Source organism: Actinoplanes palleronii, from assembly GCF_016862315.1.
Lineage (GTDB): Bacteria > Actinomycetota > Actinomycetes > Mycobacteriales > Micromonosporaceae > Actinoplanes > Actinoplanes palleronii.
In genome coordinates this window covers 1-55,327 of record NZ_BOMS01000162.1, presented here as the reverse complement: position 1 = coordinate 55,327, position 55,327 = coordinate 1, and the positions used below count along the sequence as shown (strand labels likewise).

The following is a 55,327-nucleotide window of genomic DNA, read 5'->3' as shown; positions in this document are numbered from 1 at the left end:
GGGGCCGGGGCGCGCCGCGGTCGGGAGTGGGGCGGGTGTCGCGCGAGACCACCGCGGGACTCGGCTCGTAGCCTGCGGACGGGCGCTCCGTATTCGTATCGGACAGGAGTAATCGTGAGGTGCGGCGGCCTGGAGCGAACCGGGCCCGAAGCAGCCAGAGGCCCGCACCGTCGAGACACCCGGACCGCCGGGACACCCGGACCGCCGGGACACCCGGACCGCCGGGACACCCGGACCGCCGGGACACCTGGACCTGTCGGGATGCCCGAGGCCGCTGGGACGGTCGGGGGTGGGGAGGGGTCAGCGATAGAGGCGTAGGTCTGCGATGGACCACCAGTTGGGGCTGCTGGTGGTGGACGTCAGGCGTAGGTAGCGGGCTCGAGTCGGGTGCAGGTTCACGGTGGTGAGCTGACCGATTCCGATGCCGGTCGCCGCGGTGGTCCAGTGCTGGCCGTCGGGGCTGACCGAGAGTTGCCAGGCTCGGGCGTAGTCGCCGAGGTAGCCGCCGCTGTCGATGGCCAGGCTGCGGAACGTTCGAGGGGTGCCGAGGTCGACCTGGAGGTACTGGCCGGGGGTCTGGGCTGCGCCGCTGGACCAGCGGGTCGATGCGTCGCCGTCGATGGCCAGTGTGGCGCCCTCGCCGGGCGGGTAGGCGACGGCCGTGGCGCCGGTCAGGGGCAGCTCGCCGGGGTGCGCGGTGACCGAACGCGGCCAGACGAAGGTCGCCAGGGCACCGCCGGGCAAGGTGTATTCAAAGGTGTGCGTGCCGACGGCGACCGCGAACGTGCGCGGGTCGTCGTTCTGGTTGTGGACGACCAGGGCGGTGGAGCCGTCCGGATTGCGGAACGCGACGTCCATGATCTGGCCGTTCCAGCCGGTGGTGCCGAACGACGTGCTGGCGATGCGGACCGCGCCGGGCCGGACGAACTTCGACAGGTGACCGATCGTGTAGTACTCCGCGTCGGTGCGGACCGTGCCGTCGGGCTGCAACGTGAGCAGGCCGGTGCAGGTGCCGCAGCCGCCCAGGTGCGGGCCGCCGGTGCTGTCCAGCGCGATGTTCCAGTTGACCACCGACTTGCCCCAGTTGCGGGTGACACCGATGGTCAGGTTGCGGGCGTGCCAGGTCAGCGTGCCGCGGAAGATCTGCTCGGCGGTGTCGTCGGGGCCGTGCGAACCGGAGCACTCGGTGAACCAGATGCCCTTGTCCGGGTGCGCCTGGTGCAGCGCGGTCTGCGCGCTCGGGTCGCCGGAATAGCAGTGGTAGGCCGTCCCGGCCAGCCACTTCGCCGCCGGGGTGTCCAGCAACTGGTCCGGGTAGTCGGTCTCCGGATCCTCCCCCGGCGGCGTCGACCCGACGTCGCCCGGGTGGGTCTGCCAGTTGTGGTCGTACCCAAGGATTTTGGTGTTCGGGCTGGCTTTTTTCAGCAGCGGGCCGAGCCGTTCGATGACCGCGGCCTGCTGGCGCACCGGCATGTCGGTGCCGGGGTAGCCGCCGGGTTTGCGGTTCTGCGGTTCGTTCTGCACGGTCAGGTAGTCGATCGGGACGCCGGCCGCGGCATAGGCCTGGACGAATTTCACCAGGTAGCGCGCGTACGCGTCGTAGATCTTCGGGTCGTCCTTGAGGCGGCCGCCGACCAGCGAATCGCCGGTCTTCATCCACGCCGGCGGGCTCCACGGCGTCCCGAGAATCGTCAGCTGCGGATTCAGCCGGCGTGCCTGGCGCAGCAGCGGCAGGATCTGCGCGCGATCGTGGTCGACGCTGAAATGCCGCAGCGCGACATCGGTCTGGCCGGCCGGAACGTCGTCATAGGTGTAATGCCCGGCGGCCGCGGTGAAATCGGAGGAGCCGATCGGCTGACGCAGAAAACTCACGCCGATGCCGTTTTTGACATCAAAAAGCGAGCGTACGGCCTGGTCCCGCTCCCGGGGCGCCAGCCGGTAGAGCACGCTCGCCGAGGAGTCCGTGATCGACGCGCCGAAACCGTCCATCCGCTGGTACGTCTGGTCGGGGTTGACCGTGATCGTGGGTTGCGTGCTCGCGCCCCGGCCGAAGGCGACCGGCGCCCGCTCGTGCAGCAGCTCGGCCCGATCGGTGGTGGTGACCCAGACCCGCGCTCGCGCCTCGTGATGATGCCGAGGCCCGGCGGCCGCGGCCGAACCGGGAACGACGAGAACCAAGCCGAGAACTGCCGCCACACCGCGCCGCATCATTTCTCCCCCACTCCGTCGAGTGAGACCAGAATTGTTACACCGCGAGACCTGCGTCAATACGTAACGGTTCCGGAACCGTGATGAAACAAATGTAACGACGGGAAGCATGTCACATCGGGGTGACGGAGTTCATCGCGATGTCGAGCAGCCCGGCGAGCGGCCGCCGGCCGTCGTGGTCGCTCCACTCGGACTGGGCGATCTCGAGGCAGGCGAGCGCGGACGCGGCGAGCGCGGCGGCACCCAGACGGCGCTGATCCTCGGCGAGGTCATCGGGCAGGCGGGCGGCCAGCACGTCGGCAAGGCTCTTCCGCAAGGACGTCTGCCGGTGCAGATGACTCGCGTGCAGGGAGGGGCTGTCGCGCATCATCCGGGTGATGGCGAGCGACCGGGGGTCGGCCATCCTCTCCACGATGCCGTCGAAGCTGCGGCGCAGCGCCGTCCAGGGCGGCTCACCGGCGGGGCGCTCGGCGAGGGCCGCGGTGAGCCGCTCGCCGGAGGCGGCGAGCACCGCCACCATCACCTCGTCCTTGCTGCCGAAATAGCGATGGAAGCTGCGCCGGGACATCCCCGCGGCCTCGGCGATCTGCTCGACCGGGGTGGCGTCATAACCCTGCTCGACGAACAGGTCGATCGCCACCAGCGTCAGCTCGGCCTGCACGGCACGCCGGGTGCGCTCCCGCAGACTTTCGCTCTTCGCGTCCATGAGACCAATCGTACACCCGGCCAGACTTGGCACAGTGAGACACCTTCGGCGTACTGTGTAAAAGCCGAAAGCCTCCCAGCTCCGAGGATCACGATGAGCCACACAGTCGAAGACCCCACTCGCCAACCCGCCAGCAGTCTGCTGGTGCTCTACCTCGCGCTCGGCGGTCTGGCGTTCGCGGTGCTCCAGTCGCTGGTGTCACCCGCGCTGGCCACCATCGGGCGTGACCTGAACGCCACGACCAGCGACGTCAGCTGGGTCGTCACCGCCTACCTGCTGTCCGCGTCGGTGCTCACGCCGATCCTCGGGCGCCTCGGCGACATCGCCGGCAAACGCAAGGTCCTGATCGGCGTCCTGGCCATCCTGGCCGTCGGCACCGTGATCGCCGCTCTCGCGCCGAACCTGGCAGTGCTGATCGTCGGCCGCATCTTCCAGGGCGCGGCCGGCGCGATCCTGCCGCTGTCGATCGGCATGGTCCGCGACGAGCTGCCCCGCGAGAGGGTCGCCACCACGGTCGGCCTGATCTCGGCGATCTTCGGTGTCGGTGCCGGCATCGGCATCGTCGCCGCCGGCCCGATCGTCGAGCACCTCTCGTGGCACTGGCTGTTCTGGCTGCCGCTGGGCCTGATCGCCATCGCCCTGGCCGGCGCGATCTTCGGCATGAAGGAATCCCCGGTCCGCTCGCCCGGCAAGCTCGACGTCCTCGGCGCGAGCATCCTGTCGGTGTCGCTGGTCTCCCTGCTGCTCGCGATCAGCAAGGGCCAGGCCTGGGGCTGGGGTGAGGCCAAGACCATCGGCCTGCTCGCCCTCGGCGTGGTGGGCCTGATCGGTTTCGTCCTGGTCGAGCTGCGGGTCAAGGAGCCGCTGATCGACATGAAGCTCATGAAGATCCGCGGCGTGTGGGCCACCGACCTGGTCGCCCTGATCCTCGGCTTCGCGATGTTCGGCACGTTCCTGCTGGTCCCGACGCTGCTGCAGCTCCCGGCCGCGACCGGCTACGGCTTCGGCAAGTCGGTCTCCACCGCCGGGCTGTTCCTGCTGCCGACCGTCGTGATGATGGTCGTTTTCGGACCGCTCGCCGGCATCCTGAACCGGAAGTACGGTCCGAAGCTCCCGATGTTCCTCGGTGCCGTGTTCGTCGTCGGCGCGTTCACCCTGCCCGCGCTCGCGCACGGCCAGATCTGGCAGGTCCTCGCGTCCGGCATCCTGACCGGCGCCGGCATCGGCTTCGCGTTCGCGGCCATGTCCAACGCCATCATCGAGGCCGTCCCGGCCGCACAGACCGGCGAGGCCACCAGCGTCAACACCATCGCCCGGACCATCGGCAGCAGCATCGGCACCGCGGTCGTCGCCGCGGTCATCACCTCCAACACCACCGCGCAGGGCCTGCCCACCGACGCCGCCTTCACCAACGGCTTCTGGGTCTGCGCCGGTGTGGCCGTCCTCGCGATCGTCGCCGCCCTCGCCCTGCCCTCCGCGCACAAGCGCCACGAGCAGGCCGTCGACACCGGCGTCAGCGACCTGCCGCCGGAACCCGACGAGATCCACGTCCTGCACCACAGCAAGGCCTGACCACACAGCAAGCACGAACCGGGCCGTGACCACCGATGCGGTGGCCACGGCCCGGCCGCGTCTGCCACTGCCCGGCCGGCGGCATCCCGGCCACATCACCGACGGCATCCCGGCCACATCAAGAGCCAGACCGGCGGCATCCCGGCCGGACGGCTGAGGCCGGTGGGAGCATTTTGTCTCTACCGTGCCCTCATGCGGCATGTGCAGATCTTCACGGCAGTGCTCGTCCTGTTGTCCGTTTCCGCCTGCGGCCCGGCCGATCCGGCACCCGCCGCCGCACCGCAGGCGCCGTCATCCGCGGCGGCCGCGGAGAAAGCCACGCCGGTGTCCTCCCCCAGCGCCAGGACAGACGCCACGGCGGAAGGCACCGCGGAGAAAGCCACCGCAGAAGCGGGCACGGCCTGCAAGCTCGCGGCCAAGGCGCCCCGGACCGGCGAGGCGATGGAAATCGACGAGTCGATGATCAAGGCCATCGTCACGAACGCCGCCAAGTCGGGCATCGCGCGCATCGAACAAGCCGGCGCGCAGGTGCAGAGCCGCTACAAAGCCTGGCTGAGCACGGCGATCGGCGACGACGCGGCAAACGCCCAGGACGATCTCCTGGACGCGGTGGGCCGGCTCCACAGCGCCTGCGTCGCCGCCGCGGTCCCGGCTTCCTGACCAGGACCGGACTTCAGCGCTCCCGGCCCGAAGCCTGCCCGTCTCTGTCCGCGACGCCGATGTCGGCCGAGACCGCAGCGCGACGCGCCTCGGGTGTGTCCGGGCTCGTACTGTTCGAGCAGCACCACCCGCAGCCCGCGGCGAGCCAGCTGCCAGGCGGCCGCGGAGCCGACCGCCCCTCCGCCGGCCACCACGACGTCGACGTCCTCGAGGCCCGTCACATCTCCCAGCGGCGATCGATAATGCATACTTTACCTATAGATTTACTGACAAAAAGGTACGTTGAGAGATCTACCTCAGGTTCGCGGTGATCGGACCGACAGTGCGAACATGACGCAGACCATCGGGCGACGGGCGGTGCCGCCCGCGGTGCTCGCCCTGCTCGGCGCGGTCGTCGCCGCGCAGGCGGTGGGCTGGGCCCACCCCGCGTGGTACCCGCTGGTGCTCGGCGCGTCGCTCGTGGTCCTGGACGCCGTCGGCGCGTTCTACCTGGTCAAGGTCGCCCGGTTGGGGTTCAACACGCTCTCCTGCCGGCTGGGCGCGATCGCCCGCGGGCTCGGCGTCGGCAACGCGGCAGCGTTCCTGGCCTGGGTCCTCGGCGGGCCGGGCTGGCTGTGGTGGGTCGCCACGGCGGCACACGTGAGCGGCATGGCGCTGCTCGGGCTGGCCACCGTACTGGGGCCGGTGTTGCGTCTCAGCGGTCCGCACCGGCAGGCGTTCGTCGCCGAGATGGTGGCCATCGCCGCACCGGCCGTCATGGCGATCTGGTCCTTCGGCCTGCAGCCGGCGTTCCGCGCCAGCGGTCCGGGGAAGCCCTGGATCATCCTGGTCGGCCTGCCGATCGCCGACCTGATGCTGGCCATGGCGGCCGCCGCGATGCTGCTGCGCGGCGTCGTCAGCCACTGGCGCGACCCGATCAGCGTCCTGCTCGGCGGCATGGTCCTGGCCGTGCTGGCCGACACCGACTGGGTGACCGGGCTGCCGGCCGGTGTCGCGCACAGCGTCGGGCTGTTCGGCGGCACGCTCGGCGTCGCCGCCCATCTGCTGCTGACCGTGTCGCCGCTGATGGTCGCGTCCGGCATCGGCAGCGTCACCAACCGGGCCCGGCGCGCCGGGCCGCCGCCGTGGGTGGGCTACCTGCCGCTGGCCTCGCTGCTGGCCGGAGTCACCCTGCTGCTCGTCGTGATCGTGACCACCGCGGGCTTCCTGCGCTGGAGCGGGCTGGTGGTGGCGACCGCTGTCATGCTCGTCGCGGTGACGTTCCGGCAGTGGCTCACCCTGCGGGCGAGTCAGGCGCAGGCCAGCCGGGACACGGAGACCGGCCTGGCCAACCGGGCGGCGCTGAAGGACGCCCTGGCCGGGCTGGTCCGCGGCCGGGAGACGTTCGCCGTGCTCGCCGTCGCGATCGACCGGATCCCGCCCGGCACCGCGGTGGCCGCCGTACTCCGGTCCTGCGTCCGCGCGGACGACCTGCTGGCCCGGCTGAGCGACAACACGTACGGCGTGCTGATCACCGACGCCGCGGTGGCCGGCGAGGCGACCGTCGCCGCGCAGCGGATCCTTGCCGCGATCGAGGACGACTCGGGCTCCTGCCACATCGGCGTGGCGGTGGCCCGCACCGACGAGCCGGCCAAGACGGTGCTGCGCAACGCCGAGATCGCCATGAACCACGCGCGCCGGTCCGGCACGCCCACGTTCGTCGTCCACGAGCCCTCGATGAACGACCGGCGGGCGGCCGACGCGGCGCTCAGCGAGGCCCTCGAGGGCGCCCTGCAGCGCCGCGAGTTCACCGTGCTCTACCAGCCGATCGTCGACCTGACCACCCGCCGGGTGGTGGCCGTGGAGGCGCTGCTGCGCTGGCATCACGCGTCGCTCGGCGACGTGCCGCCGGTCGCCTTCATCCCGGTCGCCGAGCGCTCCGGCGAGATCATCGCCATCGGCCAGTGGGTGCTGGAGCAGGCCTGCACCCAGGCGGCGCGCTGGCGCGCGGACGGCATCGACCTGACCGTCACGGTGAACGTCTCGCCCCGCCAGCTCCAGGAGCCGCACCTGGCCCGGGACGTGCTGGGCGTCCTGGCGCACACCGGCCTGCCGGCGCAGAACCTGATCGTCGAGGTGACCGAGTCGGCGATGGTGAACGAGGCCATCGAGATCGCCGCGCTGCGCCGGATCCGCGCCGAGGGCGTGCGCATCGCCATCGACGACTTCGGCACCGGCTACTCGTCGCTGCAGTACCTGACGCAGCTGCCGGTGGACGTACTGAAGATCGATCGCAGTTTTGTCGCGCAGCTCAACGGGACCGCGGAGGGTTCGGCGATCGCCGAGGCCGTGATCCGGCTGGCGCAGGTCCTGCGGCTGACCACCGTCGCCGAGGGCATCGAGGAGGAGGAGCAGGCCGCCGAGTTGCTCCAGCTGGGCTCGCACCGCGGCCAGGGGTTCCTGTTCGCCCGGCCGGTCCCGGCCGACCAGATCCCGGCGCTCGCCGAGGCGAGCGCTCCGCTACCGCTGATGGTCCGCTGACCGCGATCTGATTCCGTTCAAAGCCCATCGGTACGACCACGGCAGCGAGGACCATCGAACCATGGCCTCCACCGCCCGCCCGGAGCTCGACGACTCCCGCGACAGCACCGGGGCGCACCAACTCACCCAGCCGACGCTCGACGACGCGCTCGCCGCCCTGCGGCGCCTCTACGGCCCGCACTGCGACGACCTGTGGCGGACCCTGCTGGCCCGTACCGGGCTGACCGGGCAGGAGACCGATCTGCTCTCGTTCGAACGCCTGGTCAACACCATGCACGGGGCCCAGCCGATCGCACAGATGTGCGGTCGTGGACTGGCCGTCCGCGCGGCCGCCTACCGCCACCTCGCCGCCGCCAACCGGGGGAAATGATGAGCGATACGGACCTGCTCGCCCGCATGCACGTGCTGGCCGGCCTCGACCTGGACAACCCGGCGCTGCGGCAGCGGCTCGACGAGATCACCGCGCGTACCGCCGGGCGGCTCGGGCTGCCGATCAGCCTGGTCAGCTTCGTGCTCGACACCGCACAGCTGCTCGGCGGCACCTACGGCGTCGAGGGGTGGATCGCCGCTGCCGGTGGCACCCCGGTGGAGTGGTCGTTCTGCGCCAACGCGGTGGAGTCGGGGCGGCCCTACGTAGTACCGGACACCAGCGTGGACCCGCTCCAGTCGGTGAACCCGCTCGCGTTCGTCGACGGCTTCGGCAGCTACGCGGGGGTGCCGCTGATCGTCGACGGCACGATCCTCGGCGCGCACTGCGTGATCGGCACGGCCGCGCACGAGTTCACCGACGCCGACCTGGCCGAGTTGCGGACCAGCGCCGACGAGATCGCCACGGTGCTGCAGGGCTACCGGCGGGACGGGCACTGATCTCGTACAGTCGGGCAACCGCCGACCCTTGGGAGTGCAGATGTTCGGACGATTCCGGGACGAGCGGCCGCCGCTGCAGCGCGCGCTGGAGGCGGCCTCGGCCCTCAAGCCCGGCACCTGGGAGAGCGTCGAGTCGCTGGCCCAGCTCGCCATCGCCTGCAAGGGCACTCCGGACGCCGGGCGGATCTACCAGACCGCGTACGAGACGGCGGCCGAGCTGAAGCCCGGCACCTACGACAGTGTGCGGGCCCTGGCCTGGCTGCACCGGGCCGGCGAGGAACTGCGGAGCGCCTAGGATCGTCGATATGGCGCTGCGACCCGTCCAGGTGAACGTCAAAGCCCTCGATCACGCGGCGCTCGGCCGGTTCTGGGCAGCGGCACTCGGCTGGCGCGCGCACCACGGCGCGACGACCTATGCCGGGCCGCCCGGTGACTTCGTCTGGCCGGATCCGGTCGCCGTCGGCATCGACGTCGTGGCCGTTCCGGAGCCGAAGGGCGCGGCCAAGAACCGGGTGCACCTCGACCTGGCCAACGCGTCGGCGGCTCACCAGGCCGAGCTGGTGACCCGGCTGATCGGGCTCGGCGCGACGCCGGCCGACGTGGGCCAGCACGACGTACCGTGGACCGTCCTGGCCGATCCGGAGGGCAACGAGTTCTGCGTGCTGGAGCCCCGGGAGATGTATCGGGACACCGGGCCGATCGCCGCGATCGTGGTCGACTGCGCGGACCCACCGGCCATGGCCCGGTTCTGGGGCGAGGCGCTGGACTGGACCGTGCGCCGGGTGACCGACGAGTTCGCGTCGTTGCGCGCCGAGGCGCCCGGTGGGCCGTACCTCGAATTCCTCCGCACGCCGGGCGCGGCCGGACCGGACCGCCTCCATCTCGACCTGCTGCCTGCCCCGGGTGACGACCAGATGGCCGAGGTCGCCCGGGTGCGGGCGCTCGGTGCCACCGACCTCGACGTCGGGCAGGGCGACGTGCCGTGGATCTGCCTGTCCGACCCGGAGGGCCACGCGTTCTGCGTCTGCGCCCCGCACTGACCGGTCAGGTGCGCTGCCAGCCCGCCGGGGTCTCCTCGACGGCGCCGGCCGCGGCGAACGCGTCGAGCCAGCCCCGCATCGGCCAGAACCCCCACCGGTCGGCGAAGAGCCGGCCGTTGCGCAGGATGTCGTCGAGGTGCTGCCACGGCGGCGAGGACGTCGGGTGGTGCTGGTGGTAGGCGTGCGCGCCACCGACCCAGACCAGCGGGACGGCGGCCTGCTTCGCGGTGTAGGCGAGGTCGGTGTCCTCACCGCCGTACCCCTCGAAGGCCTCGTCGAAGCCGCCGAGCGTGCGCCAGGTCGGCGCGGTCACCGCGAACGACAGTGACCAGAACAGCCGGTGGTCGGCCGGGCCGGCGACGACGTTCTCGCCGTCCGGCGGGGCCGGGCGGGCCGCGTGCGGGGCGGTCAGGGCGGCCAGCGCGGTCGCGTCCTCCGGTTTGACCCCTTCCGGCAGGTAGGTGACCGGGCCGCACAGCAGCGCACCCGGGTGGGCGTCCGCCGCGGCGCGGTAGCGCGCGAACAACGCGGTGCCGGGCAGGCAGTCGGCGTCCAGGAAGACGATCAGGCCGGCGTCCGCGGCGGCTGCGGCGCCCCGGTTGCGTCCGGCGGCGAGCCGCAGGCCGTTCTCGCCGGGCGGGACGTGCAGCAGGTCGGCGCCGGCGAACTCCGGTGGTCCGGGCGGCGGATCGGCGTCGAGCCAGACCACAATCCGGCGTACGGGCGTGGAGCGCAGCAGGCGTTGCTGCCGGCGCACGTGGTCGAGCCGGGCCGCGGAGCACAGGGTGATCACGGCGGTCGTCGGTGTCACGCGCCCACCTGCGCGATCGTGTCGGCGGCCCGCCGCGCGGCGCCGGTGACACCCCACTGTGACCAGTCGGTCCGCAGGCCACGGGCCCGGTCGAGCACCGACGGCCACGCGGCGGCGCCGGGCCAGGCCGGTTCCACGACGGCGAGCCGGCGGTCGGTGAGGATGCGCCCGGTGGCCACCTGCTCGCCGAACGGGCGCGGTTGCGGCACGATGACCGCCCGCGCGCCGGCCGCGGCGAGGTCGGCGACGCTGTTCTGCCCGGCCGCGGCGACGATCACCTCGGCGCGTTGCAACGCCTCCCACGGGTCCGCGATCCACGTCGACGCCGTGCCGCCCGCGCGCTGCCAGCGGGTCCCCGGGGTCGCCGCGGCGGCAGAGGCGAGATCGTTCTCGGTCACACCGCCACCCAGGACGAGCACGGTGCCGGGGTCGGGCTCGATGTCACGCGTACGGCCGTCGAAGCGGGAGATGCCGCCCACCTCGACGAGGTCGGGGGTGGCCGGGCCGTGGTGCGCGCCGGCGGGCCAGGGCGCCAGCACCCGGGACGCCGACGCGTAGGCGAGCCGGTGCGGGGTGTCGCTGCGATCACCGGGCTGGGTGACGACGACCGTCGGGACGCCGAGCAGTCGTACGAAAAATGCCACCTCCACCGAAACATCCACCACGAACCGGTCGAAGTGCCGGTCGGCGATCGCGGAGGCGATGGCCGCGAGCCGGCGGGCGTGCCCGGCGTGGCCGAGCGGCGCCCAGTGCAGCAGCCCGCCGACGGTCGGGTCCGCGCCGGCCGGATCCCGGTCCCCCGGCGGCCGATCGTTGTCGGGGGTGAGGCGCACCCACGTCGTCGCGGGCGGGAGGGTGTCCGGCCGCGGCAGCGAACTGAAGACCACCACCTCCCCCGGCAGGTGCGGGCGCACCGCGTGGAAACGGGTCACGTGGCCCGCGCCGTGGTGATGGAGATACCAGCCGGTCAGGCCCACGCGTCGGCTCCCGCCATGTCGAAAACGGTCTCGAGCTCGGTGGCCCGATGGTCGAGGGAGAACCGGGCCAGCGCCTCGGTCCGGGTCCGCAGCCGATACCGCAGGTCGCGGCCACGGTCGCCGGCGAGCTGCTCGGCCGCCGCCGCGAGGGCGTCGGCGTCACCCATCGGCACGAGTCGCACGGCACGCGCGGCCCCAGCGACCTCGCCGATGCCGCCGGTGTCGAACGCGGCCACCGGGGTCCCGGTCGCCAGCGCTTCCGCGACGACGAGCCCGAACGGCTCCTGCCAGAGCGGGGTGACCAGGGCGCAGGCGCTGCCACCGACCAGGTCGGCGAGCGCCGGCTGCGCGAGCGGCCCCAGATAGTCGACGCCGGCGCCCAGGTAGGGGCGCACGTGCTCCTGGAAGTAGGCGACGTCGCCGATCCGGCCCGCGATGCGCAGCGTCCGGCCGGTGAGCCGCGCGGCCCGCACCGCCAGGTGCACACCCTTCTCCGGCACGATCCGCCCGAACCAGACCAGGTCGTGGCCGCCGGGACCGAGCCGCCAGCGGCCGGCGTCGATGGCGTTCGGCATCACCTGCGCCTCGACGCCGTGCGCCTGCCACTCGGCGGCGGTGAACGCGCTGACCGCGAACAGGCGACCGTGGTGCTCCGTCGCGCGGGCCGCCGCGACGAGCCGGGGCAGCGGCGGGGTGTGCAGCGTGGTCACCATCGGCACGCCGAGCCGACCGGCCCGGGTGAGCGGCTGCGGGTGCAGGCTGTGGTTGTCGACCAGGTCGATGGTGTCCGCGTGGCGCCGGATGAAGTCGAGCGCCGCCTCCAGTGCCGGGATGGCCCGCTCCAGGTGACCCGGCGGATAGGTGGAGTCGGTCGCGTCGCGCTCGTCCGGCCAGACCACGGCCGGCAACCGGAACTCGGGCGGGCCGTCCTGCTGGAACTCCGAGCCCTCCACGGCGCAGAGCAACACCCGGTGCCCACGGGCGCGCAGCATCCGTACGCGGTCCCACACCATGGCCTCGAGCCCGCCGGCGTGCGGTTCCCGGATCGGGTGGCGCAGCGGGGCGATGACGGCGATCGTGCGCGGCCGGGCGCTCACGCGGCCCGCTCCGCACGGTTCAGCACCCGCTGGTACAGAGCGTGGTGGGCGGCGGTGATCGCCTCGGCACCGGCGACACGCTGCCGGCGACGATCGGCCACGCGCGCCACCCGAGCGGCTGACCCCGGGCGCGGCGTCCCGGCGAGCAGCCGCCGTACGGCCAGGGCCAGCCCGGTGCCGTCGCCGGCGGTGAACACCGCGAAGTCCTCCGGATGCTGCTCACCCGCGTACCCGACGGGTGGACCGGCGACCGGGACGCCGAGGTCCCAGCACAGCTCGGCCCAGCCGGAGTGCGTGCCGGTCCGGTACGGCAGCACGGCCACGTCGAGGTCGGCGATCGACCGGGCCAGGGCGGCGTCGTCGAGCCGCTCGGTCCGGTGCAGCTCGGCGCCGGGGTGCGCGGCGATCAGGGCGGTGACCTGTTCGCGGGCGGTCTCGTCGCGGACCCGCTCGTTGACCTGCACCCGCGCGGTCGCCGCGACGCCCTGCGCGCGCAGGTGGCCGACCGCGGCGAGCAGGGTCGCGACGGCCCGCACGGCGTCGGTGCCGGGGCGGATGTCACGCAGGTGCACGCCGATCACGTACGGCTCCGACCCGGTTCCGGCCGGGGCCGGCGCGTCGAGGGACAGCACCCGCGGGTGCGGGACGACCTCGGCGGTACGGCCCCAGCGGCGCTCGATCGCGGCGGCGGCGCCCCGCGTCAGCGTCACCAGCTCGTCGGCGTCACGGACCAGCACGTCGAGGTGCTCGCGGTGTGCCGCCTGGTCGGCCAGCTGCGGGTTCTCCAGGTCGTGGAGCGTGTAGACGAGCGGGCGGCCGGCGGCGCGCAGCGCGCGGACGAGCGCGCGCAGGTGCGCGGTGGGGTAGGACTCGGTCCCGAAGTGGACGTGCATCACGTCGAAGCGGTGCACGTTCGCGGTGACCCAGCCGGCGTCGCACATCACCGGCGGCCACCAGCGCCCGTCCACGGCGCCCGGCGGCGGCGGATCGGGCAGCACCCGGAAGCCGGTGCCGTCCAGCACCTGCCGTACGTAGGTGTGGCCGGCCGGGATCGAAGCCACCCGGACAGCGGAAACGACGGATGCGGCGAGCGTCATGGACACGTCCTCGAGGTCGGTCGGGCGGAAACGACCGACGCGAACCAGCAGGCGTGTCGAGAGGGCCAGGAACGCTATTCCCTTGCCGCGGGGAAAATATCGCTCCGGATCACAAGATCACTGAGACGTGTACGACCCCATCGAGCGGCGGCCACCGGGGTATAGGGAGGTCATGGCAGCAGCGCACCCTGATCCGCGTACTCGGCACTTCGGGAATTTCTACGGTCTCGAGGGCCTGGACGGCGATGAGCGGAACGACCCGGTCGTCCTCGTCGTCGGCAACTGCCAGGCGGAGTCGCTGCGCCTGATGCTCGACGGCGGAGGACTGCGCACCGTACGGATGCCGCCGGTCCACGAGCTCGTCGCCGCCGACCTCCCGCACCTCGCCCGCTGGCTGGCCCGGGCCGCCCTGCTGATCACCCAGCCGATCCGCGACGACTACCACGGGCTGCCGATCGGCTCGGCCCAGCTGACCGAGCGCCTCGGTCGCGGCACCCCGGTCCTGCGGGTGCCGGTGATCCGCTTCGCCGGCCTGTACCCGGCGCACGCCATCGTCCGCTCCCCCGCCGACCCGAGCCTGGTCCCGCCCGTGGTCGCCTACCACGACCTGCGGGTCCTCGCCGAGGCTGCCGGGCTCCGCTCACGCGCGCGGCTGGATCCGCCGGTCGTCCGGGCGATCGCCGAGCACTCCCTCGAGCAGCTCCGCTCGCGGGAGGACCGGCACGGCACGGTGGTCGTCTCCGACCTGTTCGCGATGCCGTCGTTCGCGCAGATGCGCACCCTCAACCACCCCGGCAACCCGATCTGGACGGCGCTGGCCGCGCGGGTCCGGGCGGCGTCCGGCCTGCCCGCGTACACCGTCGACCCGGGCCGGCCGTTGCTCGACGCCGTCCACGCGCCGCGCGAGGCGGCGGTCATCGACGCGTGGGGCATCGACGAACCGGAACGCCCGCACTGGATCGTGGACGGTCACGTCGTCGAGACCGGAGCCGTCCGCGAGGCGCATCTGGCCTGGTACGCCCGGTACCCCGACGCGGTGCGGGCCGGCCTGACCCGGCACGCGCACGCCCTGACCGTGCTGGGCCTCGTATGAGCGGGCTGCCGGCCCTGGTCGTCACCGCCGACCGGCGCCACGGTGTCACCGTCGCCGCACGGGACCTGGCCACCGCGGTGGAGGCGGCCACCGGCACCCGGCTCGGAGTGGCCGCCGGGACGCTGCTCGGCGATCACCCGCCGGGGCGCGCCCACCTGCACTTCACCGACCGGCTCTGGGCCGGGTCGCCGGAGGACGCGGCCGCGCTCGTGGAGCGGATCGCGGGCCGGACGGCGCTCACCGTCACCCTGCACGACGTCCCGCAGGACTCCGACGGCCCGCGCAACCTGCCGCGTCGCACCGACTGCTACGCCCGGGTCGCGGCGGCCGCCCGCGGCGTGGTCGTCAACAGCCGGCACGAGGCGGCACACCTCGCCGACGCCGGCATCGTGCCCCGGGCGCTCGGCGTCGTGCCCCTGCCGGTCACCCCGGTGCCCACCGGGCCGCGACCGCAGCCGGGTGACCCCGACGTGGCCGTGCTCGGCTTCTTCTATCCGGGCAAGGGCCACGCCGAGGTGGTCGGCGCGCTCGCCACGCTCGGCGACCGGCCGCGGATGACCGTGCTGGGTGGTGCGTCCGCCGGGCACGAGACCGACCTGCTGACCTTCGCCGAGCAGGCCGGGGCTCGGGGAGTCGCTGTCGACGTGACCGGATTCGTACCCGAAAAAGATCTTGTGGAACGGTGCCGGGCAGCCACCGTGCCGGTCGTGGCGCACCGCCACTTCTCCGCGTCCGGATCCCTGGCCACCTGGATCGCCGCCGGACGCCGGCCTCTGGTCGCCGACGGGCGCTACGGCCGGGAGATGGCGGCACTGCGACCCGGAACCGTCCACCTGGTCGCCCCGGACGACCTCCCGGCGGCGATCGCCGGCGCGCTCGCCGACCCCGCTTCGACCTGGCTCACGGCCGACGCGGTCACCCGCCCGCACCTCGACGACACCGCCGCGGCCTACCTGCGCTGGTGGACAGGAGACATCACATGGTGACCACGCCACCGCCCGGCCGTTCCGTGCCCGGCAACCGGTGGGACCTGCTCGACGGGATCGTGCCCGCGCGGCCGCCCGCCGTGTCGGTCGTCGTCGTGCACTACCGGCAGCAGGCCGAGCTCGATCGCACGCTGGCGGCGCTGCACCGCCAGACGCACCCGGCCGACCGTACCGAAATCATCGTGGTCGACGACGGGTCACCGGAGCCGCCACGGGTTCCGGACGGGGTCCGGCTGCTGTGCCAGGCCGACGAGGGGTTCCGCGTGGCGGCGGCCCGCAACCTCGGCGCGTCGGCCGCGACCGGGGACGTGCTCTGCTTCCTCGACGCCGACACCGTGCCCGAACCCGGCTACCTGACCGCCATCACCCGGCTTCCCGCGCTCGCCCCGGAAGCCGTCGTCGCCGGCCGGCGCCGGCACGCCGACCTCGCCGGGCTCCCGGTCGACGCACCGGTCGACGTGGCCGGCCCGGCCGGCGCGCTACCCGAACCGCAGTGGCTCCGCGACGCCTACCGGCTCAACCACGACCTGCTCGACGCCGACGACCGGTCCTACCGGTACGTGATCGGGGCCGCGCTCGCCTGTTCCCGCTGGTTCTTCCACCGGGTCGGCGGGTTCGACGAGCAGTTCCGCACGTACGGCGGCGAGGACTGGGAGTGGGTGTACCGCGCCTGGCTCGCCGGCGCCGTCCTCGCGCACGCCGCCGACGCGGTGGCCTGGCACGATGGGCCGGACTGGGCCGGTCGCGACGTCGACGACCCGGCCCGCCGGGCCCGCAAGGACGCCGAGACGCTGCTGCTCGCCGACCGCATCCCGGTCGCCGGATCCCGGGGGTACGGCCTGCGCAGCACCGGCCCGGACGTCGTCATCCGGCTCGGCGCGGCACCCTCGCCGGTGGCGGCGTACGTCTGCGTCGACTCCCTGCTCGCCGCCCTGCCCGCGGCGACCGTGCACGTGCCCGCGGAGTTCGCCGGCCTGTTCACCGCGGACCAGCGGGTGACCAGCGGCCCGGCCGGACCGGACCCCCGCACCCGCGTCGTGATCGACGTACCGGCGGCGGTGCGTGCCGACCGGGTGGCGGACCTCCTGCGCGACGCGGTGTCGGCGGTCGGCGTCGGCACCCTCGGCACCGTCCTTCTCGGACCGTCCCCGGCGCCCGCGATCCGCGTCGACTCCGCACGGGCCCGGGCCCGCCGCGACACGTGGGGCGAGGAGATGTTCGAGACCCACGTGCACGCGGACGCCGGCCCTGCGGTGCTCGACGCCGACCCCGGGCTCGCCGGCTACCTCGGAGGCTGGGCCTGAACCGCCGTACCGGCTGGCACGAACGGGTGAGACGCGTCCTCGGCGGGTCCTGCAATGATCGCTGTGTGAGATCACCTCGTCACGGCATTCTGGTCGGCATCGCCGTCCTTGCACTGCTCGGCTCGGCCGCGGCCTGCTCGAGCGACAACACCGACACCGCATCGGGCGGCACCGCCGCCGGTGGGACCACGGCCGGCTCCACGAAGACCAAGACCAAGGACAAGCCCGCCGTCGACGCCTGCACGCTGCTCGAGAAGGACGAGGTCGAGGGGATCATCGGCGCCAACGACGGCGGCAAGCCCGGTGGCGGCGTCGGCGAGAGCACCTGCACGTGGGAGAACGAGGACAACTACCACTCGATCACGGTGGCCATCGGCAACAAGGACACCGCCGCCGGCGGCACGCTGCCGCCGTCCGAGGACCTGGCCGGTCCCGTCGAGGAGGGACCGGACGGCATCCAGTTCACCAGCGACAACACCGGCTCCTTCGTGATCGCCGAGCGGGCCTGCTACGTCCAGGTCGTCACCGACCCGAGCAGCAAGAAGGACCGCACCAAGGCGGCCCGGCTGGTCAAGCTGATCCGCGCCCGAACGGACGGAAAGCTCTGACCTGGTGATCGACTTTGACCGCGGGTGGTGCTTGGGTGTAGCGCGTGAGCACCACCGAACGGCACCGCCGACCCGCCAGCCCGCTGCGATCGTTCCTGGCCACTGAGGCGGGCAGTGCCGGTGTGCTGCTCGCCGCGATCGTCGCCGCGCTGATCTGGGCGAACGTCGCCGACGGCTCCTACGAGCAGTTCTGGGCCACCGAGCTGTCGATCCGGCTCGGTGACATGAGCGTCGACCTGACCCTGCGCGAGTGGGTCAACAGCGGCCTGATGACGTTCTTCTTCCTGGTCGTCGGGTTGGAGGCGCGCCGCGAGTTCGACCTGGGCGACCTGCGTGACCGCCGCCGGTTCGTGCTGCCCGCCGCGGCCGGCATCGCCGGGATGATCGTGCCGGTCGGCATCTTCCTGGCGGTCAACCACGGCGGGCCGGGCACGGCCGGCTGGGGTGTGGCGATGTCCACCGACACCGCGCTGGCGCTCGGGCTGCTCGCGCTGGTCGGCCGGCGGGTGCCGGACCAGGCACGGCTGTTCCTGGTCACCGTGTCGGTGGTGGACGACCTGTTCGCGCTGCTGGTGATCGCGGTGGCCTACACCGAACACGTCCGGGCGATGCCGCTGATCCTGGCCGGTGTGCTGTTCGCCGGCGCGTTCCTGCTGGTCCGGCTGAAGGTGCGGTCCGGGTACGCGTACCTGCCGGTCGGGATCGCGATCTGGTTCGCCATGCTGGCCAGTGGCGTGGATCCGGTGGTGGCCGGGCTGGCGCTCGGGCTGATCGCGCCCGCGTACACCCCGGTCCGCAACGCGCTCGAGCAGGCGAGTGATCTGTTCCGGTCGTTCCGGGAGCAGCCGACAGTGGAGTTCGCCCGCTCGGCCCGGGTCAGCCTGGTGCAGACGCTGTCACCCAACGACCGGCTGCAGCGCACCTATCAGGGGTGGACCAGCTATCTCATCGTGCCGTTGTTCGGGCTGGCCAACGCGGGCATCGCGATCGACGGCCACTTCCTCACCCGAGCGCTGGTCTCGCCGGTCACGATCGGCGTCTTCCTCGCGTACACCTTGGGAAAACCGATCGCGGTGACCGGAGTATCGGTCCTGGTCACCTGGTTGAGCCGAGGCCGCGTGCGGCCGATGGCGGGGTGGTCGTCGGTGCTCGGGACCGGGACCATCGCCGGGATCGGGTTCACCGTGTCGTTCCTGATCGCGAACCTGGCCTTCGAGGGCGACGCGCTCGCCGAGGCGAAACTGGGCGTGCTGCTCGCCGCGGCCGCCGCCTCCGTGCTGACCTGGGCGGTGTTCCGGGTGACGTTCCTGCTGCCGCCGGGCCGGCGCGCCGTGCTGCTCCTCGGTGACGCGGAGCAGCTGACGGATCTGCTGCCGGACGTCGACGACGAGCGCGACCACGTCCGCGGGCCGGCCGAGGCGACGGTCACCGTGGTGGAGTACGGCGACTATCAATGTCCGTACTGTGGCCTCGCCGAGCCCGCGGTCCGCGAGCTGCTCGCCGACGCTGACCTGCGCTACGTCTGGCGCAACCTGCCGCTGACCGACGTGCATCCGCAGGCCCAGCTGGCCGCGCAGGCCGCCGAGGCGGCCGCGGCGCAGGGGTCCTTCTGGGCGATGCACGACCTGTTGCTGGCCCATCAGGACCGATTGAAAATCATGGACCTGCTTTCGTACGCCGAGCAGCTCGGCCTGGACCGTGACCGCTTCCACCAGGACATGACCGCCACCGGCACCCTCACCCGGATCAGCGCGGACGTGGAGTCGGCGGATCTGAGCGGGGTGTCGGGCACACCGACGTTCTTCATCAACGGCCGCCGCCACTACGGCGCCTACGACGCACAGACGTTGCGCCAGGCGGTCAAGGAGGCCCGGGTGCGCGCAAAGATCGCCGCCCGTCACCAGGCTTGAGCGTTCACGCGCTGGCCACCCATAATCGAACGATGGCGAGCAGGTGGTGGCGGCGGTGGGCCTGGCTGGCGGTGCTGGTGGTCGGGGTCGTGCTCTACGTGCTGGTGCTCGCCACCCTGATCGCCACCCAGAACATCAACTTCGTGCCGTCGATGATCCTGCTCGGGGCGGTCATCATCCCCGCCACGTTCCTGACGTTCGCGCAGGGCCGGTCCGGGCGGTGGCAGGTGCCCGGCACCACGATCGGGCTGACCGCGTTCCTCGGCGGGGTGATCGGCGTGGTCGCGGCCGGCTGGCTGGAGTACGACACGCTGCGGCGCCTCGGCACCGTCCCGATGGTGCTGGTCGGGCTGATCGAGGAGAGCGCCAAACTGCTCGTCCCGATCGTGGTCCTGGTCGTCTTCCGGCGCCGGCTCAGCCCCAGCGACGGCCTGGTCATCGGGGTGGCCAGCGGCATGGGTTTCGCCGCGCTGGAGACGATGGGCTACGCGTTCACCGCCCTGATCTCGTCGAACGGCAACATCGGCGACGTCGAGCAGACCCTTTTCGTACGAGCACTGACCTCCCCGGCCGCGCACCCGGCGTGGACCGGGCTGACCGCCGGCGCTCTGTTCGCGCTCGCCGCCGCACCCGGCGCCCGGGCACTGCTCGTCTTCGCCGGCACCTTCGTCGGCGCGGTCACCCTGCACGCGCTCTGGGACTCGATCGGCAGCGGGGTCGCCTACGTCGTGCTGAGCGTCGTCAGCCTCACCTGGCTGATGATCGTCCTGCGCCGCTATCGCACGTTCAACGCCGCGCACCCCGTCACCTGACTAGAGAGACACCGCCTGCACGGCGGCGTGCTCGGTCACCTCGACGGGACCGGACGTGCCGGGTGCTCCCGTCGCGGTGCAGCATCCGGGCGTACTGGTTCTGCCAGCCACCGGTGGCCAGCGCGGCCTCGGCGGCGGCGACTCGCAGCGGGAACAGGGGCAGACCGCCATCATCGGCCGCCGGCGGAAAGCCTGAGGACACCGCAGGACAACCCCCAGATCAACAACTTTTCGGTACGCGGGGAAAGCCGCCCGCGGAAGCCCCGGCACCGAACCAGTTCCGGAACCGGAAGCTATTGACCGTTCTCTATCGTGCCGGTGAGGATCACTCGGAGCCGCCAGCCCCATGGCGTGACGACACGAAGGGTCGACGATTCATGCGTCGCAACCGCTCCCTCGCCCGGATCGGGGCCGCGTCCGGCCTCGCCGTGCTCCTGCTCGCCGTATCGGCCGCACCGGCCTTCGCCGACCCGCCCCACAACCTCCCGCAGAACGCGGGCGGCTGGGAGCAGTCGTTCTCCCCCGCGTACGACTACGACACCGACGGCTGTTACGCCACCGCCGCGATCAGCCCGGACGGCACGCTCGCGCCCGGGCTGAAGACCACCGGCGCGGTCAACGGCAGCTGCCGTGACCAGTCCGATCTGGACAACTCACAGACCTACGCCCGCTCGAAGTGCAACAACGGCTGGTGCGCGATCGTCTACGCCAGCTACTTCGAGAAGGACCAGGCGGTCGCCGGCAGCGGTCTCGGCGGCCACCGGCACGACTGGGAACACGTCATCTCCTGGGTCAGCCAGTCGTCCAACCAGGTCGAGTACGTCACCACCACGCAGCACAGCTCCCAGGTGACCTACACCCGGGCGCAGGTGCGTTTCGACGGCAGCCACCCGAAGACCGTCTACCACAAGGACGGCCTGTCCACGCACTTCTTCCGGCTGGCCAACAGCAACGACGAGCCGCCGGAGAACCACTACCACAACTGGCGCTACCCCCCGCTGGTCGACTGGAACGGCTACCCCAGCCTGGAACTGCGCGACAAGCTGATGGCCGCCGATTTCGGCTCGGCCACCATCAAGATCAAGGACGGCTCGTTCGAGTACCTGCTCAACGTCTCGAAGCCGGCCGGCATCACCTTCGACCCCTACGCCTGACCCACCAGCACCCTCCGCACGACCGACGCGCGGCGCGCCTGCCCCCAGGCCGCCGCGCGTCTCACGTCCCCGGCTGGTTCGCAGGGGTGTCTCGCGTACCGCGAGGCACCCCTGCGAACCAGCCACTGCCTGGAGGCGCGCTTGTGGTCCGGGCCGGCGCCGGTCAGGCGGGCCAGAGCGGCAGGGCGAGGGCGGAGGGGCGGAACTCGGCGTGCGAGATCTGCTGCTCGGCGCGGTGCAGGGTCGCCGCCTCCGCGGCCGGCTCGCCCGAGCCGGGGTTGCGGGCATACCGCGGGTGGGCGCCCGAGCTGACCTGCACGCTGATCCGGTGCCCGGCGGCGAACCGGTGGAACGCCGGCCACAGCGGCACGGTCACCTCCCGGAAGCCGTCCTCGTCGGGTTCCGGGTCGGTGGCGCTCGCCGCGACACCCCCGATCCGGCGGATGCCGTCGCAGACGGTCATCGAGCGGCCGTCCGGGTGCACGTCGCAGATCCGGACGAAGACGTCCGCGCTCGGCTGCGACGACCGGAACCGGATCCGGGCCACCGGCTCGCCGGCGATCGTGACCGGCGCGGGCAGCGGGTCGCCGCGGAACACCGCCACGTCGGCCCGGGTCTCGTGCGCGACATTGTCGACCGGCCCGGAGTTCGGCAGCAGGCTGGGGCCGCCGACGGCCGGTGTCGGGTCGGCCGGGTCGTACACATAGGTGGTCACGCCCCCGGCCGGTGGCTCCGGGGCGAGCCGGCCGCTCTCGTGCAGGTTCCACTGCTGGGCCGTGACACCCGGTGGCGGCCAGGACGGCAGGTCGTGCCACCGGTCGGCGCCGGTCAGGTATGCCCGGACCAGCGCGGACCGCTCGCCCGGCGCCCCGGCGAACTGCTCCTTGAGGAACGCCACCGCCTCGCCGACGGCCGGCCCGCCCATGCCCCGGGACGTGTGCCCCCACGGCCCGACGGTGAGCCGCGGCGGCCGCCCGGCCGCGGTGAGCTGGGCGTGGTTGCGCAGCTGCCAGGGCAGGAAGATGTCGTACCAGCCGGTGATCATGTAGATCGGGGCGGTGACGGCGGGGACCACGGCGGTGTGTGACTGCTGGGTCCAGTACTCGTCGGTGAGCCGCTCGTGGCCGACCCAGTCCTGGTACCAGTGCACGGCCCGGCCGGTCGCCGCGGTGTCGCCGGCGCTGAGCGGGAGCGCGCCGAAGGCCCGGCCCAGCTTGGGGTCGGGGCGCACCATGGCCAGGCCGAGCGGGATCATGTCCCGGCGGATCATCCGGTCCATCATCTGCGTCCAGCCGAGCGCGTTGCGCAGCGCGAACGCGCCGTTGTCCCAGGTGATCGCGCCGAAGTCGGGCATCGTCACCAGCAGGCAGAGCGCGTCCGGCGCCAGCTCAGGGTCCGCGGACACCGCCCACTGGGTGTAACCCATGTAGCTGGGCCCGAACGTGGCGACCGCGCCGGTGAACCACGGCTGCCGGCGCACCCAGCGGTGGGTGGCCAGGCCGTCGCGCTGCTCGTCGACCTGCGGGGTGAAGACCCCTCCGGAGCCCCAGGTGCCCCGGCAGCTCTGGAACAGCACCGGAAAACCCTCCCGGGCCAGGGCACGCGCTTCACCCGCGACCGGACCACTGCGACCGTACGGCCCACGGATCACGATCGTCGGCAACCGTGGATCGGTATCGCCGATCGGAGTGATCAGGTCGGCGAGCAGCTCGACGCCGTCGTCCATCGGGACGCGCAGGTCCTTCCGGACGGTGATGTCGCAGGGGCCGGGGGTCAGGCCGGGCAGCATCCGTGCCTGCACCCAGCGGCCGAACCGCTGTCGCACCGTGCTCATGGGACCTCCTCGGGACGGGTGAGCGCCTCGCGCAGGCGTTCCAGCGCGGGCAGCGCGGCGGCGAGCGCGGACCGGTCCGCCGCGGACAGGGTGGCCGCGGCGCCGCCGAGCAGCGTCCCGCTCGCCAGGTCGAAACGGTCGAACAGGTCGAGGGCCTTCGCGGTGGCGAGCACCTCGACGTGACGGCGGTTGCCGGGGCGCGGACGGCGCTCGACGAGCCCGTTCGCCTCCATCGTGGTAAGCAGGTTGCTGACCGTGGGGCGGCTCATCCCGAGGCGTCCGGCCAGCTCACCGGGCCCGGCAACGGTCCCCCGGGGCAACGCCCGGATGATCTCGATCTGCGGGTCCGGTATCTCCGGCAGGCGCTCGGCGGCCCGCGCGGCGGCGAGCAGTGTCCGGCGCAGCGGCGAGATCACCGCCGCCAGCCGGGCCGCATCGAGATCGGTCCCTGCCATCCACACAGTTTTGTGACAAACATGTTGCCCGTCAAGGGTGCTCCGCGGCCCATGGTCATAATCTTCGAGGTTTCTGATATCCGGCCGCCGGTCGGCGCCCTCCCCCTGGTGTGACCGAGAATTTCGAGGAGAGGCCCGGCATGGCGGACGTGGCAGCGGCCCGCGCGGGCGACCAGCGGGCCCTGGACGACCTGGTGGCCGAGTACCTGCCGCTGATCTACAACATCGTCGGGCGGGCGCTGGCCTCACCGGCCGACGTCGACGACGTGGTCCAGGACGTCATGCTGGAGATGGTCCGCGACCTGCGCACCCTGCGCGACCCGGCGGCGCTGCGCTCCTGGCTGGTGGCGATCGCCATGCGCCACGTGCGGCGCCACTGGCGGCAGCGCCGAGCCGCGCCACCGCGGGCGGCCGTCGCGGACGCCGAGCTGACCGCCGATCCGGGGGCGGACTTCGCCGACCTGACCGTCTCCGCGTTGCACCTGACCGGCCAGCGCCGGGAGGTGGCGCAGGCCACCCGCTGGCTGGACGCCGACGACCGGGAGCTGCTGTCGCTGTGGTGGCTGGAAGCGGCCGGGCAGCTCAGCCGGGCCGAGCTGGCCGCCGCGCTACAGCTCAGCGGCGCGCAGGCGGCGGTGCGGGTGCAGCGGATGAAGGCACAGCTCGACACGGCTCGGATCGTGGTCCGGGCGATGCGGGCCACGCCGCCGTGCCCGATCCTGGGCGCGGTGACGCGCGAGTGGGACGGCCGCCCGGACGGCCTGTGGCGCAAACGGATCGCCCGGCACGTCCGCGAGTGCCAGGTCTGCGACCGGGTCCTGGCCGACGTGATCCCGGCCGAACGGCTGCTGGCCGGCCTGCCGCTGGTCCTCCCGGCGCCCGGGCACGCCGCTGTCGCGGTCCCCCGGGCCACCCGCCACCGGTGGTTATCCGGCAAGGCGGTGACCGTGCCCGCCGCGGCGCTGGTGCTGGTCGCGGCGCTGGCCGCGGTCGTGCTGAACCGCTCGCCGGAGCCGGCACCGGTCACCGAGTCGCAGGCCCAGCCGGTCAGCCCGGCCGCGGCCTCCACCGCACCGGCCTCGGTCGCACCGTCCGCCCCGGCATCGCCGTCCCGCCCGGCGCCGAGCACCACGCCGTCGAAGAAGCCCGCGCCACCGGCCGCGGCCGACGCGACGTTCCCGGTCCGGGCCGCGTTCTACTACCCGTGGTACGGCGAGAACTTCACCGAGGTGGGCAGCCACTTCCACCCCTCGGCGGGCCGGTACTCGGTCGACGACCCGGCCACCGTCGACCGCCAGATCAAGGACATGCGGTACGCGGGCCTGCAAGCCGGCATCTCCTCGTGGTGGGGCCGCGGCAAACGGGAGGACAAGCGGCTCCCGCTGCTGCTGGAACGCGGCGCGAAGCTGGACTTCAGCTGGTCGGTCTACTACGAGCCGGAGGGCTACGGCGACCCGACCCCCGCACAGATCCGTTCCGACCTGGCGTATCTCGGCAGGTACACGTCGAGCCCGGCGTTCCTGCACGTCGACGGCAAGCCGGTGATCTTCGTCTGGGCCGGTGACGGCGACTCCCGCTGTGCCGTGGCCGACCGCTGGCGCCAGGCGAGCCAGACGTTCTACGTGGTGCTCAAGGTGTTCGGCGGCTACACCGACTGCCGGCACCAGCCGGACAGCTGGCACCAGTACGGCGTGGGCGTCGACGTGCAGAAGGGCTATTCCGCCATCGCCGGCCCCGGCTTCTGGCTCTACAGCGCCGCCACTCCCACGCTGGACCGCGATCCGGCGCGCTTCCGCAAGCAGGTCACCGAGGTGGCCGCGTCGGGCGAGCCGTGGCAGCTGATCATCAGTTACAACGAGTGGGGCGAGGGCACCGCGATCGAGTCGGCCACCGAGTGGAAGAGCGCGAGCGGTCACGGCGTGTACGCCGACATCCTGCACGACGTATTCAACGGCGGGTGACCGAAAAAGATCAAAGAACGGTTGATCCGCTGATGGGAGCGCTCCCGTATTGCTGTCCGTAACGAAGCTCGAACGGCAGAAGGTGCGGGATACCAATGTACAGATCACGGTTGCAGAAAGCCCGCACCCGGGTCCGCCGGTGGCAGGTCGTGGCGGTGGCCGGTGTCGCCGTGGTCGCGGCGGGAGTCGGGATCGGCGTCGCCTCGGCCGGCCAGGCGGTGCCGACGGTGAACTGCCCGCAGGTGAAGGTCACCGTCGCGGTACCCGCCCAGCAGCGTGCCGACGTGCAGCGCAACCTGCAGCTGCTCAACACACAGATCACCGAGGCGAACAACCGGCTGCGCAGCACCGTCGGGCAGGGCGGCAAGAACTTCATCCAGAACGCGATCCTCGGGCCGCTGCGGGACAAGCGGGTCGCCACCATCGACCGGATCGAGATCGCGATCGGGCGGAACGCGGCGCGGCCCAACCTGAACGCCGCCAAGGTGGCCACCTGCACGCTGAACACCAGCGGCGGCGCCTCGGCACAGCAGCCCACCGCGATGCCGACCGCCACCAGGACGGTGGCGCCGACCGTCAAACCGACCACCCCGGCGACGAAGGCGCCGACCACCGCGCCGGCCACCAAGGCGCCGACCGTCGCTCCCCCGGCCGCCACCGCCACGGCCGTGCCGACCGGGACACCGGTCGCGGTCAACGGCCAGCTCAGCGTGTGCGGGACGAAGCTGTGCAACAAGAACGGCACCGCGATCCAGCTGCGCGGCATGAGCAGCCACGGCCTGCAGTTCTTCCCGAACTGCGTTAACGCCGGCTCCCTCGACGCGATCCGCAACGACTGGAACGCCGACTTCATCCGGCTTTCGATGTACGTCCAGGAGGGCGGCCTGGCCAGCGACCCGGCCGGGTTCACCGCCAAGGTCAACGGGCTGGTGGACACCGCCACCAAGCTCGGCCTCTACGTGATCGTCGACTTCCACATCCTCACGCCCGGTGACCCCAACTTCAACCTGGCCCTGGCCAAGACGTTCTTCGCCGACGTGACCGCCAAGCACGCGGGCAACAACAACGTCATCTACGAGGTCGCCAACGAGCCGAACGGGGTCAGCTGGGACGCCATCAAGTCCTACGCCGACCAGGTCATCCCGGTGATCCGCAAGAACGCGCCGAACAGCGTGGTGCTCGTCGGCACCCGCGGCTTCTCGTCGCTGGGCCTGACCGACGGCGCGACCGAGCAGGAGATCATCGACGACCCGGTGACCTTCAAGAACGTGATGTACACGTTCCACTTCTACGCCGCGTCGCACGGCGCGGACCGGCGGGCCGCGGTGGCCCGGGCGGCGAAGAGCCTGCCGCTGTTCGTCAGCGAGTTCGGCACCCAGACGTTCACCGGTGACGGCGGCAACGACTTCACCAGCACCACCGCCTGGCTCGACCTGCTGAAGAGCCTGAAGATCAGCTACGCGATGTGGAGCCTGTCGGACGGGCGGGAGACCAACTCCGCGTTCAAGCAGGGCACCTGCGCCGGCACCACGTTCAAGGGCACCGGCGTGCTGACCGAATCCGGCCGCTACATCCGCAGCCGGATCCTGACCGGCGTCGGTTCCCCCAACTGACGCCGACCGCCCGGCTGCTTCTCCCCCCAAGGAGCAGCCGGGCACCGGCTCTTTTTCGTACGAAAAATCGCCCTTGAAAACCGCGGTCAGTTCCCGATCGGAACCGGTCTGTCGACCTGGACCGCGGTGCCGTAGTCGGCGAACGTGATCACGGTCCGCCAGCTCAGCGGCTGACGGTCGGCCACGGACGGATTCGCACCCGTCGTCGTGGTCTCCTGGACGATCCTGGCCAGCAGCTGCGAGTCCACCCCCACCTCGACAACGCCGGTGACCTGGTGCGCGGCGGTCGAGGCGTCAGCGGCCACCGGATAGCTGAACGTGTACGTGTCGACCGCCGCACTCCCGCTGCCCGACCGCCCCGCCGGAGTGGTGCTGCCGAGAGTCCGCAACGTCTCCAGCAGCACTCGCGGATCCACCGTCAGGTCATTGACCAGCGACGACGTCGCCGGCGTCGCGGTGCCGAGCACGGCGGCCAGATCCGATCGCTTGACCTGTCGTTTCCAGACATTGGTGTCCGGGCGCCCCAGGAACACGTCGTCGCCGATGATCCGCACCTCGATCGGGACCGGGGTGCCCACCGCCTTGCCGCGGACCATGGTCGGCCCGATCCGCAGGTATCCCCGGTCGGCGCCCGCGTCGAACGCCCCCTGATACTCCGAGCTCTCGGTGTACCCCTTGAGCCGGCCGGTCTCGTAGGAGCGCGTGACGGTGATCCCCAGCCCGAAGCTGGACCGCGTCGTGGCCTGCACGGCCGCGGCCAGTTGCAGCGCCGGGGCCGACGCTCCGGACGCGACCGGCCGGTCACCGGCCCGCGGCGGCTGCCCGGTACCGCCGAGCACCAGAACCCCGCTCACCACCGCCGCCACGCTGAGCACCCCGCCCGCGGTCACCGCCCGGCGCACGTTCGTCCGCCGATGATGACGGGACGCGGCGGCCCCCAGGACGTCCGTGTCGAGGCGGACGCCGGCCGCGTACTCGTGGAACTCGTCGGTGAGCCGCTGCTGCAGTCGTTCCGTCATCTGCTCTGCTCCGTTTCGGTCAGAAGTTCGTCGAGCGCCCACACGCCGGCGGTCAGCTCACGCAGGCGGGCCAGCCCTCGTGAGGCCGAGGACTTGACCGTCCCCGCCGAGCACCCCAGCGCCGCCGCGATCTCGGCCTCGCTGAGCTCCTCCCAGTACCGCAGCACCAGCACCACCCGTTGCCGCGGTGGCAACGCCGCCAGGGCCTGGAGGAGCACCTCCCGCAGATGCAAGTCCTCGGTACCGTCCGGGTGACTGCCCGGATCGACGTCCATCAGCACTTCCGGCTGACGGCGGCGGACCCGCCACCGGTCCACCGCCAGGTGGTACAACATCCGGCGCAGGTAGCCCTCCGGATCACCGCGCACCCGGTGCCACTTGCGCATGAGCCGCTCCAGCGCAGCCTGCAGCAGGTCCTCGCCCGCGACCCGGCTGCCGGTCAGAAACACCGCGGTGGCCAGCAACGCGCTGCCGCGTTCCGCGACGAACACGTCGAGACCGTCGAAGTTCTTCGCCCGCACTCGCTCTCCTTCCGTCAATCCAAGTACGCCCGGGGACGTGCGTGGGTTGTCAGCGAGTGCCCGCGAATTTCGGCGAGTCCGAGCGGGCTCGCACAGCAGGGTTATCGTCGGATGATCCGGACCGCATCCCGAATGATCGGAGCACGCAGCTAATGGAACCTCATGAGCATCCCGCGCAGCCGGCCGACGCCAAGCCGGCCGAAGGCCTGGAGAACTGGCTGCAGGACCTCCGCACCGACGTGGCGGCGGACCCGTTCGCCTGGGCCGACACCGCCGAGGAGACACCTCCCTCCCCGACCGTTCCCGATCAGATCCACAGCGGTGGCGGCGGGCGGCACCGCGCCGCCGACTGAGGAGCAGGCCCAGGCCGACGTGGCCTATACCTTGGTCGGTCCGGCCTGAACCATCGGCCGTCGCCGGGGTGCCGGGCCGCGCACCAGGCTGGGCGCATGACCTTCACCCGAGCACAGTTTCTCGGCCTGGCCGCGGCGGCGAGCGGCGCGGTGCTGCTGCCGGCGTCGGCGGCGGCCACGTCACGGCGCGGCCTGGCCCTGCGAGGCGTCGTCTACGAGGTCGGTGAGACCTGGAGCGTCCACCGCATGCGCCGCGACATCCGGGCCATCCGGCACGACCTGCACGCCGATTCCGTCAAGGTCACCGGCTCCGGTGTCGGGAAACTCACCGCCACCGCGGCCGAGGCCGTGGAGCGCGGCCTGCACGTCTGGCTGGAGCCGACGCTCGGCGACCGGCCCGAGGCGGAGATCCTCGACCACCTCGCGGAGACCGGCCGGTTCGCCGAACGCCTGCGCCGCCAGGGCGCCGGCGTGCACCTGAGCGTCGGATGCGAGTTCCTGCTGTTCGTTCCGGGCATCGTCCCCGGTGACACGATCCTGGAGCGGATCGAGAACCTGCAGAACGGCAACGTCGACCCGGTAGAGATGATCGCGCGGCTGCGCCGCTTCACCGCGCGGGCCGCCGGCGTGGGCCGGTCGGTCTTCCGGGGAAGGCTGACCTACGCGGCCGCCGAGGACGAGGACGTCGACTGGGAGCTCTTCGACATCGTCGGGCTCGACTACTACGGATACTTCCCGAGCCAGGCCGGCTATCTGCGCGACCTCAGGCGCCACATCCGTCCCGGCAAGCCCTTGGCCATCATGGAGTTCGGGACCTGCACGTTCGAGGGTGCGCCGGAGCGGGGCGGGATGGGGTGGGACGTCGTCGACTACACCAAGGAACCGCCCGAGATCATCGGCGATCTGCAGCGCAGCGAGCGGACGCAGGCCCGCTATCTGGCGAGCGCGCTCGCGGCCTTCGAGGCGCTGAACCTGTACTCGGCGCTGGCGTTCACCTTCGTCACCCCGGAGTCCGAGCACCGCCCCGAGCCCCGCTACGACCTCGACATGGCCAGCTACGCCCTGGTCAAGCCGATCCGGGACCGTCCCGGCGACCCGGCGTCGGACTGGCACTGGGAACCGAAGGAATCGTTCCACACGCTGGCCCGGGCGTACCGCAGGATGAACCCATGACGAGCATGGGTGTGGTGCGCAGCTTCGACCCGGACGAGGGCTGGGGCGTGATCGACGGCCCTGACGTGCCGGGCGGCTGCTGGGTGCACTTCTCCGCCATCGCGGTGGAGGGATTCCGCGAGTTGACGCCCGGCCAGCAGGTCTCCTTCCACGCGGAGCAGGGCGATCAGGACGGGTTCGGCTACCGGGCGCTGAAGGCCTGGCCGGGCGTCGGCGCCGAACCACCGGACCAGGTCGCCACCCCGCACAGCCCGGCCGCCTACCAGAGCACGCTCACGCTGACCTTCGACCCACCCGGCGACGACCACCCGGTTCAGACGCGCCACTGAGCGGCGCGCGGCAGCTCGGCTGGTGCTCAGGGGTGCCTCAAGGGCGTTGAGGCACCACTGAGCACCAGCCGGACACCCGCGCCGCGCCCGAGGCCCGCGGTACGGCGCGGCCGGGGACGGTGGACAGGATGGCGGCGGGTCAGCGCGGTTGCGCAGCTTCCGGGAGGCGGGGCACACCGGCGAGCAAGGCTTTCGTGTACGGATGAGCCGGCGCCCGCAGCACCTCCCGCGTCGCCCCCTGCTCCACGATCCGCCCCCGCTGCAGCACCGCCGTGTGCTCGCACAGCTCCGCCACCACCCCGAGATCGTGGGAGATCAGCAGGATGGTCAGGTCCCGTTCGGCGCACAGCGACGCCAGCAGGTCCACGATCCGCACCCGGGTGGTCAGGTCCAGCGCGCTGACCGGCTCGTCGGCCAGCAGCAGCCGCGGGTGACACACGATCGCCCGCGCGATGGCGATCCGCTGCCGCTGCCCGCCGGAGAACTCGTGCGGATACCGCCGCCCGGCGTCCTCGGGCAGCCCCACCGCCGTCAGCGCCTCGGCCACCCGCACCGGGTCCGCGCCCAGGCCCAGCCCCCGCAGCGGTTCCGCGACGATCCGCGCGATCCGCTGCCGGGGGTCCAGCGACGAGTACGGGTCCTGGAACACCGCCTGCACCGCCCGCCGATACCCGGGCAGCCGGTCGCGGGTCAGCGGCTCCCCCGCGTGCCGGATCACGCCGCTGGTCGGCCGGGTCAGGCCGAGCAGCAGCCGCAACAGGGTGGTCTTGCCCGCCCCCGACTCCCCGACCAGTGCGACGTTCCGGCCCGCGTGCACCGCGAGGGAGACGTCGGTCAGGGCCGCGGGACCTTTTCCGTACGCGTAGCCGACCTGGTCGGCCTCGATGATCGGTTCAGTCACGGGTGAGTCCCTCCAGGGCGGCGTCGAAGCGGCGGGCCGCGGCGACGAGCGTGCGGGTGTACTCGTGAACCGGCGCGGTGATCAGCTCGGCGATCGGCCCCGACTCGACGATCCGGCCGGAGCGCAGCACGTGGGTGTGCCGGGCGACCCGGGCGGCCACCGGCAGGTCGTGCGTGATGAACAGCAGCGCGCTGCCGTGCGCGGCGACCAGGCTGTCCAGCAGGTCGAGGATCTCGGCCTGGACGGTGACGTCGAGCGCGGTGGTCGGCTCGTCGGCGATCAGCAGCCGGGGCCGGCAGGCCAGCGCCATCGCGATCGCCACCCGCTGGCGCTGCCCGCCGGAGAGCTGGTGCGGATAGGAGCCGGCGATCCGATCGGTGTCGGTCAGCCGCACCTCGTCCAGGGCCGCGCCCACCGCCGCGCGCAGCGCGCTGCCGCGCAGACCACGGAACCGGCGCAGCGGCACGGCGATCTGCCGGCCCGCGGTCATCAGCGGGTCGAGAGCGGTCAGCGGCTCCTGGAAGACCGTGCTCACGATCTTTCCGCGGACGCCGGTGCGGGCCTTCTCCGACGCCGAGATCATGTCGACAGGCGCCGCGATGATGTCGACGCCGTCGATCAGGGCCGTGCCGGTGGCGGTGATGCCGGGCGGGAGCAGGCCGGCGACGGCGAGCGCGGTCAGCGACTTGCCCGACCCGGACTCGCCGATCAACCCGATCCGCTCACCGGCCTCGACGGTGAACGAGACGTCCTCCACCAGCACCGTCCCGGCTTGGTCACGCACGGTGAGTCCGGAAACCACGAGCAGGGTCATCGGCTCCTCCTGCGGGTCGGATCGGTCAGGTCGCGCAGCCCGTCGGCGCTCAGGTTCACCCCGACCACCAGCACCACCAGGGCCAGCCCCGGCGCGAGCGCGGCGACCGGCGCGGTCAGCACGGTGGCCTGCGCCTCGAAGAGCATCCGGCCCCACGACGCGTTCGGCGGCGGTGTGCCCAGGCCCAGATAGGACAGGCTCGCCTCGGCCAGCACCGCGAGCCCGGCCTGCAGCGCCAGGTTCACCAGCACCACCGGCCCGATGTTGGGCAGCACGTGGCCGAGCACGATCCGCGGCCAGGAGATGCCGGCGATCCGGGCCGCGGTGATGTAGTCGCGGGTCAGCACCTGCTTGACCAGCACCCGGGTCAGCCGGGCCACGATCGCGGCCATCGCCAGCCCGATCGCCAGGATCGCGGTGCCCAGCGACGCACCCGCGCCGGCCACGATCAGCATGGCCAGCAGCAGGGTCGGGAACGCGATCAGGATGTCCAGCGTCACCGCGGCGACGTCGTCGCGCCAGCGGGTGGCGAACCCGGCCAGCAGCCCCGCGCCGACCCCGAGCACCCCGCCGACGGCCACCGCACCGAGCGCGGTGCCGAGCGCGATCCGCCCGCCGATCAGCAGCTGGGTGAACAGGTCCCGGCCGAGCTTGTCGGTGCCGAGCAGGTGGTCGCCCCCGGGCGCGGTCAGCCGCCCACCCGAGGTGTCATCAGGAGCAAAGGGCAACCATAGGTACGACATGAGCACCGCCCCGACGACCAGCCCCACGAGCGCGAGCCCGATCGCCAGGTGGACCGAACGACGGCGGCTCACGACGCGCTCCGCAGCCGCAGACGCGGGTCGACGAGGCGCTGGGCGACGTCGCCGAGGAACCCGACGACCAGCACGGTGGCCGTGCTGACCAGCATCACGCCCTGGATCACCGGGTAGTCGTGCTGGCTGATCCCGCGAACCAGGAGGCTGCCCAGGCCGGGCAGGGCGAACACGCTCTCCACCACGACCGCGCCCAGGAACGTGGTGGCCAGTTCCATGGCCAGGACCGCGATCACCGGCACCGCGGCGTTGCGCAGCCCGTGCCGCCACATCGCCTCCCGGGCGCCCGCGCCGAGCGCCCGCGCGGTGCGCAGATAGTCCGCGCCGAGCACGTCGAGGGTGGCTGCTCGTACGTACCGAATCATCGAAGCGGCCATGACCAGAGCGACAGTGAGACACGGCAGGATCAGTGACTGAAGGGCGAGGCCGGGATCGGCCCAGCCGTCCGGCGGAAAACCGCCGGCCGGAAGAACGTGGAGGTTGAGCGCGAAGCCCGCGATCAGCAGCAGACCGAGCCAGAAGGCCGGGACCGCGATGCCGAGCTGCGCGACCGCGTTGATCACCGGGCCGTACCAGCGGTCGGCGCGGGCCGCGGCCAGCACCCCGACCGGGACCGCGACCAGCACCGCGAGCACAAAAGCGGTAAGGGTCAGCGGCACCGTGACCGGCAGCCGCGCGGTGATCTCCGGGCCGACCGGCAGCGTGCTGATCAGCGACTTGCCCAGGTCGAGGCGGGCGATGCCGGCCAGCCAGCTGAGGAACTGCGACGGCAGCGACGCGTCGGTGCCCAGCTCACGGCGGGCCGCGTCGATCTGGTCCGGGGTGGCGCCGACCGGCAGCAGGGCGTTCGCCGGGTCGCCGGGCAGCAGGCGCAGCAGCGCGAACAACGCCACCGCGGCGAGGAACAGCGACCCCAGAAGGATCGCTGTCCGCCGCACGAGGTAGTGACTCATCAGCTCTTGGTGATGCCGTACGCGAAGAACTGGGCGTTGAGGCCGTTGACCGGGTAACCGGTGAGCTTCGCGGAAGCCACCACGATCTGCGGGTAGAGGTAGAGCCAGTCGCTGGCCGCCTCCGTCGCGATGGTCTTGTTGGCCTGCTTGAGCAGCGCGGTCTGCTCGTCGGTGGTCTTCGCCTGCTCGGCCGCGGTGATCTGCTCGGTGACCTGCTTGTTGCTGTAGCCCCAGTAGAAGTCCGGGTTGCCGTACCAGACCACGTCGCGGTCGTTGACGTGCTCCTGCAGCGTCGCCACGAAGTCACGCTTCTGGTAGACCTTCGTGTACCACTCGTCGGCCGTGATGGTGTTGATGGTCACGGTGATGCCGACCTTGGCCAGCTCCGACTTGATGAACGTGGCCGCGGTGGGGTGCGGGTCGTAACTCGGGGTGTCCAGCGTGAAGGTGAACCCGTTCGGGAAGCCGGCCGTGGCGAGCAGCTGCTTGGCACTGTCCACGTTGTAGGCGTTGACCGAGGTCAGGTCCTCGTACCAGGGGTCGCTGGGCGGGACCATCGAGCCGATCGGAGTGCCGTACTCGCCCCAGATCGAGGTGAGCAGCTTCGTGTCGTCGATGGCCTGGCTGACTGCCTGACGCACCTGCACGTTGTCGAACGGCGCGACCTTGTCGTTGAACGCCAGCAAAAGCTTCGTCGTGCCCTTGCCATTGGACACTTGGTACGCCGAGTTGCCGCTGAACTGGGCGAGCGCGTCCGGGCTCTGCTCGCTGGTGACCACGTCGACCGCGTTGGTCAGCAGCGCGTTGTTCAGCGCGGTCGCGTCGGTGAAGTAGTGGAAGACCACACCGGCGTTCGCCGCCTTGGTGCCCCAGTAGCCGTCGAAGCGGGTCAGGCTCAGCGTCGAGCCGCGCTTCCAGTCGCCGAGCTGGTAGGGGCCGGTGCCGTCGGCCTTCGTGGTGCGGTCGGTCGCCGCGGAGTTGACGATCCAGACGTAGCTCAGGTTGTAGACGAACGAGATCGACCGGCTGGACAGCGTGACCACCACGGTGGCGTCGTCCGGCGTGGCGATCGACTTGATCACCGCGAGGTTGCTCTTGCGGGCCGACTTGGAGTTCTCCGCGGTCACGGCCTCGATGCTGGCCTTGACGTCGGCCGAGGTCAGCGCCTTGCCGGACTGGAACTTCACGCCCGGCTGCAGGGTGAACGTGTAGGTCAGGCCGTCGTCGCTGACCTTCTGGTCCTTGGCCAGCAGCGGCTCGACGGCACCGGTGTCGGTGAGCTTGAACAGGCCCTCGTAGACGTTGCCGTTCAGCGCCTCGGTGACGCCCTGCCCGCCGCCGGCGGTGTTGTCCAGGTTCTGCGGCTCGTAGACCGAGCCGATCTGGATGATCGCGTCGGCCTTCGGTGTGGTGCTCTCGCTCTTGCTGTCACCGCAGGCGGCCAGCACGCCGGCCAGGCTCAGTGCGGTGACGACGGCAAGTATCTTACGCACGACTATTTCTCCAGTTTGTTACGGAATACGGGAAGCTTCTCGCCCGCTTCGACCGGCACGGCAAGGCGGTTCTGCGGCGGCGGGAGCGGACAGTTGTAGTGCTCCGAGAACCCGCACGGCGGCACGAAGGCCCGGTTGAAGTCCAGGACGACCCGATCGGTTCCGGTCGTCCGTTCGACGAACAAAAACCGACCTGATCCGTACGTGCTGGAGCGGTTCGTCGGGTCGCCGAAGACGAGCAGCAGAGTGCCGTCATCGTCGAACGCGCTCAGCGTGTAGTCCCGGCCGTCGAGCGTGAGGTGCAGGTCACCGGGCACCGGCAGGTCACGGGTGAAACCGGCGTCCTGGGCGTGCTCGAACGCCACCTTCCGGTCCTCGGCCACGTCGGTGTAGCGCGCCTCGAGGACCCAGGCCGGGTCGTACGGATGAGTGTCGATCCGGTCGAAGTCCCGGATCGCCGGCGACGCCGCGTCCCAGAGCCGGACGCCGTGCTCGACGGCCTTGGTCAACGGGTTCAGCCGGCGCAGCCGGGTGGCGGTGACGGTCGCGGGCTGTCCGGCGAGCGCGGCGTCCGGGTCGTCGGCGCCCCAGCGCGTCTCGATCAGAGCGAGGTTGCCGGTGGGCGCGGTGACTGCGGCCCGGCGGCCCTCCTGCCAGGCGACATGCTCCTGAGACATCGGCCGACCCTCCAGAGTTGATCTTGTTGGCAACGCGGCCAACCCTACAACTCCAGTAGGTTTTAAAGCATCGTCACGGTGATCACACCGGTAGTGACCCACCAGGCATTCGGTGACGTCACGGCGCCTCAGGCACCGCCGTTGATCGCGCCGGTGCGCAGCGCCCCTTCGGTGACCTTCCACGTGGTCAGCAGCGCGTCGTAGGTGCCGTCGTCGATCAACGAGTACAGCGCGACCTGGATCGCCGCGGTCAGCCCTCGCCGTCAGCGTGGGGACTTACGGCGCGCTCCGCACCCAAACTCCCCACGCAAGCATCACAACACGTCAGCGTGGGGACTTACGGCGCGCTCCGCACCCAAACTCCCCACGCGAGCACCGCCAGGCTGGGGGCGATGCCGGCGGCCGCGGGTCAGCCAGACCGCGCTCGTCAGCGTCAGCACCGCCATGACGGCGATCGCGTCGCTCACCCGCAGCTGCTGCGCGATCGTTCCGGCCAGCGACGCGCCCACCGCCTGCATGGTGAACATCCCGGCCGAGTGCAGCCCGAGCGCCTGACCGCGCAGCTCCTCGGGTGTCGCATCCACGATCCGCTGCTGGAGGATCAGTCCACCGGCGAAACCCGCCGACGCCGCAGCGATCGCGACCGCTGCGGCCGGCAGGGTCAGCGGCAGCGCAAAGACCAGATACGGTACGCCCAGCAGCAGTTGCAGCGGCATCAGCAGCCGCGCCCGCCACCGCGCCGGCACCCACCGCCCGACCGTCGCGTCGCCGGCCAGCATGCCCGCCGCACCCGCGATGAACAGCACACTCGCGCCCGCCGGACGGTACGGAACGAACAGCGCCTCGTTGCCCACCGCCAGCCCACCCGGAATCCACGCCGCGAGGTAGAGGTAGCGCCGCTCCGGCGACCGCAGCAGCTCGACGTTGACCCGCCACGTCGCGGCGACCGACGCCCGCCCGGTGGCCCGCGGCGGCCGGGCGCTCAACCCGAACCCGGCGATCAGCGCCGCCGTCAGCGACACCCCGGCCGCCGCCAGCAACGCGTCACCCGCACCGACCAGCGCGATCAGCGCACCACCGGCCGCGAAGCCGGCGATCTGCGTCGCGCCGACGGCCATGTTGAACACCGACCGTCCAGTCAGGTAGTCGCGCTCCGGCAGGATCTCACCGAGCAGGCCCCACCGCACCCCGCCGTGCACCGAGCCGATCAGTCCACTCACGCCGATCACCACGAACATCGCGGCGAGCGGGATGCCGGGCACGGCCAGCACCGCCGATCCGAGCGCGGTCAGCAGGTGGATGACGACCAGCGCGCCCCGGGGCGGCACCCGGTCGGCCGCCGACAACAGCGTCATGGCGCCCACGACCTGCGCGAAGTGCGAGCCGAACAGGCTCAGCGCGGCCAGCAGCGGTGAGGCGGTGGCGTGGTAGACGACGACGGCGAGGGCGAGCCCGCGCAGGGTTCCGGCGGCCACGTTCGCCGAGGTGGCGACGAACAGCGGCGTGAATTGCGGCGTGGCGAAACAGTCCCGGTAGGTTGGCACGAGCGCGAGTCTGCGACCGCCCGGCGGGGCGGCCACAGCTTTTCGTGTCCACACGAAGGATCACGTCCGCCGGGGGTACGGATGGGAGTCTGGATCGTCGGCGCCGACGTGCTGGCGGCCGGCCGGTTCGCCGTCTCACCGCTGACCGAGACGGTCGCCGCGATGAAGGCGTTCGCCGGCAAGGGCACCCACCCCGCGCAGCGCGCCTGGCTCGACGCGTGGGCGCCGGTCTACCGGCAGCGGCTGCGCGACGACCCGTTCGCCGCCGCGCTGGCCGAGGCCACGTTGCGCCCGCGCTGGGTCGCCGACTTCCTGGTCACCCCGCCGGTCGACGCGGACGGCACGTTCGACGGCGACCTGGCCCGGCTGCGGGCCACCACACCGGACGACGCCCGCGCCCAGCTGCGCGCCGAGGGTGTGCCGGTGCCGGACATCCTCGGCGGCCCGGACCTGATCGACCGTACGGCCGACGTGCTCACCTGGGTGTGGGACCTGGCGTTGCGCCCGGACTGGCCGCACCGGCGCCGGCTGCTGCAGGCGGACATCGTGGCCCGCTCCCACCAGCTCGCGACCGGCGGCTGGGCGGCCGCGCTGCTCGGCATGCGACCGGACATGCACTGGGCCGGCGACGGGCGACTGCAGGTCAACGCGTACGACCACCCGCCGGTGGACCTGACCGGGGCCCAGCTGTCGTTCGTGCCGACGCTGTCCCGGGACGGCTGGATCTGCCTGGACGCCCCGCACCGCTACGTCGTGGTCTACCCGTGCGCGGGCTTCCTCGCCGACCCCGCCGTGGTGGTCGCGCCGGCGGCGCTGAGCCGGTTGCTCGGCCCGGTACGGGCGCTGGTCCTCGCGCACCTGAACACGTCGAAGACACCGACCCAGCTGTGCGCGGTCACCGGGTACGGCCTCGGCACCGTCGGCGGTCACCTGCGGGTGCTGCTCGACTCCGGCCTGGTCCAGCGCCGGCGGACCGGCCGCGCGGTCCTCTACTACCGCACGCCGCGTGGCGAGGACCTCGTCACCGAGGGCTGATCGATGACAAAACGGTCACACTGTTAAACTACTATCCCTACTTGCAATGTAGGTATTGTGGGACGAGTGGACGCACCCCCGTCGAAGTGGAGCAACACGATGACGACCTCTGTCCGTAACCCGGGCGACGTCACCCGCGGCACCGCCCGGCCGATCCGGCAGAGCGCCGAGGACCGCACGTTCCGGCGCCAGTTCGAGAGCTCGGCGATCTGGAACCGGATGGTCGCCGTCGGCGACCGGCTGCCCGACGTGCCCCTGCTCGAAGTGGACCTCGGCCCGGTGCACCTGAACCGGATGCGGCAGACCGGCCCGGTCGTGCTCGTCTTCGTCCGGCACGCCGGCTCCACCGCGTGCGACGACCTGCTGCGGTCCTACCGGGACTCGCTCGCGCCGTCGCTGCTGGAGCTGGGCGCGCACCTGGTCGCGGTCAGCCCGCAGGCGCCCGATCGCCTCGAAGCCGTCAAGCGCCGCCACGACCTCGACTTCTTCGTCACCTCCGATCCACGGCACGTCCTGATCGACGCGTTCAACATCGGTTTCAGCAGCCCGGACGCCAAGCGGGTGCTCGGCACGGGCCGCTCGGTCCTGCCTTTCGCCGCGGTCGTCGTCGCCGACCGCTCCGGCCTGATCAGACTGGCCGACGTGCACGCCGACTGGTCCACCGGCACGGCGCCGGACCGGATTCTCGACGCCGTCCACGGAGCCTAACCAGCCTCGCCGGGGCCGGGCAGTAACGCTGGCACTACGTTTTTCCGGGACCTGGCACTACTGCGTCGCCCCGGGCGGAAAAGCCATCCTCACCCCAGTCGGTTCGCCGGACGGCGGCCGGCACACGGGGAGGAAGACGATGTCGAACCTGGGAAATCGCGCCATCAGCCGGCGGATCGTGCTGGGCGGGATCGGCGGCGCGGCCGGGGCGCTGCTCGTCCCGGCCACGGGCGCCCGTTCCACCATCAGCGAGACCCGGCACCTGATCGAGCTGCGCCGGGAGATCCACCGCCACCCCGAGGTGTCCGGCCAGGAGGTGCGGACGTCCGCCCTGGTCGCGGAGCAGCTGCGCGCGGCCGGGCTGGACGTCACCACCGGTGTCGGCGGCCACGGCGTGGTCGGTGTCCTCACCGGAGGCCGCCCCGGCCGGACGGTCGCCTACCGCGCCGACATGGACGCGGTGCCGCCGGACGAGCAGATCGAGGGCGGTTCCGAGGCGGCCCACGTGTGCGGGCACGACCTGCACACCACGATCGGGGTGGGCGTCGCGCTGACCCTGGCCCGGCGGCGCGACGGGCTGGCCGGCACGCTGGTCTTCGTCTTCCAGCCCGGTGAGGAGTCCCTCGCCGGCGCCGGTGCGATGCTCGACGACGGCGTGTTCGACCGGGTCCGCCCCGAGGAGATCCACGCGCTGCACTGCGGGCCGTTCCCGGTGGGGACGTTCGCCACCACGGCCGGGTTCGGCCTGCCCGGTCAGGACCACGGCGCGGTCACGCTGACCGGCCCGGACGCCGCCGCGGCGGCGACCGCGCTCGCCGCCGCCATCACCGCGCTCGGCACGGTCGGCCGCCCGGCCACCTCCGGCGACCTCGAACACCTGGTCGCCGAGCTGCTGCGGCCGGGCACGGCGCTGTCCCGGTTCGTCTTCATGCAGGCCCAGCCGACCGGCGCCGGCGTGCGCTTCTCCTACCGCTGCTGGCCGCAGGACCGGCACGCCGAGGTGCGCGAGGCCGTGCGGCGACTGGCTCTGTCGTACGGTGCGGCCGCGGTCACGTTCCCGGCCGACCCGTTCCCGGCGATGGTCACCCCGCAGCGCGAGGGCCGGGCGCTCCACCGCTACCTGCGGCGCACCGTCGGCGAAACCAGGACCCTGCCGACGTACGCCGCGATCCCGTACAGCGGCGAGGACTTCGCGCTGTTCCTGAACCGGATGCCCGGCACGTTCACGTATCTCGGCGTCCGCCGCCCCGGCTCCGACATCAAGACCAGCTACCCGCACTTCGGCGCGTTCGACCCGGACGAGCGCGCCATCGGCCACGGCGTCCGAGTGATGTCCAGCTGGCTGACCCACCGCACCCACCCCTGACCCCGGCGCGCCCGGGTCCCTCGGCGGCCGCACGCGACACCGCTGCCACTCCCGACCGCGGCGCGCCTCCGGTTCCCGGCTGGTGCTCAGGGGTGTCTCACGGCGCGTGAGACACCCCTGAGCACCAGCCACCACCAGCCCACCGCCACCGACGCCGACGCCGGGGTCAGCGTTGCAGCGAATGCAGCGCGTCCACCACGACATCGGGCGCCCGCAGCGGCACGAAGTGATCAGCGCCGGGGATCCGCACCAGCCGGCACCCGGGCAGGCGCCGCGCGGCCTCGACGCAGGCTGGCACGAACGACGGCCGCTCGAGGTCACCGAGCAGCAGCACGCTGGGCACGGTGACGTCCTCCAGCCGGGACCACGCGTCGCCGTCCTCGGCGAGGCTGTCACCCCAGTGGAGCCAGAACCGGACCGACGAGCGCAACTGCTCGACGACCACCGGGTCGCGGCCGGCCTGAGCCCACCGCGCGATGCCCTGCTCAAGGAAGATCGCCGGGTCATCGCTGTCCGGCGCGTCGGCGAGGTCGCGGCCAGCCGCGGCGCCGCCGGCATCGCGCGAGGTCGCAGTATCACCGGGATCACGCGCGGCCTCGGCACCACCGGGATCACGCGCGACCGCGGCGCCGCCGGAACCACGCGCGACCGCAGCGCCACCGGGATTCTGGGCAGGTGGGGCGCCGGAGATACCGGGGCAGGCCAGCACCATCCCCCGGACCCGATCAGGATCGGCCAGGGCCAGATCAAGCGCGCTGCCGCCGCCCATGCTGCACCCGACGAACAACGCCGACCCCACCGCGAGTCCGTCCAGCACCCGTCGCAGATCGGCCAGCGGGGAGAACCGGCCGTCCGGGGGCGCGGAGCGACCGAAGCCCCGCACGTCATAACGGATCAGGCGGTGCCGTCCGGCAAGCCGCGCCCAGACCAGGTCCCAGATCCGGGAGTCACCGACCCCCGGATGCAGCAGCACCACCGGCGGCAGAGCACCCCCGGTGTCCTCACACCAGACCGACCCGTCCCCCACATCGATCATTCGCTGCACGGCCGCGAGCCTGCCACACCGGCCCTGATCCGGCGCGGAATATGACGCCGTCCCGCTCCGCGGATGACGATCGCTCCGGGTATCGCTGTTCCGGCTGGTGCTGAGGGGTGTCTCGACGTCGTTGAGACACCCCTCAGCACCAGCCGGAGCACGGAGGCGCGCTGCGGTCGGGAGTGGCAGCGGTCCCCGCGGCGCGCGATCGGGACCGTGGGCGATCAGCGGTGCGAACTCGGGACGGGCAGGCTTGTGGCCAGGTGCTCGGTGACGGCGCGGGCGTCGTCCTCGATGCCGTTGAGGAACGTGGAGCGGCGGCGGCGCAGCACCGGCAGGCCGAGCGCGTAGAGACCCGGGCTGTCGACGACGCCGCCCTCGTGCCGCAGCCGGCCCTTCTCGTCGACCACCGGCACGTCGAGCCAGCCGTAGTCGGGCCGGAACCCGGTCGCCCACACCACCGTGCTGATCTCCCCGTGACCGAGATCGATCTGCCACCGCGGTGCCGCCGGGACCCTCGTCGGCGGCAGCTCGACCTCCGGTTGCGAGAGACCCGCCCACTGATCAAAACCCGCCAGCATCCGCTTCATCTTCAGGTCCGCCAGCGCGCAGACGTTCGTGAGACCTCCGGAGAAGAGCAGGACCCCATCGCGTACGGCGGAAAGCCGCCCCACGAGCTCCACCCCGAGATCGGTCAGCGCGTTCAGGTCGAGCGTGGCCCGTTCCGGGGTGCCGACCAGCTGCGGTGACGGCAGCCGCCGGGCCCGGGTGAGATCGTCGACCTGGTCGTAGCGCTGGTCCCACACTCCGGTCGCGTCCATCCACCACAGCACGTCCCGGTCCCGGTGCAACCGTGGCATCCGCACGTGCTCCCCGGTCGACAGGATCACCGGCCGGCCGGAGCGGCGCAGCTCGGCCGCGATCTGCACCCCGGTCGCCGACCCGCCGACCACGAGCACCCCGCCCTCGGCCAGCCCGTCGGGCCCGCGGTAGTCGAACGGCGTCAGCTGCCGCACGCCGGGCGGCAGGCCGGCGGCCAGCGCCGGCACGGTCGGCACGTTGCAGGCGCCGCCGGCCAGCACCACCGACCGGGCGCGCAGCTCACCTCCGCTGGTGACCAGCCGGTAGCCGTCGTCGTCGCGGCGCACCGAGGTGACCGCCGTGTTCGTACGGACCGGCGCCGCGGTGACACCGGCGAACTGCTCGATGAACGCGACCACCTCGCCGGACGTCATGTACCCGTCCGGGTCCGGGCCGTCGTAGTGGTGGCCGGGCAGCCGGCTCAGCCAGTTCGGGGTGAGCAGCCGCAGCGAGTCCCAGCGTTCCCGGCGCCACGAGTTGGCGACCTCGCCGCGTTCGAGCACGACGTGGTCGATCGACCGGGCGGTGAGGAAGTGGCTGGCGGCCAGGCCGGCGTGTCCCGCGCCGACGACGACCGTGGTGACCTGTTCGATGACTCAGGCCACCTCGACCGTGACGTTCGTCGGGTTGGTCAGCGCGTCGTAGACCGCCGAGCGCTTCTGCGACTGGGCGACCAGCGCTTCGATCTCCTCCTGGGACGCGTCCGCGTCGATGTGGAAGGTCACCTTGATGTCGTTGAAGCCGTTGCGTACGTCGCTGTCGGCCCCGAGGATGCCCCGGATGTCGTGCGCGCCCTCGACGGTGGACTCGACCGAGCGCAGCTGGATCCCGCGGTTCTGCGCGACCGACGCGACACCGGCGGTGAGGCAGCCAGCCAGGCCGACCAGCAGGTACTCGATCGGGGTGATGCCGTTGTCCTCAGCCGCGAACACGGCCGGGTGATCCGCGGCGAACGTGGTCTCGTTCTTGTGGGTCTGCTCCTGGCCGAGCCCGAAGAACTTCTCGATCGTGGTGGTGCTGTGCACCCCGTGCTGCCACTTGCTGGACGCGCGCCAGGTGAACTGGGCGGCGTCCGGAGCGCCCTTGAGGACTTCGCGCGCGTCGAGCAGCGCTTGGACGTTGACTCCGTTATCAATGGTGGTCATACCGAGGAATCCTTCCGTGCCGGCGACGCCTCTACAAGGCCCATCGGGATACTAGACATAAGCTCCGACCTGGCCTAACTTCCGAGGGTCAACTACCGGGCTCTGAGGGGCCTGGCTTGCAGATCGTGAGGCTCGTAGTAATGGGTACGAGGTCACGCCGCGTTCGGCCGGTTGACGGCTGCCCGGCGACCAATGTTGATCGCCGCGTTGTGGTCGGCGGGGCCGGCGTGCCCGCACCGGAGACAGCGGAACTCATCGCGGGTGCGGCGGTTGCGTTTGTCGGTGTGTCCGCAGCGGGAGCATTCCCGGGAGGTGTTGCGCGGGTCGACCGGCCGCACCGGCACGCCAGCGAGGGCTGCCTTGTAGCTGACGAACGTGCGCAACTGTCGGAATGCCCAGGAGCGCAGGTCGGAGCGCTGAGCCTTCGTGACCGTTACCCGGTCGCGGATCCCGCTCAAGTCTTCGAGCTTGATCCCGCGCCGGGTGCCTTTGGCTACCCCGACCAGTGCCTTGGAGATGCGGTGGTTGACGTCCCGCGCGTAGCGGGACTCCTTGCGGCGGCGCTTCTTCAGCAGCCGCTTGGCGCTCTCGGTCCCCAGGGCCTGCAGCCTCGCGCGCAATCGATTGTTGCGGCGGCGCACCACTCGCACGACCTTGCCGCTGTGGTTGGTGCCGTCGGAATCGGTGGCCAGGTTGACCACACCGAGGTCGACCCCGAGCCAGCCCTCCGGTTCATCACCACCGGACGGCTCGGGTACCGCTGGTCGTACTGCACGGCACCGCCACCCGGTCAGAAGCGGCATTACAGGCGCGCATGGTGGTTTCGAGCAGCGTCGCCTGCTCCACCGTCGGAGCAAGCTTCAACAGCTCCGTCACCAGCACACATCGACCGTAGTCCTCAGTGGGGAGATGCCCAAGATGTTGTTGACGTATAGGTTGCAGCCGGGCTTCCTCCCGGCCCTGAGGGACCAGGCTTCCGTCCCTTACGCCGGGTGAGAAACACCCGCTCGGTCGGCACCGTGGAGACGCGGTACCTGGATCTGCCGGCGCCGCTGCCGCTCGACTCGGGCCGGGAGCTGCGCGGGGTCCGGGTGGCGTACGAGACCTACGGCACCCTGGCACCGGCCCGCGACAACGTCATCCTGGTCTGCCACGCGCTCAGCGGGGACGCGCACGCCGCCGGGATCGCCGCCACCGCGCCGGCCGAAAGCACCCGGGACGGGTTCGCGGCGGTCGGCAGCCCGAAAGGGATCGGCTGGTGGGACGGCATGATCGGGCCGGGCAAGGCGTTCGACACCGACCGGTTCTTCGTGGTCTCCACCAACCTGCTCGGTGGCTGCCGGGGCACCACCGGACCGTCCTCGGCCGACCCGGCGACCGGCCGGCCGTACGGTAAGGATTTTCCGGTCCTGACCGTCGCGGACATGGTCCGGTGCGAGCGGGCCTTCCTGGACGTGCTCGGCATCGAGCGGCTGGCCGCCGTGGCGGGCGGCTCGCTCGGCGGGATGCAGGCGCTGCAGTGGGCGGTGGACCACCCCGATCAGGTGAACGCGATCGTGGTGATCGCGTCCACGCACGGGCTGCAGCCGCAGGGGGTGGCCTGGAACGCGATCGCCCGCGAGGCGATCATGCGCGACCCGGACTGGCAGGGCGGCGACTACTACGGCACCGGACGCTCGCCGGACGCCGGGATGGGCGTGGCCCGGATGGTCGGGCACGTCACCTATCTCTCCGCGCCCGCGCTGGCCGGGAAGTTCGGGCGGCGGCTGCAGTCCGGCGGGGACATCCGGTACACGCTCAGCGAGCCGGAGTTCGAGGTGGAGAGCTACCTGCAGCACCAGGCCGGCTCGTTCGTGCGGCGCTTCGACGCGAATACCTACCTGCACCTGTCCCGCGCGCTGACCTATTTTGATCTGTCCCGCGAGCACGGCTCGCTGCAGGCTGCCGCCGAGCAAATCCAAGCGCGGACCCTGCTGATCGCGTTCAGCTCGGACTGGCTCTACCCGCCGGCGGCGTCCGAAGAGATCGAGGAGGCGTTGCGCAAGGCCGGGAAGCCGGTCGAGTATCACCTGATCGAGGCGCCCTACGGACACGACTGCTTCCTGCTGGAAGAGGCCCGGCAGACTCCCATCGTCCGCGAGTTCCTGAACGGAAGCCGAGCATGAGCGAAGACCACGAGTTCGGGTTCGAGACCCGGCAGCTGCACGCCGGGCAACGGCCCGATCCGAACACCGGCGCCCGCGCCGTGCCGATCTTCCAGACCACCAGCTACGTGTTCGAGGACCCGGAGTCCGCGGCCGCCTACTTCAACCTGCAGGAGTACGGCAACACGTACTCCCGGATCATGAACCCGACGGTCGCGGTCTTCGAGGAGCGGATCGCGAACCTGGAGGGTGGCGCCGGCGCGGTCGCGTTCGCCAGCGGGATCGCCGCGCAGGCCGCCGCGCTGTTCACGCTGCTGCAGCCGGGTGACCACGTGGTCGCCTCGTCGGCGCTCTACGGCGGCACGGTCAACCAGTTCAAGCACCTGTTCGGCAAGCTGAACGTCGAGCTGACCTGGGTGGACCCGGACGACCCGGAGGCCTGGCGCAAGGCGGTGCGGGCGAACACCAAGGCGTTCTTCGGCGAGACGATCGGCAACCCCGGCGGGAACGTGCTGGACATCGCGACCGTGGCGGCCATCGCGCACGAGCACGAGCTGCCGCTGATCGTGGACAACACGTTCGCGACGCCGTACCTGTGCCGGCCGATCGAGCACGGCGCCGACATCGTCATCCACTCGGCGACGAAGTTCATCGGCGGGCACGGCACCAGCATCGGCGGGGTGGTCACCGAGGCCGGCACGTTCAACTGGTCCAACGGGCGGTTCCCGGTGATCGCCGAGCCCTCACCGGCCTACCACGGGCTGCAGTTCCACGAGACGTTCGGCACGTACGGCTACCTGATGAAGCTGCGCGCCGAGACGCTGCGGGACCTGGGTGGCACGCTCTCGCCGTTCAACGCGTTCCTGCTGCTGCAGGGCCTGGAGACGCTGTCGCTGCGGATGGACCGGCACGTCGCGAACGCCGGTACGGTCGCCGCGTTCCTGGACGCGCACCCCCTCGCGTCGAACGTCACCTACGCCGGGCTGCCCGGCAGCCGGTTCCAGCCGCTGGTCGAGAAGTACCTGCCGCTCGGGGCGGGCGCGGTGTTCTCGTTCGACGTCGCCGGGGGCCGCGAGGCCGGGCAGGACCTGATCCGCGGGGTGACGCTCTGGTCGCACCTGGCCAACGTCGGCGACGCGAAGAGCCTGATCATCCACCCGGCCAGCACCACGCACCGGCAGCTCAGCGACGACGAGCTGCGCGCCGCCGGGGTCCGGCCCGGGACCGTACGGCTGTCGGTCGGCATCGAGTCGGTCGACGATCTGATCTGGGACCTGAAGCAGGCGTTGGAGGCACAGCGATGACCGATTCCGGCGCGTACCAGGACGTCACCACCATCCAGCGGATCCTGCACACCGCGAAGACCGTCGCGATCGTCGGGCTGTCCAGCAACGAGCTGCGGGCCAGCTATTTCGTCGGCTACTACCTGAAACGGCACGGCTATCAGGTGATCCCGGTCAACCCGAGGGAGACCGAGATCCTGGGTGAGCGCAGCTACCCGAGCCTGACCGACCTGCCCGGGCCGGTCGACGTGGTGAACGTGTTCCGGGCGCCGGCAGCGCTGCCGCAGATCGCCCGGGACGCGGTGGCGATCGGCGCGGGCGCGCTCTGGTGCCAGTTCGGGGTGCTCAACGACGAGGGCAACCGGATCGCCGCCGACGGCGGGCTGGACCTGGTCGTCGACCGCTGCCTCAAGATCGAACACGCCCGGTACATCGGCCGGATGCACTGGCTGGGCTTCAACACCCAGCGGATCACGTCGGTGCGCACCGGGTTGCAGTGAACGACGCTTCCCGTCGTACACAATCGGGATTTTGATCTTGATTTGGGGTCGCCGGGGTCGCCGGGGTCGCCGGGTTCACTCAGCCGCGGTGTGACGGTGACGCCGGCTGCCGGCCGGCCACCCGACCGGCCCGGGCGCACGCGGCCGGCACCTCGTCGGCCGGTACCGGGCGGCTCAGCACAAAACCCTGGGCGAGATCGCAGCCCAGGTCCCGCAGCACGGCCAGCGCCTCGAGCTCCTCGACGCCCTTCGCGACGACCGACATGCCCAGGTTGTGCCCCAGGTCGATGGCGCTGCGCATCATCACCACGTCGTCGGCGTCGTAGGCGAGGCCCCGCACGAACGACCGGTCGATCTTGAATTCGTCGGCCGGCAGCTGGCGCAGCTGGGACAGCGAGCTGGAGCCGCTGCCGAAGTCGTCGACCGAGATCATGATCCCCTGTTCGCGGGCCTGCCGCAGGACCGTGCGGGCCCGCTCCGATTCGGCCAGCACGCCGCTCTCGGTCAGCTCCAGCCGCAGCATGCCGCGCGGCAGCCCGGCGGCGGCGATCGCCGCGCAGACCCGGGCCAGGAAGCCGTCGTGCAGCAGGCACCGCGGCGAGACGTTCACCGACACCACCAGCGGCTCGGCCGTGGCAGACCAGCGGGCCGCCTGCGCCACCGCGATGTCCAGCAGGTGGTATGTCAACGGCGTCGCCAGACCCCGGGACGCGGCGATGTCGAGGAAAGCCGCGGGCAGCAGCAGCCCCCGGGCCGGATGACACCAGCGCACCAACGCCTCGACGGCGGTCACCGTGCCGTCCGTGAGCCGGACCTGCGGCTGGAAGTACAACGTCAGCTGCCCGTCCGGGTCACCGGTCTCCAGCAGCGCGCGGAGCTCACCGAACAGAGCCATCTCGTCGGGCGCCACGGCGTCCAGGATCGGGTCGTGGACGGCGACGCCGCCGCCCGCGGACTTCGCCCGGTACATCGCCGCGTCGGCTTGGCGCAGCAGTTCGTCGTCGTCGGCGCCCGCCCCGCCGATGGTGAGGCCGATGCTGGCACTGACCGAGGCGGGGCCGACGTCCAGCAGGAAGTCGTGCCGGATCTCGTCGACGAGCCGGTCGGCCACCTCGGCGGCGGCCGCCAGATCGGCGACGCCGGGCAGCAGCACCGCGAACTCGTCGCCACCCAGCCGGGCGGCCAGGTCACCGTCGCGCACGCCGGTCAGCAACCGGCCTCCGACAGCCTGCAGGAGCTGATCGCCGGCCTGGTGGCCGAGCGTGTCGTTCACCGCCTTGAAGCCGTCCAAGTCGATGATCATGATGCCCACCTGGTCGTCCGGCCCACCGGAGGACACCGCCCGGGCCAGGCGCTCGTGGAACATCCGCCGGTTCGGCAGCCCGGTCAGCGGGTCGTGCAGGGACCGGTACTCGCTGGCGTCGGCGTCCAGGACCAGCCGGCGCTGATAGCTCAGCACCAGCCGCCAGATCACGCCGACCAGGGTGAGGCCCACCCCGAAGCCGACCGACGTGCCGATCAGCATGCGCACCTCGGCGCCCTGCATCTCGGCGGCCTGCCGTTGCGCACTGGCGTGGTACGCCCGGCTCACGGTGTCCACATCCTGCTGCAGGGTGTAGTAGGACGGCGTCACGCTGAGGCCGTCGAAGCTGAGGCTGGCCGGATCGCCGTCCGCGACCAGTGCCATCAGCTGTTCGGCGTTCGCCCGGTACTCCCGCTGCCGGCCGAGCAGCCGGGTCGCCTCGCTGTCGGCGCCGGGCAGCCCGTGCCGGACGGCGAGCTGGAGCGCGCTGTCCACCAGATCGGCGGCCTGCACGAACCGGCTGCGCACCGCCGAGGACGGCTCCACCTGGTAGTGGCGCAGGTTGACCTCTTCGAGCGTGATCGCGCCGCGGGCCTCGCTGAAGTCCGCGTCCACGTGCAGGGCCCGGCTGTGGTCGCGGGCCGCCCGGGTGGTGAGCCACGTGCCGATGATGGTGTAGGAGCCGAGCGCCAGCAGCACACTCGCCAGCGCGGCCGTGGTGGTCAGACTGTGTCGCCGGCGTGCCCGGGAGTCATCGCGGCTCCGCTTCACGACGCCTCCTTCACTCCATGACCACTGACCACCATCGGCCGCCCGCTGCCAGACCTGAACAAAGTGCTCAGCACCCGCCGCCCGGCCGCCGAAGGGAAAGGTGGCCATGTGGCTCGGCGGAAGGCACGGCATGGGCGTCGGCCCACGGTTCAGAACGTTGCTCACGGTCCTCGTGCTGGCCGGCGCGGCCGTACTCGGTGGCTGCGGCGACGACCCGGCCGATCCCGGCGCCGGACCGGCGGCCACCATCCGGCTGGGCGCCCTGGTCCCGCTCTCCGGCACCAACGCGCAGTCCGGTCGCGAGATGCGTGACGCGGCGCAGATGGCGGTCGACGAGGCCAACGCGGCCGGCGGCGTGCTCGGCCGTCAGGTGGAACTGCTGGTGCTCGACGACGCCTGCGACCCCGGCACCGCCGTGGCGAGCGCCAACGACCTGGTGGCGAAGGACATCACCGTCTCGGTCGGCGGCTACTGCAGCAGCGCCACCGTGCCCACCCTGAAGGTCTTCCGGGACGCCGGCGTGCCGATGGTGATCGCGCTGGCCACCTCCACCGACCTGCTGGTACCGAAGTACGACAGCATCTTCCTGATCAGTGGCACGGTCGCCGACGAGGGCACCTTCGCGATCGCCGGCATGCGCCGGATGGGCAGCAAGCGGCTGATCATCGTCAACGACGGCACCAGCTTCCCGGTGACGCTCGGCAAACAGACCGTCGCCGCGGCCGGCCTTCCCGGCACCGGCATCCGGGTGGTCGCCACCCACGCGCTCAGCCAGGGCGCGCCGTCCTACGACCGGCTGGCCGAGCAGATCCTCGGCGAGAAGGCCGACACGGTGTACTTCACCGGCTACTACGGCGAGGCCAACCAGCTCATCAAGGACCTGCGGACCGCCGGTTTCACCGGCAAGATCTTCGTCGGTGACGGCGCGACCGACGGCCCGCTGCTCACCGACCTCACCGCCGCGCAGACCAAGAATGTGTACGGGACCGCGCTGATGGTGCCGGCGCTCATGTCGTCACTGGCCGACTGGTCGGCGAAGTTCACGGCGGCGACCGGCCGGGCGCCCAGCCCCAGCGGCCCGGAGGCCTTCGACGCGGTCACGGTGGCCCTGGACGCGATCACACGGGCCGGTTCGGTCGAGCACGCCGCGGTACGTGCCGCGATCGCCGCCACCGCCGGCCTGCCGCTGCTGTCCGGACCGGCCACGTTCAAACCCGACGGCACCAGGACGCAGCCGGCCTTCCTGCTGCTGGAGGTCCGGGACGGCAAGCTCGTGGAGGTGTCGTAGCGGTTCGCAGGGGTCCCGCCGCGGTTCGCAGGGGTCCCGCCGCAGTGTGGCCTCAGCGGCGCAGGGCCTTGCGGGCCAGGTAGTTGCCGAGGAACTGCCCGGCCTGGACGATCACGATGATCGTGGCGACCGTGATGTAGACGACCGGCCAGTTGTACCGCTGCGAGCCGTAGGTGACCGCGAAGTCACCCAGTCCCCCGCCGCCGAACAGCCCGGCCTGCGCGGACATGTCCACCACGCCGACGAAGATGAACGTGTAACCCAGGATCACCGGCCCGAGCGCCTCGGGGACGACCACGGTCAGCAGGATGCTCAACGGCCGCGCGCCGGCCGCCCGGGCCGCCTCGATCACCCCCGGCTCGACCGCCAGCAGGTTCTGCTCGATGATCCGGCTGACCGCGAACGCCGCGGCCAGCGACAGTGCGAAGGTGACCGCGTCGGTGCCGATCGTGGTGCCGATGGCGACCAGCATGAGCGGCTGGATCGCGGTCAAGAAGATCACGAATGGAATCGGCCGGACCAGGTTGACCAGGATGTTCACCACGACGTAGACGAACCGGTTGGCCATCAGGCTGCCCGGGCGGGTGGCGTAGAGGACCAGGCCGAGGGCGAGACCGAGCAGGCCGCCGGCCACCACCGAGATCAGTACGATGTAGAACGTCTGCCCGATCGCCTCGCGGAAGACCGGCAGGTTCGTGAGGAACTCGTCCACGTCAGTTCTCCTCGGTCACGTCGACGCCGTCGGCGCGCAGCGCGGCGAGGGCCGCGCCGATCCCGTCGTCCGGGCCGGTCAGCTCGAAGGTCAGGCTGCCGACCGCGCGCTCCTGCAGCTCGCTGATGCCGCCGAAGATGATCCCGGCCGCCACGCTGTGCTCCAGGAACGTCGTGGCCAGCGCGGTCTGGAACCCGGTCTGGTCGCGGATCGCCACGGTGACGATCCGCCCGCGGTGCGTCCGGCGCAGCCGCTCCAGCGTTTCCGGCGAGGGCCGGTCCCGCAGTGCGCCGCGCACGAAGTCGGCGGCCGCCGCGCTCTTCGGCCGGGCGAAGACGTCGTAGAGCGTGCCGGACTCGGCGATCCTGCCGCCCTCCATCACCGCGACCCGGTTCGCCACCGCGCGGATCACGTCCAGCTCGTGGGTGATCAGCACGATGGTCACGCCGAGTTCCCGGTTGACCCGGCCGAGCAGGGCGAGCACCTCGGCGGTGGTCTTCGGGTCCAGGGCGCTGGTGGCCTCGTCGGCGAGCAGCAGCGACGGTTCGGTGGCCAGCGCGCGGGCGATGCCGACGCGCTGCTTCTGCCCGCCGGAGAGCTGCTCGGGGTGGTCGTGGGCGCGGTCGAGCAGCCCGACGAAGTCCAGCAGCCGGGCCACCCTGCGGTCCCGTTCCTCGCGGGCGACGCCGGCCACCTTGAGCGGGTAGGCGACGTTGCCCGCGACGGTCCGGGACCGGAACAGGTTGAACTGCTGGAAGATCATGCCGATGTCGCGGCGGACGCCTCTCTGATCACGTTCGGACAGCGCGGTGATCTCCCGGCCGCCGACGTGCACCCGGCCGCTGGTCGGCCGCTCCAGCCCGTTGATCAGCCGGATCAGGGTGCTCTTGCCGGCGCCGGAGTGGCCGATGACGCCGAACACCTCGCCCTCGGCGACCTCCAGGCTGACGTCGTCGAGGGCGACGACGCGGTCGCCGTTACGACCGCGGGTGAACGACTTGGTGACGTGCTCCAGGCGTACGTGCGACACGGCGGCCGGTGCTCTACTTCTTGCCCGCGGCGACGGCCTGGTCCTGCACCGTGGTGAGCAGCGCCTGCAGGTCGGCGGCGGACACCGTGCGCAGCACCGCGACGTTGCCGTTGGCCTCCTGGACGCCCTTCTCCACGGCCGGGTCGTGGTAGAGCTCGGCGAGCTTCAGGTACGTCGCGTTGTCCTTGTCGGCCTTGCGCGCGGTGAAGATGTTCACGTACGGCGCGGCGCTGGCACTGGCCGGGTCGTCCTGGAAGATCGCGTTGTCCCGGGGCAGCTTCGCGCTGGTGGCGTAGTTGTTGTTGACGATCGCGCCGGCCACCGAGCCGGCCTGCAGCGCGCCCGCGGTCTGCGACGCGTCGAGGGTCACCACGTCGACCTTCTTGCTCTCGACGTCGGCGGTGCTGGAGAACGCGGTGCCGCCGCCCTTCAGCGTGACCAGCCCGGCCGCCTGCAGCACCAGCAGCCCGCGGGCCTGGTTGATGGCGTCGTTCGGGATGGCGACCTTGGCGCCCGCCGGCAACTCCTGCGGGGTCTTGAACTTCAGCGAGTACAGCGGCAGCGGGTAGACCGCGGTGGCGCCGATCGGCTGCAGGTCGTCGCCCGAGGTGGCGTTGTAGTTGGCAAGGTACTGAATGTGCTGGAACTGGTTGAGCTCCAGCTGCTTCTCCTTCAACGCCGGGTTCGGCTGGCTGTAGTCGCTGAAGTTGACCAGGTTCACGGTCACGTTCAGCCGCTGCTTAGCCAGGTCCTGATACGTCTTCCAGTACGGCGCGGACGCGTCGGCGACCCCGATCCGCACCGTCGTGGCGTCGCCGCCGTCGTCGTCGCCGGACGTGGTGATCGCGATGACCGCACCGGCCGCGACCACCACCGCCGCGGCGGCCGCGATCCAGGGCCAGCGGCTGCGGCGGCGGGCGGGCAGTTGCGGTGCATCGGGGGATTCAGACATGTGGATCACGATAACCTATCTCTCCGATAGGTTAAATGCCGACCGCCGGTCAGAAGGCGCGCAGGGCGATCCCGATGCCGATGCAGTGGGTGCCGAAGGCCGCGATGGTCAGCGCGTGGAAGACCTCGTGGAAGCCGAACCAGCGCAGGTTCGGGTTGGGCCGCTGCAGACCGTAGACGACCGCGCCGAGGGTGTAGAGCACACCGCCGAGGATCAGGAGCGCGACGACCAGAGCGCCGCCGGTGCGCCAGAACCCGGGCAGGTAGAACACCGCGAACCAGCCCAGCGCGATGTACACCGGCACGTACAGCCAGCGCGGGGCATCGGTCCACAGCACCCGGAAGGCGACGCCGGCCAGCGCGACGCACCACACGATCCACAGCAGGGTCCGGGCCTGCCCGGGCGGCAGCAGGAGCACGCAGAACGGCGTGTAGCTACCGGCGATGATCAAGAAGATGTTGGCGTGGTCGAATCCCCGCAGCCGCTTGTGGGCCCGCTCGCTCCATCGGCCCCGATGGAAGAGCGCGCTGATGCCGAACAGCAGCGCCGCCGACACCGTGAACAGCGCCAGCGCCACCCGGGTACGGGCGTCCGGGCACAGCGCCGTCAAAAAACCGCCGACCACGACGGCGACAGGAAACGTGCCGGCGTGCAGCCACCCGCGAAGGTGGGGCTTGATCACGGTCGTCAAAGCAGTCGTGTCCTCACTGAGCGCCACCGGGTGAGGAGTGCCAGGCCGCGTCACCGAGAACGATAGCGGCCAACCGGCCCGTGAAACGATTCCGGGATGTGCGCATCCACGATGATGAACCGATTGGCCGAGGTCATCGACGCCCAGAGCTGGGACGAACTGCCCACACTGCTGCACGACGACTTCACCTGCCGCTATGTGCACACCGGTGAGACCTTCGATCGCGCGACCTGGGTGCGGCTGAACGCCGAGTACCCGGGCTTCGATCACCTCATCCTCGAGGACTGCATCGGCACCGAGCTCCGCGCGGCGGGCCGATCGCACGTCACCGGCTACAGCGGCGGCGAGCTCCACCACTTCGAGGTGGCCACGTTCATCACGCTGCGCGACGGGCTGATCGCCGACATGACGGAGGTCTGGACCGACGTCAACGCGGTCGCCCCAGCCGGGACCCGTCCCGCCTAGGTCGTGTTTCGGAACCCGGCTGAGTGCGAGGCGAGGTCAGGAGTGTGGCTGGCATCGGGCGCGAAGCGCCCGCATACCGGTGTTGTATGTGGGCGCTTCGCGGACGCTGCCAGGCGCGCTCCTGGCCACGCCGCAGCCCCGGCCGGGTTCCGAAACACGA

54 protein-coding genes and 1 pseudogene are annotated in these 55,327 nt (G+C 71.7%); 27 read left to right on the top strand and 28 right to left on the bottom strand.

Annotation, left to right across the window (positions count from 1 at the left end):
- Window positions 1-300: 300 nt before the first annotated feature.
- Window positions 301-2,178, bottom strand: a complete 1,878-nt coding sequence (locus Apa02nite_RS45390; protein ID WP_239165024.1) for a discoidin domain-containing protein — start codon at window positions 2,176-2,178, stop codon at window positions 301-303.
- Window positions 2,179-2,320: 142 nt separating this feature from the next.
- Window positions 2,321-2,914, bottom strand: a complete 594-nt coding sequence (locus tag Apa02nite_RS45385) for a TetR/AcrR family transcriptional regulator (RefSeq protein ID WP_203830671.1) — start codon at window positions 2,912-2,914, stop codon at window positions 2,321-2,323.
- Window positions 2,915-3,007: 93 nt separating this feature from the next.
- On the opposite strand from Apa02nite_RS45385, the gene Apa02nite_RS45380 reads away from it, so the two are divergent.
- The gene (locus Apa02nite_RS45380; RefSeq protein WP_203830670.1) at window positions 3,008-4,486 is read left to right on the top strand and encodes an MFS transporter; all 1,479 of its coding nucleotides are present in this window, start codon (window positions 3,008-3,010) and stop codon (window positions 4,484-4,486) included.
- Window positions 4,487-4,678: 192 nt separating this feature from the next.
- Window positions 4,679-5,146: a hypothetical protein gene (locus Apa02nite_RS51685; RefSeq protein WP_239165023.1), complete on the top strand. Its 468-nt coding sequence runs from the start codon at window positions 4,679-4,681 to the stop codon at window positions 5,144-5,146.
- A gap of 89 nt (window positions 5,147-5,235) precedes the next feature.
- Here the strand turns inward: Apa02nite_RS51685 and Apa02nite_RS51680 are convergent.
- Window positions 5,236-5,394: pseudogene (locus tag Apa02nite_RS51680) on the bottom strand (FAD-dependent oxidoreductase); the annotation flags it as partial.
- 82 nt (window positions 5,395-5,476) lie between these two features.
- Here Apa02nite_RS51680 and Apa02nite_RS45370 point away from each other — a divergent pair.
- The 5 genes from Apa02nite_RS45370 (at window position 5,477) to Apa02nite_RS45350 (ending at window position 9,573) form a co-directional block, all read left to right on the top strand.
- Window positions 5,477-7,666, top strand: coding sequence for a putative bifunctional diguanylate cyclase/phosphodiesterase (locus Apa02nite_RS45370; RefSeq protein WP_203830668.1), 2,190 nt, complete (start codon window positions 5,477-5,479; stop codon window positions 7,664-7,666).
- Window positions 7,667-7,727: 61 nt separating this feature from the next.
- Complete coding sequence (locus tag Apa02nite_RS45365) at window positions 7,728-8,036, top strand: hypothetical protein (RefSeq protein WP_203830667.1); 309 nt, start codon at window positions 7,728-7,730, stop codon at window positions 8,034-8,036.
- The gene (locus tag Apa02nite_RS45360) at window positions 8,036-8,533 is read left to right on the top strand and encodes a GAF domain-containing protein (RefSeq protein ID WP_239165022.1); all 498 of its coding nucleotides are present in this window, start codon (window positions 8,036-8,038) and stop codon (window positions 8,531-8,533) included. Before Apa02nite_RS45365 ends, Apa02nite_RS45360 begins: the two co-directional genes overlap by 1 nt.
- Window positions 8,534-8,573: 40 nt before the next feature.
- A complete protein-coding gene (locus tag Apa02nite_RS45355; RefSeq protein ID WP_203830665.1) occupies window positions 8,574-8,828 on the top strand; it encodes a hypothetical protein in 255 nt (84 codons plus the stop codon).
- 10 nt (window positions 8,829-8,838) lie between these two features.
- Entirely contained in the window at window positions 8,839-9,573 is a 735-nt protein-coding gene (locus Apa02nite_RS45350) for a VOC family protein (protein ID WP_203830664.1), read from the top strand.
- Between the two features lie 4 nt (window positions 9,574-9,577).
- On the opposite strand, the gene Apa02nite_RS45345 is transcribed toward Apa02nite_RS45350, so the two are convergent.
- The 4 genes from Apa02nite_RS45345 to Apa02nite_RS45330 are packed head-to-tail and all read right to left on the bottom strand — an operon-like array spanning window position 9,578 to window position 13,555.
- Window positions 9,578-10,384: a glycosyltransferase family 2 protein gene (locus tag Apa02nite_RS45345; RefSeq protein ID WP_203830663.1), complete on the bottom strand. Its 807-nt coding sequence runs from the start codon at window positions 10,382-10,384 to the stop codon at window positions 9,578-9,580.
- On the bottom strand, window positions 10,381-11,361 hold the full coding sequence (locus Apa02nite_RS45340) for a hypothetical protein (RefSeq protein ID WP_203830662.1): 981 nt from the start codon (window positions 11,359-11,361) through the stop codon (window positions 10,381-10,383). The genes Apa02nite_RS45345 and Apa02nite_RS45340 overlap by 4 nt, the downstream gene beginning before the upstream one ends.
- Window positions 11,352-12,458: a glycosyltransferase gene (locus tag Apa02nite_RS45335; RefSeq protein ID WP_203830661.1), complete on the bottom strand. Its 1,107-nt coding sequence runs from the start codon at window positions 12,456-12,458 to the stop codon at window positions 11,352-11,354. The genes Apa02nite_RS45340 and Apa02nite_RS45335 overlap by 10 nt, the downstream gene beginning before the upstream one ends.
- Window positions 12,455-13,555, bottom strand: coding sequence for a glycosyltransferase (locus Apa02nite_RS45330; protein ID WP_203830660.1), 1,101 nt, complete (start codon window positions 13,553-13,555; stop codon window positions 12,455-12,457). Before Apa02nite_RS45330 ends, Apa02nite_RS45335 begins: the two co-directional genes overlap by 4 nt.
- 172 nt (window positions 13,556-13,727) lie before the next feature.
- Here Apa02nite_RS45330 and Apa02nite_RS45325 point away from each other — a divergent pair, with 172 nt between their 5' ends.
- From Apa02nite_RS45325 to Apa02nite_RS45295, 7 genes are all read left to right on the top strand, one after another.
- A complete protein-coding gene (locus tag Apa02nite_RS45325; RefSeq protein ID WP_203830659.1) occupies window positions 13,728-14,648 on the top strand; it encodes a WcbI family polysaccharide biosynthesis putative acetyltransferase in 921 nt (306 codons plus the stop codon).
- A complete protein-coding gene (locus Apa02nite_RS45320) occupies window positions 14,645-15,634 on the top strand; it encodes a glycosyltransferase family protein (RefSeq protein WP_203830658.1) in 990 nt (329 codons plus the stop codon). Before Apa02nite_RS45325 ends, Apa02nite_RS45320 begins: the two co-directional genes overlap by 4 nt.
- Window positions 15,628-16,938 (top strand): glycosyltransferase, encoded by a 1,311-nt coding sequence (locus Apa02nite_RS45315; protein ID WP_203830657.1) that lies wholly within the window; start codon window positions 15,628-15,630, stop codon window positions 16,936-16,938. The genes Apa02nite_RS45320 and Apa02nite_RS45315 overlap by 7 nt, the downstream gene beginning before the upstream one ends.
- Before the next feature lie 65 nt (window positions 16,939-17,003).
- A complete protein-coding gene (locus Apa02nite_RS45310; protein ID WP_203830656.1) occupies window positions 17,004-17,546 on the top strand; it encodes a DUF3558 family protein in 543 nt (180 codons plus the stop codon).
- Window positions 17,547-17,590: 44 nt separating this feature from the next.
- The gene (gene nhaA / locus Apa02nite_RS45305; protein ID WP_203830655.1) at window positions 17,591-19,456 is read left to right on the top strand and encodes a Na+/H+ antiporter NhaA; all 1,866 of its coding nucleotides are present in this window, start codon (window positions 17,591-17,593) and stop codon (window positions 19,454-19,456) included.
- A 32-nt stretch (window positions 19,457-19,488) separates the two neighbouring features.
- The gene (locus tag Apa02nite_RS45300) at window positions 19,489-20,268 is read left to right on the top strand and encodes a PrsW family intramembrane metalloprotease (protein ID WP_203830654.1); all 780 of its coding nucleotides are present in this window, start codon (window positions 19,489-19,491) and stop codon (window positions 20,266-20,268) included.
- Window positions 20,269-20,645: 377 nt separating this feature from the next.
- Complete coding sequence (locus Apa02nite_RS45295) at window positions 20,646-21,422, top strand: NPP1 family protein (RefSeq protein ID WP_067684818.1); 777 nt, start codon at window positions 20,646-20,648, stop codon at window positions 21,420-21,422.
- Between the two features lie 163 nt (window positions 21,423-21,585).
- Here Apa02nite_RS45295 and Apa02nite_RS45290 read toward each other — a convergent pair whose 3' ends face one another.
- Both Apa02nite_RS45290 and Apa02nite_RS45285 read right to left on the bottom strand, forming a co-directional pair.
- Window positions 21,586-23,256: a CocE/NonD family hydrolase gene (locus tag Apa02nite_RS45290; protein WP_203830653.1), complete on the bottom strand. Its 1,671-nt coding sequence runs from the start codon at window positions 23,254-23,256 to the stop codon at window positions 21,586-21,588.
- A complete protein-coding gene (locus Apa02nite_RS45285) occupies window positions 23,253-23,711 on the bottom strand; it encodes a MarR family winged helix-turn-helix transcriptional regulator (RefSeq protein ID WP_203830652.1) in 459 nt (152 codons plus the stop codon). Before Apa02nite_RS45285 ends, Apa02nite_RS45290 begins: the two co-directional genes overlap by 4 nt.
- Window positions 23,712-23,851: 140 nt before the next feature.
- Between Apa02nite_RS45285 and Apa02nite_RS45280 the strand changes: the two genes are divergently transcribed.
- On the top strand, window positions 23,852-25,672 hold the full coding sequence (locus tag Apa02nite_RS45280) for a sigma-70 family RNA polymerase sigma factor (RefSeq protein WP_203830651.1): 1,821 nt from the start codon (window positions 23,852-23,854) through the stop codon (window positions 25,670-25,672).
- A gap of 95 nt (window positions 25,673-25,767) precedes the next feature.
- The gene (locus Apa02nite_RS45275) at window positions 25,768-27,285 is read left to right on the top strand and encodes a glycoside hydrolase family 5 protein (RefSeq protein WP_239165021.1); all 1,518 of its coding nucleotides are present in this window, start codon (window positions 25,768-25,770) and stop codon (window positions 27,283-27,285) included.
- Between the two features lie 86 nt (window positions 27,286-27,371).
- On the opposite strand, the gene Apa02nite_RS45270 is transcribed toward Apa02nite_RS45275, so the two are convergent.
- Both Apa02nite_RS45270 and Apa02nite_RS45265 read right to left on the bottom strand, forming a co-directional pair.
- Window positions 27,372-28,304 (bottom strand): hypothetical protein, encoded by a 933-nt coding sequence (locus tag Apa02nite_RS45270; protein WP_203830650.1) that lies wholly within the window; start codon window positions 28,302-28,304, stop codon window positions 27,372-27,374.
- A complete protein-coding gene (locus Apa02nite_RS45265) occupies window positions 28,301-28,825 on the bottom strand; it encodes a SigE family RNA polymerase sigma factor (protein WP_203830649.1) in 525 nt (174 codons plus the stop codon). The genes Apa02nite_RS45270 and Apa02nite_RS45265 overlap by 4 nt, the downstream gene beginning before the upstream one ends.
- Before the next feature lie 152 nt (window positions 28,826-28,977).
- On the opposite strand from Apa02nite_RS45265, the gene Apa02nite_RS45260 reads away from it, so the two are divergent.
- The 3 genes from Apa02nite_RS45260 (at window position 28,978) to Apa02nite_RS52155 (ending at window position 30,680) form a co-directional block, all read left to right on the top strand.
- Window positions 28,978-29,178, top strand: coding sequence for a hypothetical protein (locus Apa02nite_RS45260; protein ID WP_203830648.1), 201 nt, complete (start codon window positions 28,978-28,980; stop codon window positions 29,176-29,178).
- Between the two features lie 96 nt (window positions 29,179-29,274).
- Window positions 29,275-30,351, top strand: a complete 1,077-nt coding sequence (locus Apa02nite_RS45255) for a glycoside hydrolase family 113 protein (protein ID WP_203830647.1) — start codon at window positions 29,275-29,277, stop codon at window positions 30,349-30,351.
- On the top strand, window positions 30,348-30,680 hold the full coding sequence (locus Apa02nite_RS52155; protein ID WP_203830646.1) for a cold-shock protein: 333 nt from the start codon (window positions 30,348-30,350) through the stop codon (window positions 30,678-30,680). The genes Apa02nite_RS45255 and Apa02nite_RS52155 overlap by 4 nt, the downstream gene beginning before the upstream one ends.
- A 139-nt stretch (window positions 30,681-30,819) precedes the next feature.
- On the opposite strand, the gene Apa02nite_RS45245 is transcribed toward Apa02nite_RS52155, so the two are convergent.
- The 7 genes from Apa02nite_RS45245 to Apa02nite_RS45215 form a co-directional block, all read right to left on the bottom strand.
- Window positions 30,820-31,581: an ABC transporter ATP-binding protein gene (locus tag Apa02nite_RS45245; protein ID WP_203830645.1), complete on the bottom strand. Its 762-nt coding sequence runs from the start codon at window positions 31,579-31,581 to the stop codon at window positions 30,820-30,822.
- Window positions 31,574-32,395 carry an ATP-binding cassette domain-containing protein gene (locus tag Apa02nite_RS45240; RefSeq protein WP_203830644.1) on the bottom strand — a complete coding sequence of 274 codons (822 nt, stop codon included), beginning with the start codon at window positions 32,393-32,395 and terminating at the stop codon, window positions 31,574-31,576. Before Apa02nite_RS45240 ends, Apa02nite_RS45245 begins: the two co-directional genes overlap by 8 nt.
- The gene (locus Apa02nite_RS45235; RefSeq protein ID WP_203830643.1) at window positions 32,392-33,210 is read right to left on the bottom strand and encodes an ABC transporter permease; all 819 of its coding nucleotides are present in this window, start codon (window positions 33,208-33,210) and stop codon (window positions 32,392-32,394) included. Before Apa02nite_RS45235 ends, Apa02nite_RS45240 begins: the two co-directional genes overlap by 4 nt.
- On the bottom strand, window positions 33,207-34,163 hold the full coding sequence (locus Apa02nite_RS45230) for an ABC transporter permease (protein ID WP_203830642.1): 957 nt from the start codon (window positions 34,161-34,163) through the stop codon (window positions 33,207-33,209). Before Apa02nite_RS45230 ends, Apa02nite_RS45235 begins: the two co-directional genes overlap by 4 nt.
- Window positions 34,163-35,656 carry an ABC transporter substrate-binding protein gene (locus Apa02nite_RS45225; RefSeq protein ID WP_203830641.1) on the bottom strand — a complete coding sequence of 498 codons (1,494 nt, stop codon included), beginning with the start codon at window positions 35,654-35,656 and terminating at the stop codon, window positions 34,163-34,165. Before Apa02nite_RS45225 ends, Apa02nite_RS45230 begins: the two co-directional genes overlap by 1 nt.
- 2 nt (window positions 35,657-35,658) lie before the next feature.
- Entirely contained in the window at window positions 35,659-36,333 is a 675-nt protein-coding gene (locus Apa02nite_RS45220) for a DUF1684 domain-containing protein (RefSeq protein WP_203830640.1), read from the bottom strand.
- 314 nt (window positions 36,334-36,647) lie between these two features.
- Window positions 36,648-37,877: an MFS transporter gene (locus tag Apa02nite_RS45215; RefSeq protein ID WP_203830639.1), complete on the bottom strand. Its 1,230-nt coding sequence runs from the start codon at window positions 37,875-37,877 to the stop codon at window positions 36,648-36,650.
- Window positions 37,878-37,958: 81 nt separating this feature from the next.
- On the opposite strand from Apa02nite_RS45215, the gene Apa02nite_RS45210 reads away from it, so the two are divergent.
- The 3 genes from Apa02nite_RS45210 to Apa02nite_RS45200 all read left to right on the top strand — a co-directional run bounded on the left by Apa02nite_RS45210 (window position 37,959) and on the right by Apa02nite_RS45200 (window position 40,986).
- Window positions 37,959-38,912, top strand: a complete 954-nt coding sequence (locus Apa02nite_RS45210; protein ID WP_203830638.1) for an ArsR/SmtB family transcription factor — start codon at window positions 37,959-37,961, stop codon at window positions 38,910-38,912.
- Between the two features lie 99 nt (window positions 38,913-39,011).
- Window positions 39,012-39,620, top strand: a complete 609-nt coding sequence (locus Apa02nite_RS45205) for a redoxin domain-containing protein (protein WP_203830637.1) — start codon at window positions 39,012-39,014, stop codon at window positions 39,618-39,620.
- 139 nt (window positions 39,621-39,759) lie between these two features.
- Window positions 39,760-40,986, top strand: a complete 1,227-nt coding sequence (locus tag Apa02nite_RS45200) for a M20 metallopeptidase family protein (RefSeq protein ID WP_203830636.1) — start codon at window positions 39,760-39,762, stop codon at window positions 40,984-40,986.
- Window positions 40,987-41,152: 166 nt separating this feature from the next.
- Here the strand turns inward: Apa02nite_RS45200 and Apa02nite_RS45195 are convergent, their stop codons facing one another.
- The 5 genes from Apa02nite_RS45195 to Apa02nite_RS45175 all read right to left on the bottom strand — a co-directional run bounded on the left by Apa02nite_RS45195 (window position 41,153) and on the right by Apa02nite_RS45175 (window position 44,910).
- Window positions 41,153-42,022, bottom strand: coding sequence for an alpha/beta fold hydrolase (locus tag Apa02nite_RS45195; RefSeq protein ID WP_239165026.1), 870 nt, complete (start codon window positions 42,020-42,022; stop codon window positions 41,153-41,155).
- A gap of 224 nt (window positions 42,023-42,246) precedes the next feature.
- A complete protein-coding gene (locus Apa02nite_RS45190; protein ID WP_203830674.1) occupies window positions 42,247-43,476 on the bottom strand; it encodes an NAD(P)-binding domain-containing protein in 1,230 nt (409 codons plus the stop codon).
- Between the two features lie 3 nt (window positions 43,477-43,479).
- On the bottom strand, window positions 43,480-44,028 hold the full coding sequence (locus tag Apa02nite_RS45185) for an OsmC family protein (RefSeq protein ID WP_203830634.1): 549 nt from the start codon (window positions 44,026-44,028) through the stop codon (window positions 43,480-43,482).
- A 152-nt stretch (window positions 44,029-44,180) separates the two neighbouring features.
- The gene (locus Apa02nite_RS45180; RefSeq protein WP_239165020.1) at window positions 44,181-44,831 is read right to left on the bottom strand and encodes an RNA-guided endonuclease InsQ/TnpB family protein; all 651 of its coding nucleotides are present in this window, start codon (window positions 44,829-44,831) and stop codon (window positions 44,181-44,183) included.
- Window positions 44,764-44,910 carry a hypothetical protein gene (locus Apa02nite_RS45175; RefSeq protein WP_203830632.1) on the bottom strand — a complete coding sequence of 49 codons (147 nt, stop codon included), beginning with the start codon at window positions 44,908-44,910 and terminating at the stop codon, window positions 44,764-44,766. Before Apa02nite_RS45175 ends, Apa02nite_RS45180 begins: the two co-directional genes overlap by 68 nt.
- A gap of 110 nt (window positions 44,911-45,020) precedes the next feature.
- On the opposite strand from Apa02nite_RS45175, the gene metX reads away from it, so the two are divergent.
- Genes metX through Apa02nite_RS45160 form a run of 3 tightly spaced genes read left to right on the top strand, consistent with a single transcriptional unit; the run spans window position 45,021 to window position 47,955 of the window.
- Window positions 45,021-46,193, top strand: coding sequence for a homoserine O-acetyltransferase MetX (gene metX, locus Apa02nite_RS45170; RefSeq protein ID WP_203830631.1), 1,173 nt, complete (start codon window positions 45,021-45,023; stop codon window positions 46,191-46,193).
- Window positions 46,190-47,476 (top strand): O-acetylhomoserine aminocarboxypropyltransferase/cysteine synthase family protein, encoded by a 1,287-nt coding sequence (locus Apa02nite_RS45165; RefSeq protein WP_203830630.1) that lies wholly within the window; start codon window positions 46,190-46,192, stop codon window positions 47,474-47,476. Before metX ends, Apa02nite_RS45165 begins: the two co-directional genes overlap by 4 nt.
- Window positions 47,473-47,955: a CoA-binding protein gene (locus Apa02nite_RS45160; RefSeq protein WP_203830629.1), complete on the top strand. Its 483-nt coding sequence runs from the start codon at window positions 47,473-47,475 to the stop codon at window positions 47,953-47,955. Before Apa02nite_RS45165 ends, Apa02nite_RS45160 begins: the two co-directional genes overlap by 4 nt.
- Before the next feature lie 79 nt (window positions 47,956-48,034).
- Here Apa02nite_RS45160 and Apa02nite_RS45155 read toward each other — a convergent pair whose 3' ends face one another.
- Complete coding sequence (locus tag Apa02nite_RS45155) at window positions 48,035-50,029, bottom strand: putative bifunctional diguanylate cyclase/phosphodiesterase (RefSeq protein WP_203830628.1); 1,995 nt, start codon at window positions 50,027-50,029, stop codon at window positions 48,035-48,037.
- Window positions 50,030-50,186: 157 nt separating this feature from the next.
- Between Apa02nite_RS45155 and Apa02nite_RS45150 the strand changes: the two genes are divergently transcribed.
- Entirely contained in the window at window positions 50,187-51,317 is a 1,131-nt protein-coding gene (locus tag Apa02nite_RS45150) for a branched-chain amino acid ABC transporter substrate-binding protein (RefSeq protein WP_203830627.1), read from the top strand.
- Between the two features lie 52 nt (window positions 51,318-51,369).
- On the opposite strand, the gene Apa02nite_RS45145 is transcribed toward Apa02nite_RS45150, so the two are convergent.
- From Apa02nite_RS45145 to trhA, 4 genes are read right to left on the bottom strand one after another with little or no spacing between them, the layout of a single operon-like run.
- Complete coding sequence (locus Apa02nite_RS45145; protein WP_067705522.1) at window positions 51,370-52,029, bottom strand: methionine ABC transporter permease; 660 nt, start codon at window positions 52,027-52,029, stop codon at window positions 51,370-51,372.
- A 1-nt stretch (window position 52,030) separates the two neighbouring features.
- The gene (locus tag Apa02nite_RS45140) at window positions 52,031-53,059 is read right to left on the bottom strand and encodes a methionine ABC transporter ATP-binding protein (RefSeq protein WP_239165019.1); all 1,029 of its coding nucleotides are present in this window, start codon (window positions 53,057-53,059) and stop codon (window positions 52,031-52,033) included.
- A gap of 13 nt (window positions 53,060-53,072) precedes the next feature.
- Window positions 53,073-54,011 carry a MetQ/NlpA family ABC transporter substrate-binding protein gene (locus Apa02nite_RS45135; RefSeq protein WP_203830626.1) on the bottom strand — a complete coding sequence of 313 codons (939 nt, stop codon included), beginning with the start codon at window positions 54,009-54,011 and terminating at the stop codon, window positions 53,073-53,075.
- Between the two features lie 49 nt (window positions 54,012-54,060).
- The gene (gene trhA, locus Apa02nite_RS45130; protein WP_239165018.1) at window positions 54,061-54,693 is read right to left on the bottom strand and encodes a PAQR family membrane homeostasis protein TrhA; all 633 of its coding nucleotides are present in this window, start codon (window positions 54,691-54,693) and stop codon (window positions 54,061-54,063) included.
- Window positions 54,694-54,813: 120 nt separating this feature from the next.
- Between trhA and Apa02nite_RS45125 the strand changes: the two genes are divergently transcribed.
- Entirely contained in the window at window positions 54,814-55,167 is a 354-nt protein-coding gene (locus Apa02nite_RS45125) for a nuclear transport factor 2 family protein (protein WP_067705515.1), read from the top strand.
- Window positions 55,168-55,327: the final 160 nt, after the last annotated feature.

Coding starts and splice junctions, on each gene's coding strand:
- Apa02nite_RS45385 (WP_203830671.1), bottom strand. CDS start 2,914: ATGGACGCGAAGAGCGAAAGTCTGCGGGAGCGCACCCGGCGTGCCGTG.
- Apa02nite_RS45380 (WP_203830670.1), top strand. CDS start 3,008: ATGAGCCACACAGTCGAAGACCCCACTCGCCAACCCGCCAGCAGTCTG.
- Apa02nite_RS51685 (WP_239165023.1), top strand. CDS start 4,679: ATGCGGCATGTGCAGATCTTCACGGCAGTGCTCGTCCTGTTGTCCGTT.
- Apa02nite_RS45370 (WP_203830668.1), top strand. CDS start 5,477: ATGACGCAGACCATCGGGCGACGGGCGGTGCCGCCCGCGGTGCTCGCC.
- Apa02nite_RS45365 (WP_203830667.1), top strand. CDS start 7,728: ATGGCCTCCACCGCCCGCCCGGAGCTCGACGACTCCCGCGACAGCACC.
- Apa02nite_RS45360 (WP_239165022.1), top strand. CDS start 8,036: ATGAGCGATACGGACCTGCTCGCCCGCATGCACGTGCTGGCCGGCCTC.
- Apa02nite_RS45355 (WP_203830665.1), top strand. CDS start 8,574: ATGTTCGGACGATTCCGGGACGAGCGGCCGCCGCTGCAGCGCGCGCTG.
- Apa02nite_RS45350 (WP_203830664.1), top strand. CDS start 8,839: ATGGCGCTGCGACCCGTCCAGGTGAACGTCAAAGCCCTCGATCACGCG.
- Apa02nite_RS45330 (WP_203830660.1), bottom strand. CDS start 13,555: ATGACGCTCGCCGCATCCGTCGTTTCCGCTGTCCGGGTGGCTTCGATC.
- Apa02nite_RS45325 (WP_203830659.1), top strand. CDS start 13,728: ATGGCAGCAGCGCACCCTGATCCGCGTACTCGGCACTTCGGGAATTTC.
- Apa02nite_RS45320 (WP_203830658.1), top strand. CDS start 14,645: ATGAGCGGGCTGCCGGCCCTGGTCGTCACCGCCGACCGGCGCCACGGT.
- Apa02nite_RS45315 (WP_203830657.1), top strand. CDS start 15,628: ATGGTGACCACGCCACCGCCCGGCCGTTCCGTGCCCGGCAACCGGTGG.
- Apa02nite_RS45300 (WP_203830654.1), top strand. CDS start 19,489: ATGGCGAGCAGGTGGTGGCGGCGGTGGGCCTGGCTGGCGGTGCTGGTG.
- Apa02nite_RS45295 (WP_067684818.1), top strand. CDS start 20,646: ATGCGTCGCAACCGCTCCCTCGCCCGGATCGGGGCCGCGTCCGGCCTC.
- Apa02nite_RS45290 (WP_203830653.1), bottom strand. CDS start 23,256: ATGAGCACGGTGCGACAGCGGTTCGGCCGCTGGGTGCAGGCACGGATG.
- Apa02nite_RS45285 (WP_203830652.1), bottom strand. CDS start 23,711: ATGGCAGGGACCGATCTCGATGCGGCCCGGCTGGCGGCGGTGATCTCG.
- Apa02nite_RS45280 (WP_203830651.1), top strand. CDS start 23,852: ATGGCGGACGTGGCAGCGGCCCGCGCGGGCGACCAGCGGGCCCTGGAC.
- Apa02nite_RS45275 (WP_239165021.1), top strand. CDS start 25,768: ATGTACAGATCACGGTTGCAGAAAGCCCGCACCCGGGTCCGCCGGTGG.
- Apa02nite_RS45270 (WP_203830650.1), bottom strand. CDS start 28,304: ATGACGGAACGACTGCAGCAGCGGCTCACCGACGAGTTCCACGAGTAC.
- Apa02nite_RS45260 (WP_203830648.1), top strand. CDS start 28,978: ATGGAACCTCATGAGCATCCCGCGCAGCCGGCCGACGCCAAGCCGGCC.
- Apa02nite_RS45255 (WP_203830647.1), top strand. CDS start 29,275: ATGACCTTCACCCGAGCACAGTTTCTCGGCCTGGCCGCGGCGGCGAGC.
- Apa02nite_RS52155 (WP_203830646.1), top strand. CDS start 30,348: ATGACGAGCATGGGTGTGGTGCGCAGCTTCGACCCGGACGAGGGCTGG.
- Apa02nite_RS45240 (WP_203830644.1), bottom strand. CDS start 32,395: ATGACCCTGCTCGTGGTTTCCGGACTCACCGTGCGTGACCAAGCCGGG.
- Apa02nite_RS45230 (WP_203830642.1), bottom strand. CDS start 34,163: ATGAGTCACTACCTCGTGCGGCGGACAGCGATCCTTCTGGGGTCGCTG.
- Apa02nite_RS45220 (WP_203830640.1), bottom strand. CDS start 36,333: ATGTCTCAGGAGCATGTCGCCTGGCAGGAGGGCCGCCGGGCCGCAGTC.
- Apa02nite_RS45210 (WP_203830638.1), top strand. CDS start 37,959: ATGGGAGTCTGGATCGTCGGCGCCGACGTGCTGGCGGCCGGCCGGTTC.
- Apa02nite_RS45205 (WP_203830637.1), top strand. CDS start 39,012: ATGACGACCTCTGTCCGTAACCCGGGCGACGTCACCCGCGGCACCGCC.
- Apa02nite_RS45200 (WP_203830636.1), top strand. CDS start 39,760: ATGTCGAACCTGGGAAATCGCGCCATCAGCCGGCGGATCGTGCTGGGC.
- Apa02nite_RS45195 (WP_239165026.1), bottom strand. CDS start 42,022: ATGATCGATGTGGGGGACGGGTCGGTCTGGTGTGAGGACACCGGGGGT.
- Apa02nite_RS45185 (WP_203830634.1), bottom strand. CDS start 44,028: ATGACCACCATTGATAACGGAGTCAACGTCCAAGCGCTGCTCGACGCG.
- Apa02nite_RS45180 (WP_239165020.1), bottom strand. CDS start 44,831: ATGCCGCTTCTGACCGGGTGGCGGTGCCGTGCAGTACGACCAGCGGTA.
- Apa02nite_RS45165 (WP_203830630.1), top strand. CDS start 46,190: ATGAGCGAAGACCACGAGTTCGGGTTCGAGACCCGGCAGCTGCACGCC.
- Apa02nite_RS45160 (WP_203830629.1), top strand. CDS start 47,473: ATGACCGATTCCGGCGCGTACCAGGACGTCACCACCATCCAGCGGATC.
- Apa02nite_RS45135 (WP_203830626.1), bottom strand. CDS start 54,011: ATGTCTGAATCCCCCGATGCACCGCAACTGCCCGCCCGCCGCCGCAGC.
- Apa02nite_RS45125 (WP_067705515.1), top strand. CDS start 54,814: ATGATGAACCGATTGGCCGAGGTCATCGACGCCCAGAGCTGGGACGAA.